Origin of the sequence: Pseudomaricurvus alcaniphilus, assembly GCF_011440395.1 — a bacterium.
Taxonomy (GTDB): domain Bacteria; phylum Pseudomonadota; class Gammaproteobacteria; order Pseudomonadales; family Cellvibrionaceae; genus Pseudomaricurvus; species Pseudomaricurvus alcaniphilus.
Map to the genome: position 1 here is coordinate 115343 of NZ_JAAOIX010000002.1, position 57671 is coordinate 173013.

The following is a 57671-nucleotide window of genomic DNA, read 5'->3' on the forward strand; positions in this document are numbered from 1 at the left end:
CCTGGTGAAAAACCTGTTGCTGCACTGGCACCACGGCGAGGCCTGGTTCTGGGACTGCCTGCTGGATGCCGACCTGGCCAGCAACAGCGCCAGCTGGCAGTGGATCGCCGGCTGCGGCGCCGACGCCGCACCCTACTTCCGCATTTTCAACCCGGTGACCCAGGGCGAAAAATTTGACCGGCACGGCAACTATACCCGTCGCTATGTGCCGGAGCTCAGCGCCCTGCCGGACAAATACCTGTTCCAGCCCTGGACCGCACCCGCCGCCGTGCTGGCCGAGGCGGGGGTGGAGTTGGGTAAAACCTACCCCCGCCCGGTGGTCGACCTGAAGGAGTCCCGGGAAATGGCGCTGGCAGCTTTTCGATCCCTGCGGGAGATGGCGGCAGAGAAAGAGTGAGCGCCAGCCTGCACTTTCAATCAAAACCCGTATTGAAAAATATACGACTGATCCCCAGATAATATTTGCCGGAGTCAGGACTCTGCGAGTATGGCGCCGGCAGAGGTTGTTTTTGTAATGTATTGCTTCCAATGGAGGATATGCTATGAAATCAATTGACCTTACCCCGCTCTATCGCAACAGCATCGGCTACGACCGATTGGCGACAATGCTGGATAGCGCCCTCAATGCCGAGGGACTCTCCACCGGCTACCCGCCCTACAACATCGAGGCACTGGACCAGGACCGCTACGCCATTACCCTGGCGGTTGCCGGCTTCCTGCAGGATGAACTGAACCTCCATGTTGAAAATGGGGTACTGGTGGTACACGGTAACAAGAAGACCGAAGCCGAGCGTAAATACCTGCACCAGGGTATTGCCAACCGCTCCTTCGAACGCAAGTTTAACCTTGCCGAGCACGTCGAAGTCACCGGCGCCGAGCTGCGCAATGGGCTCCTGACCATCAACCTGGTCAAGGAGATACCCGAGGCCATGAAGCCCCGCACCATTCCCATCGACACCGGCGGCAGTGCCATCGAACACGACTCCGATAGCAGTGAGTCGGTCAACACTCACGGCGATCAGGCCGCCTGATCGCCCCCTTGGGCTGCGCTGACGCGCAGCCCGTTTTGTGTCGCTTGAAACTGTGCTTTTTGCCATATTGACCTTCCGTATTCACCTTCCGTATTGACCTTCCGTATTGACCTATAGTTACGTTTAATGCCAACGCGATATTGCTAATATTGGCGCGCAAAAGGTATAGTGATACGCAAGAGGAAGGAACTGCCTGCTCAATCAATCCAATTGCAGCACTCGATCAGACTGCCGACTCCACTCGGCACAGGAGCGACTATCGATGAAGGGTACATCCAGGGCGGCGTTGGTGCTGGCCGTCATCGGGACTGTTACGCCTTCTTATGGCATCATGGTTTCCGGCTTCTCCGGTGTTTTCGCCCTGTTTTCCCTAAATAAACGCAATCAGTACGCTATCGCTGCCCTGGTTATTAATTTTTGCAATCTGTTGTTGTTCTCCCCCCTGTTTTTGATGTCCCTGCTCAGCATCGAAATTGACATGCCGGGCCACTATGACATACCCAACAAACACACTATTTACGCAATAATGTTATTGATTCAACTGGTGGGGCTGGCCGTTTACTTGCGAGCCAGGCGCCTCCGTGCAGAACGGCGCAAACACAAAGTGATTGAAGATTACGAACTGCCGCCCCTGAGCCCGAACAAACAGCCTCGCCGACGAGTACTGAAAGCCCAACCCTGAAGGCAGTTTCTTCACCTGCTGCCCGACTGTTTTTTTCCCGACCACGACTGGTTCAAATACCGCACCCAGAGAAATATCTGCGACCAATAAGAATGCCAAAGTGACGTCCATCAAACTTCCACAAGCTGCCGCCAGTAACAGGTTATTTTATTGAAAGAGCGTGTTAACCTTGCGTCTGGCTGACATCACAGTCGCCTCCACCAATCCAGATTCAGACACAGATAGCCATTCGGAGTACAGCATGCACCCACTGCAAAGATCATCGCTGTTTGTCAGCGCATTAATCGGTCTTTTCCTCTTCGCCGGGACCTTTAGCCTCGCGGCCAACGCCGCCCTGGTCTCCACCACCGAGGCGGTGCAACTGGAACAACAGCAGTACGATCGCCAGCAATTGCTCAGTGCACTGGAAACCGAGGAATTACAGCAACAATTACAGGAGCTGGGGGTAGACCCGGAAAAAGCCAAAGAGCGGGTGGCCAGCCTGACCGCGGCGGAGCTGGCCGAGTTGAATGAAAAGCTGGCCGAGCAACCGGCGGGATCCGGGGTGCTGGGAGCGATACTGATGCTGTTCGTGTTGTTCGTGATTACGGATATGCTCTGTGCCACCGACCTCTTCACCTTCGTGCACTGCATCAACAAGTAGGCCAATTGACTGCCGCAATCACCGCGCCAGCGAGCTGGTGGCTGCGCGGTATGCTGCTGGCCAGCAGCCTGTTGCTGGGTGCCTGCGCCCGGCAATCCGTCCAACCTCCGCTTGCAAGCCATTTCCCCGGGGAACTGCCCGCCGCCATTGAGCTGGTTGGCCTGCCCCACTACCCGCAACAGGACAACCAGTGCGGCCCCGCCTCGCTGGCAACCGTCCTCGCCCACAGCGGTATCCAGGTCACTCCCGAACAGCTCAGGCCAGACATCTATCTCCCCGGTCGCGGCGGCAGCCTCGCCATTGAACTGGTCGCCCGCACCCGTCAGTACCAGCGCCTGGCCTATCGATTAGCTCCCGACCTGGGCGCACTGCTGACCGAGCTGGCGGCCGGCAATCCGGTACTGGTGCTGCAAAACCTGCGCTTTGACTGGTGGCCCCACTGGCACTATGCGGTGGTCATTGGTTACGACCTGGGCCAGCAACAGCTGTTGCTGCGCTCCGGCGACCGGGCCCGCTACGCGATACCAATGTCATTGTTTGAGAAAACCTGGGCCCGGGCACAACACTGGGCGGTGGTGGTGACTCGCCCCGAGCAACTGCCCGCCAGCGCAGAGCCGCTACGTTTTATGGCTGCCGCCGCTGACCTGGAGGCCAGCGGACAAAGTGACGCCGCCAGCGCCGCCTACGGCGCCGCGCTTGAGCGCTGGCCAGAGCAACCGCTGGCACTGCTGGGATTGGGTAATAGCGCCTTTCAGCGCAGCGAATACAGGCTGGCGGCCGGCTATTACGAACGACTGGTCCGCGCCTTGCCCCACTCCGCGGCCGGCTGGAACAACCGCGCATACGCTCTGTTACACCTCGGCTGTCCGGCCGCCGCCGAGGCCGCGGTGCAATGTGCAATCGCGCTGGCGCCGCAGGCCAGCAGCTACCGCCACAGCCTCGACGAGATTCGGAACAGCGGCGGGACAGTGACGGCCACCACCTGCCCGGCCATCCACTGCCCCGACCAACCCTGACCCCGCCCCTTGAGCGGCTAGCGGATCACAATATAAAACAGCGCCCCACCACGATTAACCTGCAGCAGCACCGAAGATTTGCTCAAGCGCAAGGCCGCCTGCAGGGATTCCAGATCTTTCACCCGGCGCTTGTTGGCCCCGATGATAATATCCCCGGGGCGCAAGCCACTGTAGGCCGCGGCGGAATTCGGTGACAGCATCGCGATTACCACTCCGTCGCCGTCGGGGTTGTTTTCGAATCTTGCACCTTCCAGCAAGGGGTGCAAGTCGCTGTCCCCGCTGACCACCGACTGCTGGTCACCGATGTTGACCTTGACTGTCTTCTGCTTGCCATCGCGCAAAATCGTCAATTTAACACTCTCGCCGATGCGTTTCATACCGATCAAACTGCGCAGCTTGCCGGTCGACTCGGACGCCTGGCCGTCCACTTCCAGAACCACATCACCTGCCTTGAGGCCGGCTTTTTCCGCCGGCGATCCCTGCAGCACGTTGCTGACCAGAACGCCCTGCTGGCCGTTATTCAATTCAAACGCCTCGCGCAGGTCCGGGGTAATATCCTGGATGCCAATACCCAGCTGGCCGCGCTTGACCTCACCGTGCTCCAGGATCTGGACCATGCTGGCCTTGGCCATATTGGCGGGAATAGCAAAGCCAATACCGACGTTACCGCCAGCGGGGGCGATAATCGCGGTGTTGATACCGACCAGCTCACCGTTGAGATTGACCAGTGCACCGCCCGAGTTACCAGGGTTAATCGAGGCATCGGTCTGGATAAAATTTTCATAACCTTCAATGCCGAGACCACTGCGGCCGAGGGCACTCACCACCCCGGTGGTCACGGTCTGGCCGAGACCAAAGGGGTTGCCAATGGCCACCACAAAGTCACCCACCTGCAGGCGGGCCGAGTCGGCAATGGCCAGTGCGGTCAACTTGTCGGCGTCAATTTCCAGAATTGCCACATCCAGCTCCGGGTCCGAGCCCACCACCTTGGCCTCGTAACTGCGCCCGTCCACCAGCGATACCCGCACCTCGTCAGCATTTTTGACGACGTGGTAGTTGGTCATTACGATGCCTTTTTTCGCGTCCACGATCACCCCGGAGCCGGCACTTTGCTGGCGCTTTTTCGGCGTTTGCTGCTGGCGCTGGCGCTGATCAGGGAGATTGAAGAAGTGGCGGAAAAACGGATCATTCAGCAGCGGGTTGTTGGTGAACTGCGTGGTCGAGTAGGTCGAGATATTGACTACCGCCGGATTGACCCGCTGCAACATGGGCGCCAGGGTGGGCAGGGATTTGCCCTCCGAGTCCACCATTGGCAGTGCCGCCACGGCCGGTTGCACCTGCAATACAGCCAGCATTAACCCCAACAGGGCTCCCGTTACCAGGCCAAAATATTGGTTTCGATTCTGTTTGATTGACACGCTTCGTTTCTCCTCCGGCAAAGCAGTAGTTGTATGACAGTGCAAAAAGTGAAATTACTCCCACGGGGGCCTGATTTAGGTGCTGAGTAGCAGACCCATGTCGGTAGCCGGCGTGCCGGACAAGAGCCCCGTGACCCGGCCCCGACCAGGTACCGGCAAGCCAGCCATCAACAACTACTATTTCGGGGTAGGAGGGGATTTTTTCAAGCCGAGCCCGGGTGCTCAATTACGGGTTTGGGCACTGGCGAGCTTGCACATCAGGGGAAAGAAGCGGAAGGGAGAGGCTGGAGCGCAGGCCAAAACCAGGTCAGGCACATAAACCGCAGGACAATGCGGCGGCCAATGCCCCGGCCCGGTATCGCGTCCGCTGCGACACCGGCAACCGGTTTATCGCCTTACTTCGATTCGGGAGCAGCGGCCGCAATCGCGGGCGCCGTCCGGCAGGTGTCGATCACTTGCATAAATTCGTCGCCCCAGGCGCGAATATCATTGTGCCGGACCACCTCGAAAGCCTCCCGTATGCGGCTTACGGCTTCACTCTCATCCATGGTCAATGCCTGGAAGCAGGTGTTGACCAGGTCGTGGGGATCGTGGGGGTTGGTCAACAGGGCGCCGCGCAACTCGGCGGCGGCACCGGCAAACTCCGACAGCACCAGCACACCCTTGCCGCCCAGGATTCCCTGGGTGGCGACAAACTCCTTGGCCACCAGGTTGAGGCCGTCACGCAACGGCGTAATCCACATGATATCGGCGAGGCTGTAGAACGCGACCAGGTCCTCGAAGGGGTAGGCGCGGAAAAAGAACTGGATCGGTGTCCAGCCAACTTTGGCAAAGCGACCGTTAATACGTCCCACCGTCTGCTCGATCTGGGTTTGCAGATCGTCATAAATGGTCATTTCCTTGGCCGCCGGCACGCAGATAGTCACCAGGGTGACATCACCCATCAATTCCGGATGCTGCTCCAGCAGCAGCTCAAACGCCTCCAGCTTGGGCAGAATACCCTTGGTGTAATCCAGCCGTTCCACCGACAAAATCACCCTATTGCCGCTGAGTTCAGCCCGCAGGGCCTGCGCCTTCTTTTTAACCGAAGGCCGTTCCAGCGCCGCCCGAATACGATCCACATCCAGCCCCACCGGCAGCGCCCCGAGCCGGATCTCGCGCCCGCCAACGTCAATCAGGCTGGTCATTTCCTCCAAACCCATGGCGCAACCGTATGTCAGGAACCTGGGCGCACAACTGATCCTTTCCTTCACCTTCAGGGGCATGACACCACGCGCCACATCGACAAAGTTCTCTGCCTGGCGCGGAATGTGAAAGCCGATAAAATTGCACTGCAGCAAGCTGCCGATAATATCCCGCCGCCAGGGCAGCACATTGAAAACGTCGGCCGATGGAAAATAAGTGTGATGGAAAAAGGCAATGGTGACATCCGGGCGCAGCTCACGCAGCACCGCCGGCACCATCCACAGGTTGTAATCGTGCACCCACACCACGGCCCCCACCGCCGCTTCCGTAGCCGCATGCTCGGCAAACTTGCGATTTACCTCAAGAAAAACCTGCCAGTGATCCTCGCGAAAGGTGGCCTGCTCCCAGAAGGTGTGCAGTGTTGGCCAGAAGGCCTCCTTGGAAAATCGCTTGTAGAATATATCCACCTCTTCCCGACTCAGGGACACCTTGGAAGCGGTCAAGTTGGGGTACAAGTCTTTATCCACCGGTGTTCGGCGCTGGAAATTACTCACTTCTTCTTCCACCGTCGACCAGGCAATCCAGGAGCCCTTGGTACCGCTGGCGAAAAAGCTCAACAGGGTGGGAATAATGCCGTTGGGCGAGCTCGGCTGGCGCTGCTGGACCTTGCCATTTTGAATATACTCCTCGAATGGCAGGCGGTGGTAGACAATCACCAGATCGGATTTGCCCGGCTCCGGCTGCTTGCGGGCCTCGGCGCCGTAGCTCTTGTTGGCCAGCAGATCGAAGTGCTCGATGGCTTCGAGTATGCCCCCGCAGCCCGCCTCACGAGCGTGATAGACATGCTCCAGTTGGCTGGTGGCACGCAGCAATGCAGCTTCCGACTTGCCAACACACACGCCGTGAAAATCGTAGCTGAACAGCGACAGGTCGTTGAGCATATCGCCCACCACCAGCACTCTTTCACTGTCTTTTTCCAGCAGTTCGGTAAGCGCCTTCAGGGTTGAGCCTTTGTTGACGCCGGCGGGCAGGAAATCCAGGTAGCGCTCGGCCGAGTACAACATGTCGCAGCCCAGCTTTTTGGCAATGCGGCTAAGTTCGTCGGTAACGGCCTCCGCCTCGCAGTAAAATGAACAGCGACGCTCTTGCGGTACATCCTGGCGCTGCAGACCGGGCAGGTCCGCCACCGCCTGCTCTACCGCGTATTCCCCCGGCCAGCGGGCATCGATCTCCGCCTGCAGCGGCTGCACCGGCTGCAAGCTGCTACCGTCCACCACGGTCGCGCCCACGTCACAGATGATGTAGGACGGAGTTGGGATTGTAGGGTCGGAAAGCAGCGGTATCACCGACTCCAGGCCGCGGCCGGTGACAAACACCAGCTCCAGATCCGGGTGCAGGGTGATCAACTGGTAGAGTTGATGGCGTTTTTCCGGGGTGCCGGCTAAAAACGATCCATCCAGGTCTGTGGCTAAAAGCATTCTAATCTCCTTGCTGATTTATAATCGAGAATACGGCAACCGGCTCAATGCCCGGCCCCGCTGTGCTCGCCACCCCAAACTCCGTGCGCGTCCGGTTCGCTTTCTTCCTGAGGTAACATTTCCAACGCCGCCGGGGTGGTTCGCACCATGGCGATAAATTCTGCACCGTGTTCAGCCGGGTCTTCCGCCTCACCAGCCCGCAGCGACCAGAACGCAAACAGCGCTAACAGGGCCTGGGTTACCAGCCAGTAGAGTGGCAAACCGTTGGCTCCCAATACCTGCATAAACTGGCCGGCCAACAGCGGTCCCAGCACCGCACCTATACCGTGCACCAGCAACAGCGCACTGCCGCCAGCGAGCATGGACTGCGGTTGCAAGTGGTCGACCATATGGGCAACGGCAAGGGGATAGACGGCAAACGCCACGCCGCCATAGGCAGCAATGGCGATAAACAGCAGCATAGTGGAAGCGGATAACCAGAGCACCGCCAGTGCCAGCAGCGCCGCCGCCAGGCTCACCAGCGCCAGCACCCGACGCCGATCGCGACTGTCGGAGTAGCGTCCCAGTGGAAACTGGCAGATCGCACCGCCGAGAATCCCGCAGCTGATAAACATGGCCACGTCGTTGACCGCCAGGCCGACCCGGGTAGCATAGGCGGCGCCCAGCCCCCAGAATGCCCCCATGGCCAGGCCGGACAGCAACGAACCGGCCATGGCCACCGGCGCAGTCTGCCACAGCTGGCGCAATTTCAGGCGCTCGACGTTGTGTACCTCGGGCTGCTGCAAACGGGTCCAGGTCACGGGCACCACACTCAGGCACACCAGGATTGCCGCCAGCACAAACAACAGATGGGAAATACTGGTGTCGAAACGCAACAACTGCTGGGCCAGGGCCAGGGCTCCGAGATTGACAGTCATATAGATAGCGAACACGCGGGCGCGTTTATCGGCAGGAGTTTGGCCGTTGAGCCAGCTCTCTATCACAGTGTAGAGAATTACCAGCGCGATACCCGTCAGGATTCGGATCAGCAGCCAGGCCAAAGGGTCGACCAACAATATGTGCAAGAGCACCGAACTGGCAACCAGTGCCGCGCAACAGGCAAACGCGCGAACATGCCCCACCCGCCGTATCAGCGGCAGGGCGAGCAAGGTACCGACGAAGAAGCCGATAAAATAACCGGACATAATCAGGCCAAGTGTAGCGCCGCTATATCCTTCCAATTCACTTTTCAGTGCCAGCAGCGTATTCAACAAACCGCTGCCCAATAACAGTAACGCAATGCCAACCAGCAGTGCGCCGATTGGCATTATTAAGGGAACCATACCTCTTCCGGAATTAATTGTTGTCTATAACTAACTACATTGTCATTTATAAACAGTAAATGATGGCTTTTGCACTCAGCCATGCCCGCTGGGACATGTGGCCGGCAAAAAAACGTTCGCAGTGGCTACAACAGCAGTTTCCAGATCGCGCTCAACGTGAAAACCTGTCAACCCGGGGGCCCACTCTGCTTGCATCCTGCCACGCAAAGTCCACTCTGCTCGACAACTGCCGGGCAAACTGACCGACTAACCATCGACCAACCGCAGTACCGTTGGGGGTTGTTACTGTCGCTCCCGGCAATTGCACCAACCTGCTTTGCAAAACAATACTACAAGCCAATTGCAAGAACGTTTAGCATCCAGCCATACAGCTGGAATAAAGCATGAAATCGTCAAGCTTGGCCAAACAGCGCCAAAACACTTGATCAGATCCCTTTTATCCTAACAAAGCGCCCGTGCTAATTCAAACCGGCTGCCGTGCCGGCCTCGGCGTGTGCGCTGCTTGAGTCAGGTGGTTTTTCCAGGCTAAGCGCAGCGGAGGCCATGCGATGAAGTCTGCCTTCAGGGCTAAAGGCCGGGCCAAAATAATAAATCGACGCTAGTGGCGTGTTCTGTAAAATCCCTGTCTACGACCCCGCACTAGCGTCGCCTGATGGCCACCGCGGTGCGCATTTTATTGGCGCCGTAACTGGCCATTTTGGAAAAGTCCGCCAGGGCGATGGGCACGTGCTGGCAATCCAGTGCGTCCTGCATGTGCTCGCCAATATCCGAGTCGTGCACGTACATGCAGAGCTCATCCATGCCGGTCACCATTACCCAGTGGGGGGCCTTGCGCCCTTCAAAACGGTAGGTGCTAATCAGCACCATGACCGTATAGCCGCCCGCCAGCCAGGAGCGGATATGCTGCAGCTCGAGCTGTTCTATTTTTACCGGAATTTGCCGGCTTTGGGCCTTGTCGCGAAACTGTCGATCCACCAGGGAGACGATCTTTTTCTTGTCTTGCGAGCGGACGCCATCCAGGAATAACGGCGCTTCGTTGTTCACCACTACTTCAGCCTCAAAACCCATATCCTGCGCCGCTAGCGCCAGCCCGATCGGGTGGCAGCCACCGTGACCGGTGGTCATAAAAATTGTCGTGGCCTGGCGCCAGATATCCAGCTCCTGCTCCTGCGAGGGTTTAAAGCCGGGGCTCTGGCTGGCAATGGACATCAGCAGTGCCGCCGGACCACAGGTGAAATCCGTGGTCTGCTGGTACCACAGGCAGGGATGAGAAATTTGCGCCGCGTTGATTCTGCGAATGCACTTTTGCATACGCAACGCCCGGCTGTGATTTTCATAGTAATCCGGAATTTCACCAAACTGCTTATAGCCCAGCTTCTCGTACAGGTCGATGGCGCGGCGATTACCTTCTTCCACTTCCAGCCGCATAAACAGGCGCTTGGACTCTACCGCCAGCTCTTCCAGTTGCAACAGCATCCGCTCGCCCAAACCGAGGCCGCGGGCGGCGGGATCCACGGCAAGGGAATACAGGCGGGCCAGGCGGGTACCCTGCTGCAACAAGACCAGCCCGTAACCCAGCAGCTGCCCGTCCCGTTCGGCAACCAGGAAGTTGCATTTGGCGTTGGTCAGCCAGTGGCGAAAGCTGCGGCGACTGAGTTTGTCGGTGGTAAAGCTTTTATTCTCCAGGCCAACCAGGGCTTCCAGGTCTTCTATATCCGGCGTCCGCAGCTCAATCTCGCCGGGCGCCGGTTTATTTTGTACTTGCGGCGCCAAGTTAACGCCCTCTTCGCTCTAGGCGCTGATAAAACTCGGACATAATCAGCATGTATAATTCATCGCCCAGGTAGGCGTCTTCAACCTTGTGCTCGAGGCTGGGGTTGTCGTTGACTTCGATAACATAGACGTTATTGTTTTTCTGCTTCATGTCGACACCGTACAAGCCGCGTCCAACCACGCCCGCCGCCTTGATGGCCGCATCCATGACTTTCTTGGGCAGCTCGAAGGTAGGCAGTGTTTCAAAGCCACCGGAATTGAAGCGCTTGGACTCATGGTTGTATATCTGCCAGTGATTGCGCGCCATTAAATAGCGGCAGGCGTAGATCGCGCGACCGTTCAACACCCCTATGCGCCAGTCAAAATCGGTGTACAGGTATTCTTGCACCAGGGCCAACGCCGACGATTGGAACAGCTCCTCCAGTCGAGCCCGCAACTCCTGCCTCTCGCTGACCTTAAAGACACCCTTGGAGAAGGATCCCTCCGGGATTTTCAACACCATCGGATATTCGAACTCCTGCTCCAGCTCATCCAGCACGTCGTCACCGCAGGTGGTAATCACCCGGGTTTTCAGGCTGGGCACATCCTGATAACTGAACGCATCGTGCAAGAACACCTTGTTGCAACAGCGCAGGATGGAGTCAGGATCATCCATAACCACCAGGCCGGCGTCCTCAGCCTTGCGCGCCAGGGTGTAGGTATGATGGTTAATCGCCGTTGTCTCACGGATAAACAGTGCATCGTACCGGCTGATTTGCCCCAGCGACTCCGCGGTCACGGTTTCGGCGTAGATACCAAACTTTTCCGCCGCTTTAATAAAACGTTTGATCGCTGCCTTGTCACTGGGCGGAGTGGGCTCATCCGGGTTGACCAGGATCGCCATATCCCAGCGGTAACGTTTCTTCGAGGACGGCGAGCGCCACACCTGCACCGTAAACTGGTTTAGCTGTTCGAAGAAAAAAGTTTGTTGCTGCGAATTCAGATCCTGCAGGGACTGCTGGGTAACACTGTAAAACAGGTTTTCCCCCTGGCGCCGCAGGGTAACAAGTAAAAGCGGCGCGGGAAAACTGGCGTAGATCCTGCTGGCAATTTTCTTAAAGGCCTGGTCTTCCACTTCGCCAAAATAGATAAAAAAGGTATCGCTGGCGCCGTCGGCCAGTACCTGACTCAACGGCATCTTGGCCTGCAGGTAGATATCATCGTCCGCGCTGGCCAGTTGATTAATGGTGCGCACACTGGGCAGCACCTTGTGCCCGCGCGCCTCGGCCAGCAGCGAGCAGTAGTAGCCCTTGCTCAGGTACAGCTCTGTGTCGCACAGGTTGATCACCCGGGTCTTGGGTTCGTTCTTCTTGGGGTAATCCCTCAGGTAGCGATCAAAGGGCAGTACCTCCACCCCTTCGACCTCGAGTCCGTCGTGGTCCTGGTCAGTAACAATTAGTGTTTTTAACATGAGTTCGTTCAACCTGTAACTGATGTGTTAGGTATATCCGCCAAATCCATCAACACCTGCAGAAACGCTGCCACGGATTCGAGCGGTGCGGTTTCGGCCAGGGTGTGATAGCCGCAGGTAGGGATTTGCAATGTCGTGCCGTCCACCAGCCCCTTGGAAGCCGCGATAATGCGCCCCATTTCCGTCGAGCCCAGCGACCCCGGATCCTCGCCGCGACGGATAAGCTCCTTATTGCGGTTTTCGACATAGCGGTCCTTGAACTGGTAACTGAAGCCAAGGCGACTGCAGAGGTCTTCCAGCTTGGCGGTCAGCTCGCCATTAAAACCGGCATTGGCGTCTTTGGTGCGCAATACCAGTTGTTGTTTTTGGGTCGCGGCGAAGTCAGGGAAAGGGCTGGTGTCGACCACGATCAACTGGTTGGTGGAACCGCCAAAACGGCGAAACCACTCGAGCAGATAGCGCCAACTCTTGCCCGCTTCCTCCTGGGCGGTAAAAAAGGCGGTGCCCTCAAAACCCAGTTCAAACAGATAGACCAGCACCGCCGCAGTGAGTACATTGTCCAACTGCCCCACCAGTGCCTCATTGGTGACCTTGAGATTATCCAGAAACGCCACCGGGGTGCCCGCCACCAGATGCTCCAGGCCTTCCAGTTCAAAAATCAGGTTATTGCGAAACTCGCACACCCGGCTGCCCTTGATCTTGCCCGAACCGCGATAGACCCCCGACCAGGGCTCGTAGGCATAGACCTTGTCGTCGATATAGCGGTTTACCACCTTCCTGATCAACTGCTCGTCCACCGAGTTGCCGAGCAGGTCGGAGCGAGCGCCGGCCACAAAAGCGGCGTACTGGAATTCGTTTGGCCCGGTGCAGATCAAGCCATGACGATCGATGTGCGCGGATAACATCAGGCTGTGGGGCCTGGCACCGTGCGCCACCAGTACCCCCTCGTACCAACTGACCTGAGCGCCGCGCTCTTCCAATTCACGCTGCAACACCCGGAAAAAGGAGTGCTCTGCACCCACCACACTGGGGCTGCGGGTCAACAGCGAAACGATATTGAGGAGGTGCATCGGCACCCCGGCCGCAACCGCATGCCCAAAGGTCGATAGAGAAAAATCTTCAGCCGGCAATGCCATAACACTCGAGCTCCGATTGGCTGGCCTGCCGGGCCTGGACCGGGCACTGGCGCGAAAGGATAGTGGCCAGGCGAGACACGCCTGGAGGGGTAGAACAATCTGGCGTTATAGCCGCTGACCGGGGGATATGCAAGGACAATTATACCTGCGCTCACCGCATCTTCACGCCGATCATAATAACAGACCCTCGACAGGCTTTTACAGCGCCGCAGCGGCAAATGGCAGCCCCCGGCGGGAGTTGGCAAAGCGCCTGGGCGGGGCTGTGGGCAGAATTGGAAAAGGATGCTTACAGGGTCAATTTTTAATAGTTGATCGCCCTGGAATCTGCCACAATCCGCGCCGCTCGGGGAGCCCCAATCAAACTGCGAATCAACTGTGCTACAGTGACGCTGTTGCTCGCCGATATCAAGCATGAGGAGCAATTGAGAATGAAAATCGCTGTTTTGTCCCGCAATGCAAACCTGTACTCCACCCGCCGCCTGCGGGAAGCGGGAGAGGCCCGGGGGCACGAGGTCGATATTATCGATACCCTGCACTGTTATATGGACATTACCAAGAGTAACCCCACTGTTCGCTATCACGGCCAGGCGCTGCCCCACTACGACGCGGTTATCCCGCGCATCGGTGCCTCTATCACCTTCTACGGCACCGCGGTTGTACGCCAGTTTGAAATGATGGGCACCTTTAGCGTCAACGAATCCGTGGCGATCAGCCGCTCGCGAGACAAATTGCGCTCGCTGCAGCTATTATCCCGTAAAGGGGTTGGCCTGCCCCGCACCGGCTTTGCCAACAAGGCCGACAATATCAAGGATGTAATCAAGAATGTGGGCGGCGCGCCGGTGGTGATCAAGCTGCTGGAGGGCACCCAGGGCATCGGCGTAGTGCTGGCCGACACCAACAAGGTGGCGGAGAGTGTCATGGAGGCGTTTATTGGCCTGAAAGCCAATATCCTGGTGCAGGAATTTATCAAAGAAGCCGGCGGCGCAGACATTCGCTGCCTGGTGATTGGTAATCGGGTGGTGGCGGCCATGAAGCGCCAGGGCGCGGAGGGTGAGTTCCGCTCCAATTTGCACCGCGGTGGCTCCGCCAGCCTGGTCAAACTGAGCCCCGCGGAGCGGGCCACCGCGGTCAATGCCGCCAAAGTGATGGGCCTGAATGTTTGTGGCGTGGATATTTTACAATCCTCCCACGGCCCGGTGGTGATGGAGGTCAACTCCTCGCCCGGACTCGAGGGTATCGAACAGGCGACCAATAAGGATGTTGCCGCTATGATCTTCAAGTTTATCGAAGAAAACGCCAAGCCCCACAACACCAGAACCCGGGGCAAAGGCTAGCATGCCCCGGAGTCATTCAGGGGCTCCTGCGGAGGCAAAGAGAGAAGAGATGCAGCCCCATTTTCGGCAACCCGTAGCCATTGCAAATACGAGGAAAACGACAATCGTTATCCAGGCTCTCATACGGCGATTGGCTCGAGGGTGAATCCATCACAGAATCCCTGATAATTGGACTGTGATAATTGGACTGTAATAATTCGACAACCAGGGGTAAACAGCTATGTCTTCATTGACGATTGGCGGGGTGGAAGTTCCAGCAGGCGAAACGGCGCAGATTGAAATGCCGGTGGTGCGCCTTTATACCGACACCGACATCAGCATGCCGGTACACGTTATCCGGGGCAAAAAGCCCGGCCCCAACCTGTTTGTCTCGGCCGCGGTGCACGGCGACGAACTCAACGGCATCGAAATTATTCGCCGCCTGATCAAGCAGAAAACCCTGAAGATTTTGCGCGGCAGCCTGATCCTGGTGCCCATGGTCAACGTCTACGGCGTACTCAACCAGAGCCGCTATATGCCCGATCGACGCGACCTGAACCGCTGTTTTCCCGGCTCGCCCAGAGGCTCGCTGGCGGGCATCGTCGCGCACACCTTTCTCACCGAAATTGTCAAACAGTGCGAATATGGCATAGACCTGCACACCGGCGCCATTCATCGCTCCAACCTGCCGCAGATTCGCGCCAACCTGAAAGACAAGGAAACCCTGACCCTGGCGGAGGAGTTCGGGGTGCCAGTGTTGCTCAATGCCAACCTGAGAGACGGCTCATTGCGGCAGGCAGCGGTAGAGTCGGACACCAAGGTGCTGGTGTACGAAGCGGGGCAGGCGCTGCGCTTCGATGAACTGTCGATCCGCGCCGGTGTCCGGGGGATCGGCAATATTCTGCTGCACCTCAATATGATTAAAAGGAAGCCCCACAAGCACCCGATACGTCCCTTCGTAGCCAACACCAGCGCCTGGACCCGAGCCAGCCACAGCGGCATCGTCAATAACCTGAAAAGTCTCGGCGACCAGGTGCAAAAAGGCGACCCCCTGGCTACCATTGGCAACCCTCTGGGGGCCATCTTCGACACAGTCAAGGCGCCGCGCTCCGGGATTATTATTGGCAAGCAAAACATCCCCCTGGTGCAACAGGGCGACGCCATGTTTCACATCGCCTACTTTACCGAGCGGGATGAGGAAATTGTCGAGAATATCGAACTCATGCAGGGTGCACTGCTGCCCACCGAGAGCGGAGTAGAAGAAGACTCATAAGCAGCAGGCGCTAACCGGCCAGCTATAATCCCGCTCATCACCGACCCACAACGAGAGCTTTGCAAATGACCAACAAGAGCCCAAAAAAAGTCATCATCGGCAACCTGGAAGTGTGCAATTTGCCAGATATAGGCATTCAGGACCTGCAGATACGCGTCGACACCGGCGCCAAAACCTCGTCCCTGCATGTGGACAACCTGGTCACGTTCAAGAAAAACGGCCGCCCCTGGGTGAAGTTTGACATCCACCCGGATGTCCATCACGTCGAAAGCGTCATTGAGTGTGAGTCCCGCCTGCACGATATACGCAATGTGAAGTCTTCCAACGGTGAATCCCAGGAGCGTTACGTTATCCGCACCACAATGCAACTGGGGGGTGACTCCTGGCCCATTGAAATCACCCTCACCGACCGCTCCGACATGAGCTTCCTGATGCTGCTGGGGCGGGAGGGCATGGGCAACCGGGTGCTGGTCGACCCCTCCCAGACATTTTTGCTGACCTCCGATGACTAGTACCGGGGGCCCTCACCTGTCTCATCGCGGCCAGTTTAAAGCAACCACAGTGAGCCCAGCCCCAGGAATACCACAAAGCCAACGATATCCGTCACCGTGGTGAGAATTACCGCGCCGGACAGGGCCGGGTCAAAGTTGAGGCGATCCAGCAGCGACGGCACATAGACCCCGGCAATCACCGCGGCGATGATATTGAGCAAAATCGCCACGCAAATGGTGGCCCCCAGCAGCCAGCTGCCAAACCAGAGGTACGCCACCAGGCCAATTACCAGCGCCCACACCACACCATTGACGCAACCCACCTTGAACTCCTTGTGCAGCAGGGCCTTGAGGTTGGCACTGGTGACCTGGCCCATGGCCAGGCCGCGCACCATTACGGTCAGGGTCTGGCTGCCGGAAATACCCCCCATGGAGGCCACCACCGGCATCAATACCGCCAGCGCCACCACCTCCTGCAGGGTGGCTTCAAACATACCGATAAACCAGGAGGCGAGCAGCGCTGTGACCAGGTTCACCCCCAGCCACACGGCGCGGTTTTTACTGCTGCGCCAGACCGGCGCAAACAATTCTTCCTCATCCGCCAGACCACCGGCCTGGGCGACCTGGTAATCGGTGATTTCCTGCCTGTGTTCGTAGGCGGAACCTATATCAAAGCGACCGATCAGTAAGCCGTCTTCATCCACCACCGGCAGCGCCAGGCGCTCCGAATGAATCAGCTGATTGACCGCCTCATCAATATCCTGGCGGGCCTGCAGCGCCTCCGGCTGCAGCTGCTGGATCGCGCTCAGGGGGGTGGCCGGCGGCGCTTCGTACAAGTCCTGCAAACTGACTTCGCCCACCAGGCGGCCGCCCTTGTCGGTGGTGTAAATCGCTTCCATGTAGCGCACCGCATCTTTCTTCAGCACGTTGCGGGCACTGGTGGAGGTCAGGCGCTGGGAGACCTGGGGGCAGTCAAAGCTGACCCAGTGGCCCAGCTCTTCCACGTCATATCTGGAGGCCTGTTCATAGCGGTCGCGCTCCTCCGTATCCAGCTTGCCGTAGGCGTAGTTGAGAAAGCGGTCCGGCAGCTCCTCCGCCAACTCCAGTAAATCTTCGGCACTCAGCGATTCCAGCAGCTGCTTGCAGTCTTCATCGCCGAGCTGTTTGAGTAAAATCTTGCGGCTGCCGTCGAGCATGTAGAGGAAGGTGTCACGCTGCACCTCTTCCTCCAGGTTGGCCCAGACCAGCGACCGGAACTGGGCTGGAATTGCCTCCAGCAACAGCGCCATCTGCTCGGCACTCAGCTCTTCCTGGGCGGCAAGCACCAACGGCCGGTACAGTTCCTCGCCATCCTCCTCAGCAAAGTGGAGCAGCAGCTTTTCAATATATTCGGTAAGCAGTTCCTGGGTCATCGACTGGCGCATCCCATGGCTATGGACGTCAAAGCAGTGCAGCGAATAGTTGCAGCGGGCGCAACTGCGAGAGAGAGGCTGCGGGCGCTGCTACGGCGTGGCCGCAGCAGTGTGCCGGCAGGGAGAGCGAATCCCGGTCTGTTCATGGTGCTATCCTGTAATTCGAGGGCCTGTATATGCGGGCCAGAGTTCCGGGCCCAGGGCTTGCAGGTTTGTCGCCGGTAACCCTTGCTATCGGTAGCCAGCGCTATCGTATTTGGGGCCAGCGGATTGTGACGGCGTTTTAATCTTGTTCTAATGTTACCGATTTTCACCACCGTATTCAGTGTTATTCGTTATGACAATCCGCCCCACCTCCCACCGTTTTATGTCCCAGCGCCTGCAACTGCACTATGTCGACTGGGGCAACCCCGATGCGCCGCCATTATTGCTGGTCCACGGCAGCCTGGACCACTGCCGCAGCTGGGACTGGACCGCCCAGGCCCTGGCAGATCAGTGGCATGTGATCGCCGTCGACCTGCGCGGCCATGGCGATAGCGCCTGGTCGCCGGAGGGCAACTACTCCATGATGTCCCACGCCTATGACCTCGCCCAGCTGGTGCACCAGCTGCAATTGGCCCCGGTGAATATTGTCGCGCACTCGCTGGGGGGCGGAGTCGCATTGCGTTACGCCGGACTCTATCCGCAGAATGTTGCCAGGCTGGTGGTTATCGAGGGCCTCGGCCCGTCGCCGCAACTGCAGGCCGAGATCAGTGCCAAACCCCTGGCCCAGCGCCTGTGTCAATGGATCGACGATAAACGCGCCGCCGCCGGCCGCCAGCCCAAGCGCTACGCCACCCTGGAGGAGGCCTACACGCGCATGAAAAGCGAGAACAGCTACCTCAGCGACACCCAGGCCCGGCATTTAACCACCCACGGCATCAGCCAGAATGAAGACGGCAGCTACAGCTGGAAGTTCGACAATTACATGCGCCTGCCGGAGCCCGTCCGTCTCAGCCAGGCCGACCTCGAAAGCTTGTGGCAAGCCATTACCTGCCCCACCCTGCTGCTCTACGGTGCCAACAGCTGGGCCTCAAACCCCGCCGAGGACGGCCGCGCCCGGCACTTCCGCGACGCACGGGTGGAGCTCTATGAAAATGCCGGCCACTGGCTGCACCACGACCGCACCGACAAGTTTATCCGCGATGTAAAGGATTTCCTCGACCAGTAAACCGCTGCGTCACGTCAACCCCGCGGCGACGCCAGGCAGAAACTTGACTGGCCGCTTGTGACCCGCACGCTACAACGTTACAGTAGCGCAAATCTCACCCGCCAGACCCCGGATTAATTTATTTTATGACCTATTGTGTTGCCGTTATTGTGAACGATGGTATTGCTTTCTGCTCCGACTCCCGCACCAGTGCCGGCGTCGACCAGATTAATACCTACTCGAAAATGTTCCGCTTTGGCATTGAAGGAAACCGCCAGTTCGTCATTATGTCCGCCGGCAACCTGGCCACCACACAGGGGGTGATTGCCAGGATTGAGAAAGACATTGCCAAACTGGAGCCCGTCAACCTGTATACGGTCAACGACATGCACGAAGCGGCGGATTACCTGGGTGAACTCAGCCTCGCCCAGCAGGCCAAAACCGGTGGGGGCAACGCTTATACATCGACCTTTATTATCGGTGGTCAAATCCAGGGGCACCCGCCACAAATAGCGATGGTCTACCCGGAGGGCAACCACATCACCACCTCCAAGGACACCCCCTTCCTGCAAATCGGGGAGAGCAAGTACGGCAAACCCATACTCGATCGCATCATCAAGCCCGACACCAGCCTGCACACCGCAGCGCTCTGCGCCCTGGTGTCCATGGACTCCACCATGCGCAGTAACCTCACCGTCGGTCCCCCCATCGATATCCAGCTCTACAGCAGCAACAGCTTTGTGCTGGGTGAATCCTATCACCTGCTGGAGGACAGTAATTACCTCAAGCAATTGAACCGGGCCTGGAACGACAAGCTTATCGAGGGTTTCTCCACCCTGCCGCCCCTGCAAAACTCTGCCCCAGCGCCGACTACCAACCCCTGAGAGACCGGCCCCCTGGAGCCGCCAGCAGCCCCGCGAGCTGGCGGCAGGCCCGCGCCGAGCAAACAACAGTAAATATAGAGAACAGCCCCCAGTTCACCCGCAAATATCTGCGGTTAATCCATTGACAAATCCAGCAATACCTATAGACTCACCCACAGCTAGAAAGAAACGCTCTTGTTCAGTACTCCATTTCGTTGTTTTTTCGTAACCTCGTCCTGTAGTTTCAAAGTAGCAGTCTCATTTCGTGCTACCCGCGCCCGGTATAGGGCTCATTGTTTTTATTAAATTTCAGGATATGATTATGTCTAACAAAGTTACTGGTACTGTCAAGTGGTTCAACGAATCTAAAGGTTTCGGTTTTATTGAGCAGGAGTCCGGCCCGGACGTTTTTGCTCACTTCAGCGCCATTCAGAGCAGCGGCTTCAAAACCCTGGCCGAAGGCCAGCGCGTTGAGTTCACCGTTACCCAGGGCCAGAAAGGTCCTCAAGCTGAGAACATCGTTGCCATTTAATTTGGCCACGTACCCAGCTTAAAGCTCCCGGGGTTCTTAACAGAGCGTCAGGAGCGGGATTCAGACCCGATCTTTCGGGCAAGAACCCAAGCAAAAAAGGTGTATCTTCGGATACGCCTTTTTTATTGCCCGCCCTACCCCTCTCCAAATCGCCTGCCCGTTGAACCAATCGCCAAACAAGCCCGTAACCACGAAGTCCAAAACACAAGCAATCCCAAATACAAGTAACCACGCGCACAAGGAGCCCGGCCAGTATCTTAGTACATCACCAATTAGCTGCTAATATTCAAGGATAACAACTCGACCGGAAGTCACTGCGCCTGGCAGCCGTCTGACCGCGAGGCAATACCACGCTATTAAGCAAATGGATACGGCCAATGGATACAGCAAATGGATAGGGGTGACGGCAATGCAGAATGGCAAGAGGCCGAATCACAAGCGACTGTAACAGGCAACCAGGTGACAGCCCTTGAACAAGAGAAGCGTCTTCGTTACATCCTCGACATCATCGAGGAGGGGGTTTGGGAGTGGAACGGCAACAGCGGCCAGGTGCGACGCAACCCCAGCTGGTACCGCATGCTAGCCTACGATGCCAGTGCGGGCCTGGCAGAAGACACCCTGACCTGGGAAAACATCATCCACCCGGAGGACTACCCTGCGGTGATGGAGTGCTTCGAAGATTATATTTTTGGTCGCAGCAACCAGTACCGAATCGAATATCGCTGCCGCAAGGGCGACGGCGACTACCTGTGGATTCGCGACCAGGGCCGCATCGTCGAGCGCAACCCGGATGGGTCAGTGGCCCTGATGATTGGCGCTCACCTTGATATTGACGCAGAAAAACGCAACCGGGACAGCTTGCGCCAGCAAAATGAAATGCTGGCCAGTAACCAATTAACCATCGAAAACCTGATTGAACAGCGCACCCGGGAACTTACCAGCGCCAAGAGCTCCCTTGAGAACAGCCTCATTAAAATCGAAAGGCTGCGTATCACTGATCCGCTGACCGGCATCTACAACCGCTACAAACTCGAAGAGGAGCTGGACAGTGAAATTGGCCGGGCCAAACGCTATGGCTCACCCCTGTCAGTCACCCTGTTCGACATAGATTACTTCAAACGCATCAACGACCAGCACGGTCACCATATGGGCGACCTGGTTCTACAGCGCGTCAGTCGCCTTGTGCGCGCGAACTTACGCGGCAGTGACACACTGGGGCGCTGGGGCGGCGATGAGTTCGTCATTATTTTGCCCGGAGTGGCATTGGCGGCCGCCCAGCAAGGACTGGAGAAGGTTCGCGCCCTGATCGCCGCAGACCGCGAGGCGGGGATAGAGCCAGTCACCTGCTCTTTTGGCGTGGCTGAATTCCAAGACAACGAAACGCCCGCCACTTTACTGCGCAGGGCGGACAGCGCCCTCTACGACGCCAAGAAACATGGGCGCAATCGTGTATCGACCACCCACGAGCGGTCGTGACTGGCAGCTGGCCACGCCAGCAAGTCGCCGCTAGTTCTCATCTTTCACCTCTTCCCTGATGGCCCGCATAGTGTCGATATTAGCCAAAAACACTTCGAAAATACGCGGGTCGAATTGTATGCCGACCGATTTCGCCATTATGGCCAATGCCTGCTCCTCCGGTAGAGCCGGCTTGTACACCCGCTCGTGCACCAGGGCATCGTAGACATCCACGATGGCCACAATCCTCGCTGCCTCCGGTATATGCTCCCCGTACAACCCGCGTGGATAACCGCGCCCATTCCAGCATTCGTGATGATTGCTGGCAATCTCGGCGGCCATTTGAATCATCGGCACTTCGCTGGCGCCGAGAATTTCCCCGCCGATAGAGGCGTGGGTTTTCATGATGGTGAATTCACTGGCCGACAGGGGGCCGGGCTTTTTCAGGATCTTGTCCGGGATACCAATCTTGCCGATATCGTGCATGGGGGCGGCGGTTCTAATATCGTCCACCGCGTAAGGCGACCAGCCCAGCTGCGCGGCGATCTCCCCGGAATACAAACCGATACGCTTGATGTGAGCGCCAGTCTCCTCATCCCGGAACCCGGCGGCATAAATCAGCCTCGCCGCCAACTCCAACTGCCGGTCGCGAATGGCGACGGTGCGCTTGCTCACCTCCAATTCAAGTATTTCCTGGTTGAGCAAATTTTGCCGGGCCGCCTGTAACAGCTTGCGGTTTACTTCATAAGATTGACCGAGATTGACGATTACCAATACGCACTGCCCCTCCACCAGCAGGGCCCGAGCCTCGAGGGCGTGGTCACCCTGGCCGAGACCACTTTCCAGGAAGGGGCCGGAACTGAGGCTGCCCTCCTTTCGCGCCCCCCAATGCTCCCGCGCGTCAACCAAAAAATTGTCCAGAAACAAGGACTTACCTTCGAGCCGCAAAGCGCCGGGTGGGGCGCTCCCGGCAAACAGCTCATTAAACCAGGGGGTAGCCTGGCCCAGCAACTGGAACCGGCCGTCGCCCTGGACGCAGAGGGCAACCATATCAAAGCTTTGGATTACACCGCTGAGTATGCTGTTCATAAAATCGCTCGCGCCAACACTTCAAATAGCTGCTCAACATTCTCACCCGTTTTCGCACTGGTATACAGCACACTGCCTTTTTGCTTCAGGTTGTCTTCCTGCTCCCGGGTAAATACCCAGCTATCCACCAGGTCAACTTTATTGACTGCAGTAACGGCCGGCACATCCCCAAGCACATTAACCGCCCTTTGCTGCACCGCCAGCGCGGTGTTGTAGGACTTCGGCCGGGTACCGTCTACCACCACCACATACCCGGCTGCGCCACGCAGGTAACTGGCACTCATGCGCTGGAACTCATCCTCCCCGGAGATATCCCAGATCAGCAGCATCACCTCCTCGCTGCTGACTGTCACCACCTTTTTATCCACCTTAACTCCCACCGTGGTAAAGTACCTGGCGTCAAACATGCTGTTGACGAAGCGCCGGATCAAACTGGTTTTGCCGACTGAAAAGGCCCCCAACAAACAGATTTTTTTTTGCAACATATCGTTTCCGTTAATCGAATCGCACCACAACCCTGGCTTTGCGCTCACTGGAGCCGTCCTCCTCATACTCGAAGCTGTTGTAGACTCTCAACACAACATTGCCGACCCCGTGGGCCAGCAAAACCTTGCGCAGAGCCTCGGCGCGGGTGAGGCCAATACGGGAATTGATTGCCCGCGGCCCGGTGCCGTCGGTGTAGCCCACCAGATCCAGCTGCACCGGCCGCTGGAACTCCTGATAGTGAAGGTCGTTGAGGCGGCGAATGGCTGTCACCAGTGTGGATACCTCGCGTCCATCGGGGTCGATATCCGCAGCTCCGGTGGCGAAAGAGAAATGCAGCGCTTCAACCTCGGCTGTTAACTGCTCCAACTGCTCCAGTCTCGGGTTGTAAACCTCGAGGGCGTCGGTATCCAGCGCATCCACCCCGGCCAGGTCAGGCCAGCGCCGGCTAACCACGGCCAGCCAATCGGAGGTGGCCCGGCCGTCCAGGCGCAAGGTGCCATTGCTGATTTCGATACTGACCCGCTCATCCGGGACGAACATTCGGTAAGCACGCTGCCGCACGATTTCAGGCTCAGTCGAAACAAAACCCTGCAGCTCAAACCGGACCACGCGCTCGCCCCCCTGCGCGCCGACCACGTCCGCCGGCGCTCGCGCCAGTGGGTCCGCCAGCAAACTCACCTGCAGTTCATCCCTGCTGGCGTTAGCATGCAGCAGCACCAGCCCCGGCTCCCGCTCCAGTGCTGCCAGCAACTGCCGGTCTGTCTGGCGCACTTGATAGTTTGTGTATTGCCAGTAGCCGACAGCGGCAAGCAGGGTGATGACGGCAACCACAGCCAGCCAGGGTATTTTACCTGTCCCGCTTTTTCGGTCGGACTTGCGCTTCAGGGTCAGCAGATGCCGCAGGTCTTCGCCCAGCTCGGCAAACTCATCGGTATCGCCGCGAAAGTCGCGCAATTGATTGTGTTTAAAGCGGTGTATTTTCTCCAGAATCACTGTTTGCTGGTGCCGCAACTGCTCCGGCACGCGCCCGCGAACCACCGCCGCCAGCAGTGCGTAGGGACCGCGCTGCAACACCACGGTAAGGTCACCGAGGCGCAAGGTATCAAGGTTATCGCCCTCGTGAGTGGAGAAGGAATCCTCGATAAAATCCTGGATGGCCGACAACATCCCCGACACCATGTCGCCATCCCTGACCTCGACGCCAGCGGCAACCTGGTGCTGTAGCAACAAACTGGTCTCACGGTGTATCAGGAAAACCTGCTCCACCCGGTATTCGAGGGTGTTGTGCAAGACAATCTCGGCGTAGCTGCGACCGGTGCGCCAGGCGTCCAGGCGCCAACGCAGCGTCCGCAGCGACAGACTGGCCTCCAACAGCTGATTGACGCTGTCCAGCATCTGCTGCAGGGTTTCACTAATCGACTTGCGGATGGCCGGCCCCATCACCGGGTACAAGGATACCGCCAGCTTGCGCGGATCCTGCTCGATCGACTCGCTAATGGCTCGCTCAATAGTGGGCATAAGCACCGCCGCGACACTGTCGTCGATGGCCGCGCGCGCCTGCAGTGACTCCGCAATTACTGCCGCAACACGGCGTACAAATTGTTGATCATCCTCCAAGGCGGAGCGAAAGCGGAGCAAGTCCCGGTACTCATCACCGAGCAGGATCTGCCTGACTTGCTCCAGCTCCGTATCCAGCGCGGCGACTGTCATTGCCCGACGGCCAGGGCTAGGATTGATCGCTGCTGGGCGCCTGCGCGCTCTGCTCGCCCAGAAGCGACGTCGCCATGGTTTGCAGCAACTGGGCGAGCGTGGTGCGATCGGCTTTCGAGTGTTGTAATTGTTGCTGCACCAACTCCAACTGGCGGGCTAAATCTTCATTCCAACCCGCCGCCTGTTGCGCCAGCGCCTCCCGCTCCGCATTCAAAGTCTCATAGAGGTCGTGCTGTGCCGCTTTGGTGGTGCTGTCCAGCTTGGCAATCACCTCATCCAGGTGTTGAAATCGATCGGCCACCTCAGCAGCACTTGCTTCCGCCCGCTTGTTAAACGATGCCTGCATCTGCTGCAGCGCGAGCTCCAGGCTGTGGATTTGTTGGTCAAAGTCTTTGCGTAACTTATCTGCGGTATTTTTTATCAGCAACTCGAGCTCGGCATCGCGCTTTTCAGTCTCCCTGACCTGGGCACCAAACAGAATGTCGCGAACGGTTTCGAGGCTGTTATCAACGGCCATCTGGCTGGCGAGCTCAGCCTCCTGACTCTTGGAGTTATTCTTCATTGTTTTACCTTCCCTGATACCGGGCAGGGGTCCTGCCAGGTTGTTTAAGTAACGAGCGCCTCTAAAACCCTCTAAGTCCTGCCGGCAGATTTCCGCTGGCAGACTTCCCCTCTATCGTCTGCCGAGCACCCCGGTGGCGCAGAAAACCACTTTACAATAACTACCAGCCATGTTCACTCATTAAAGTAGAAAATGAAGCTTTTGTAAATTTACTCCGTGCCGCCACACCTTTTTAACCGCTTTGTGTCGCTCCCGGGGACATACCGCATTGGCGCAACATTTTCTGCCACAGTTGCGTATGCTCAGACACGGCCGACTGGAAGCGACGCCAGACTGAGGCCTGATTCTGGCTGCTCCAGGTCAGCTGCCAGTAGCGCGCAAAGGGATCAGGCCAGGGCCGGTAGGGCTCCAACAGCGTTTCCAGTGCCGCCCCAAGGGAGACGCTCTGCTGGTGCACCGCACTGATGTAAGGCTGCACTTCACCGATATAGAAACGCAGGAACACCTGTTCGGCCACCCGCGCCCGGGGCGATGGTGCGGCCCGGTAACAGAGCGGTCGCCGGTCGAGTTCGGCTTCTACACGCGCCGTCAAGCGGTCCAGATGAACGGCCACCAGCTGTTGGCTGAGCAGCAGGCGGCCGGCGATATTGGCGCTACCCACCACCTGGTAATAGGCTTCCAGTTCACTGGACTGCAGTGGCTCAGTGATGGCCAGCATGCGCGCCAACTGTTGCAGGCTGACCAACAGCTCGGTCGGCTTGAGGGCGGCAGTGGCCGGCAACAGCGGGCCATCGGCGAGGGAAAACAGCTGCCGGAATTCAGCGCTGGCGGCGGTGGCGTTCCAGCCGATATTGACGGAATCCTGGCGCTTGGCCCGCAACGCCAGCTCCAGAGCCTCGTGCAGGTCACTGCGACCGGTGTCTTGCGCCAGGGTCGCCAGGCACAACTCGGCCAACCGGATAAACTGGTGGTGATAAAGCAGCTGCTGGGAACCGGCCATGACCTTGCCGAGCACACTGTTGCGCTCACCCAGCAGACGCTGCAGGTCACAGTCAGACAGGCGCAAAAAGTCCAGCAAGCCGATATTCAGTGGCTGTAGCGGTTGCAGCAGATCACGCCGCTGGGGATAGCGCGGTAACTCGATAACTTCGACCCCGGGCGGCGGGGCCCCGCGCTCGCCAGCGGCCAGCTCCAGCGCGTTACCGAGACGGTAATCGTAGCGCGCCAGCATCTCCCCGGCATCGGGCTGACGCTCGCAGGCAAGCAGAAAACAGCTCGCCAACAGCAATACCGCTATCACTTTGAACGATCTTATCGATTGCAAACCGGGCTCCATCCAGGCCGGAACAGATAAAATACCAGAATTAATTGTTCCCAATTACCACCAAAACCAGGTGGCTGGCAATATGGCAGGCCTGGCTGCGGGGGCTTGCTTACTCAAAAGGGTAATAAGGCCATTCTTTCCCAAAGCTGATACGTTTCCAGCGCCAATAGAGTACCCACCCTCCTGCAGACAGCGCTGCCCCTGGCTGCAAGACATTGCTACGCGCTGCGGGTCGGCATCAGTCGCTGTGCAAGGCCTCAATAGGGTTCAGCCGGGCGGCGTGCAGCGCCGGCGCTATGCCGGACAGCAGGCCAACCAACATGGCCAGCAGCAGCGCGAACATCACATAGATGACGCTTAACTGCAGCGGCAGGTTGGGCAGCAGCCAGTGAGCGGCCAGTATCAAGCCACCCGCCAGCCCAACCCCCAGCGCGCCGCCGGCCAGGGCCAGCAGAATGGCCTCTCCCAGGAACAGCATCAGTATCTGCCCACGGGAGGCACCCACGGCGCACAACAGGCCAATTTCGGCAGTGCGTTCGTGCAGGGCCGTGGTCATTATGGTGAGGATTCCCACCGCGCCCACCAGCAGTGAGATACCGCCCAGGGCGCCGATGGTGAGAGTGACAAAGCCGAGAATATTATCGAGACTGGAGAGCATATCCTCCTGAGTGAACAGGGTGACATCCTCCACCCGGTGCAGCGCCTGCAGGCGCTGGCGAATGCGGCGCGCCATGTCCGCGGAGCTGGCCAGCTCCGAAAACACCACATCGACTTCCATCAGGCTGGCGCGGTTAAACAACTGCAGGCCCCTGGCAACCGGGATATAGACCACATCATCCAGGTCAAAGCCCAGCATCTGGCCCTTGCTCTCCATCACCCCCACCACCCGAAAGCGCACCCCGCCCACTCGCACCCACTCACCCAGTGGCGAGCGGGCGCCGAACAGCTCCCGCTTGAGCCTGGCCCCCAGCACTGCATGGGCACGGGCCGCAACCGGATCGTCCTGGGGCAAGAACTGTCCCTGGGCGACGCGCATCTTCCAGGCTCTGGCACCCTCATGCCCGACCGCCAACACATTGCTGTGGCGGCGAAAGCGGCCGGCCTCTACCTCCGCGGTACCGGTCACCAAGGGCACCACATACTCCACGTAGGGCAAGTCCCGCAGCGCCTCGCTGTCTTCGATGGTCAGCGGCCGGATGGAATTCAACATACCCGCCATGCCCTGGGTGGTTACCTTGCCCGGGGTAACGGCAATAATACGTGTGCCAAATTGGGAAAAGCTGTCGAGCAGGTATACCCTGAGACCTTCACCAATAGAGGTCAGCAGAGTGACGGCCATGATACCAATGGCAATGCCGAGGGTGGTGAGCAGCGTACGCTGGCGATTGCTGTTCAGCGCTTTTACCACCCAGCGAATGCCATCCAGCCAGCCCATAGCCACTACCTTCTCTGCAACGCATTTAACGGCAGCAGTTTACTCGCCCGGGTGGCCGGCACCCAGGAGAACAAAAAACCACAACCAACGGCAACCCCACCAGCGCCGAACAGTGCCCAGAGGGGCACCGCGAAATCCACCTGCGGCAGCAACTGGCGCCCCAGCAGCAACAACAACAAACCGGCCAACGAACCGAGCACCGCGCCGCAAACTGACAGCAACACAGCTTCCAGCACAAACAGTTTTCGAATCAGCCGATCATCGGCACCCAGCGCTTTCAACAAACCAATTTCCTCGGTGCGCTGGCCGACACTGATCACCGTGATATTCATAATCAGGATGCCGGCCACCAGCAGGCTGATGCCGCCTATGGCCCCCACTCCCAGGGTCATCGCCGTGAGAATATCATCGAAGGTACTCAGCAGCGCATCGGGGCTGACCACCGTGACGTCATTTTCGCCCTGGTGCAGGGCCGTGATCACGTCGATAACCTGCTGCTTGACCTGCTCCGGGTCGTAGCCCTCGCGCACCTGCATAATCACCCGAAACAGTCCCGCGGTATTGAACAGGCGCTGGGCAGCTGCCACCGACAGTATCAGGCTGTCGCCCAGGTCCATGCCAAAGGCATCCCCTCGCCCCTGCAACACGCCCACCACCCGACAGCGATAATCGGCCACTCGCAACAGCGCGCCCAGCGCCGCTTCACCCTGCAACAACTCCCGCTCCAGGGTTTGCCCGATCAGGCATTCGACGCTGGCGCGTTCAATATCCTCCAGCTGTAAATTGCGCCCCCGAGCCAGTTTGAGTTTACGCACTGTTACAAATGCCGCGGATGTACCGAGCACGATGACCTCGCGGGAACGCTGCTGGAAGGACACTGCAGCACTGCCAAGCACCAGCGGCGCCGACTGCTGCAACCCGCTAACACGGCGCCCCAGCACGGCCACATCGGCCAAAGTGATATCCCGGGCGGCGGCGCCAGTCACCGGCGGCAAGCCGCCTGTGGTTTCATTGCGCCCGGGAAACATCACCAGTACATCCTTGCCGAGAAAGGCAAACTCCTGCAGCACATAGCGCCGGGCGCCCTCGCCCAATGCGGTGAGCACCACCACCGCGGCCACGCCAAAACCGATGGCCAGCAGGATCATGGCGCTGCGAAAGCGGTAGCGAGTAATGGACTGCCAGCAAAACAGCAAGCTGTCGCGCTCACCCATGGGCCGACTCGGGCACCGCGGGTTGACGGCAACGGTCCTCGACAATACGGCCATCCACCATCTTCAACTGGCGCGCGGCGCGCTGTCCCAGCGCCAGGTCGTGGGTGACCACCAGCAGGGTAATGCCGTCCCGATTGAGCTCCTCGATCAACGTCACCACTTCCGCACCAGACTGGCTGTCGAGATTGCCGGTGGGCTCATCGGCCAACAGCAGCAAGGGGTGGCGGATAATTGCCCGCGCCAGTGCCACCCTCTGGCGCTGGCCACCGGAAAGCTGCCGCGGCAGGTGGTGGCCTCGATCGGCGATCCCCAGCCGTTCCATGACTTGCTTCGAGCGGCGCCGCCGCTCGGCTCCCGGGACGCCCGACAACATCAACGGCAATTCGATATTTTCACGGGCACTGAGCCGCGCCACAAGATGGTAAGCCTGGAAGACAAAACCAATCATTTCGCTGCGCTTGCGCGCCCGCTCGGTTTCATCCAGGGCCGTGGTTTCCAGGCCGTTTAAGAGGTAGCGTCCGCTGTCGGGTCGGTCCAGCAAACCAAGCATATTTAATAGAGTGGATTTGCCAGAGCCGGATGGTCCCATTACCGACAGGTATTCACCGGCATCAATGCGCAAATTGATCTGGTCGAGGGCGTGCACAGACTGCTCCCCCAGCATAAAGGTCTTGTTCAGCTCAACCAGCTCAATCATTGCCGACCACCACGGCCACCCCCTCGGCCAGCCCGTCCCGATCCGGGTTGCGCACCACCCGATCGCCCTCGGCCAGGCCGGAGCGCACTTCGCTCAGGGTCCAGTTGCCGATGCCACGCGTAATAACCCGCCGCTGCAGCTGGTTGTCGGCATTGACCAGCCAGACACTGGCATCCGCCAGAATTGCCTCGGCCGGCAGCCGCAGCACGTTTTCGCGCCGCTCCAGCACCACGGTGATATCCGCGCTGTAACCTACCAGCAGGGTCATTGCCGCAGGCACCTGGTCAAACCGCACATCCACATCCACCGTGCGGGCCTGCTTTTCCAGGTCCAGCACGTAGGGCGCAATACGGCTGATCTTGCCGACAAGTAGCTGCTCCCGGAAAGCGTCGAGGCCGATCCGGGCCGGCAACCCCACCTGCAGTTTGGCAGCGTCCACCTCATCGATGGGGGCCGTGACATACAAACAGCTGTAGTCGATCAGATCCACCGCCGCCGGTGTCGGAATGCCCGGCGGCGAGGGGGTGATGTATTCGCCGATTTCTCCATTGATTTCGGCCACTACCCCGGCAAACGGGGCGCGCAACCGGGTCCGCTCAAACACCGCTTGCTGCAGGTCAAGGCGGGCGCTGGCGACTCCAGCCTGATTGCTGGCAGCGGCGCAGAGTCGCCCCTGGGTTTGGGCGGCGGTGGCAGCGCTGTCCAACTGCTCCTCCGAGGCCAACTTGCTCGCCGCCAGGCGCTGTAACCGCTGCGCTTCCCGCGCCTTTAAATCCGCCTGTAGGCAAGTACTCTCGCGCTCAAATTCAACCGCCAGCAGTTGCTGCCGCGCCTGGTTAACCTCGGCGGCTCGATCGTGATTCCACAACTCCAGCAGCAACTGGCCGGCAACCACCTGGTCGCCTTCGCTGACCAGTAACTTGTCAACCACGCCGCCGATGGGCATCGACAACCTGGAGCGGCGGCAGGCCTTAACCGTACCGGCGCGAGTGTTGGCCACCGTTGCCTCAACGTCGCCGCGCTCGACCGTCACCACCTGCACGGCGAGGGGCTGCGGATGCCAATGGCGCCAGGCCAGTGCCGCTACTCCCAGCAGTATTAGGGTCGCCACAATAAGGGTTTTTTTACCCGGCACCTGGTGCCTCCAGCTGCAGTTATCAAGCCAAAGCATACCCCTCAGCGTTGTGAAAAACACCAATCTGGATCAAGCCCGCTGAAAATAGACACACCAGTTGCAGTCCGGCCTCGCTTGCCTTAACGTCTGTAGCTGCCCATAGGGAAAGCCAGCGGAACTGCCCATGCCAGACACGACACAACCGCCTGCAGCCAAAGACCCGAACAGCCAACACTGGCTCACAATTGCCCTGCTGTTGTTCGGCTTTTACTACCTGATGCAAGTATTCGTCAGCAAGCCCGCGCAGGTCATCAGTTACTCGGAATTTTTACAACAGGTCAACAACGCCGCTATCGCCGAGGTGGTATTAAAAGGCAACGAAATCCACGGCCGCTATCGCAAGTCCGATGCCAACGCCAACTTTGACTTCCGGGTGATCGCCCCTAATTTCGAAAACGCACGCCTGTTGGACATCCTCGAAGCCAATGATGTCAACATCAAGGTGCAGGCGGATGAATTGCCGTTTTGGGCCAGAATGATCGCCGGCTTCCTTCCCTGGCTGCTGATCCTGGCGTTCTTTTTCTGGACCAGTCGCGCCCTGCAGAGCCGGATGGGCGCGAGCGGTGGCGGCTTGATGGGCTTCAGCAGTTCACGAGCCCGGCGCTTTGAGCCCACCACCTCCGGGCCCCGCTATGAGGATATCGCCGGCCTGGAGTCGGCCAAGCAGGATTTCCAGGAGATTATCGACTACCTGAAAAACCCGCAAAAATACCGCGACATGGGCGCCCATATGCCCAAGGGTATTTTAATGATGGGGGCACCCGGCACCGGCAAAACCCTGCTCGCCAAAGCCACTGCCAACGAGGCCGAGGTGCCCTTCTTCTCCGTCAGCGGCTCGGAGTTTATCGAAATGTTCGTCGGCGTTGGCGCATCGCGGGTGAGGGACATGTTCAACCAGGCCCGCAAGGTGGCACCTGCGCTGATCTTTATCGACGAGATCGATTCCGTTGGCCGGGTGCGCGGCACCGGCCTCGGGGGCGGCAACGACGAACGAGAGCAAACCCTGAATCAAATCCTGGCGGAAATGGACGGTTTCGACCCGGAGGAGGCGGTGGTGGTGCTGGCCGCCACCAACCGCCCGGACGTGCTCGACCCGGCCCTGATGCGACCCGGCCGTTTCGACCGCAAGATCACCCTGGAACTGCCGCAACGCAAGGCCCGGGCAGAAATCCTGCAGGTGCACAGCCGCCACACACCGCTGGCGGAAGATGTCCAGCTCGACCAGATTGCCGCCGTCACTCCCGGCTTTTCCGGGGCCGACCTGGCCAACCTGGTCAACGAAGCCGCCCTCAACGCCACCCGCGACAACCGCACCAGCATTCGGCAAGAGGATTTTCTCAGCGCCCGCGACAAGGTCATCATGGGTACGCCGCGCACCGATTTACTTAACCCATCGGAACGCAAGCGCATCGCCTGCCACGAGGCCGGCCACGCCATCACTGCCTATTTCTCCAGCCACAGCGATCCGGTCCAGAAAATCAGTATCGTGCCCCGCGGCCAGGCGCTGGGCATGACCGAGCAACTGCCGGAGGAGGATCGGCACAACCTCAACGAGGACTACTTGCTCGATCGCCTGTCCGTATTGCTCGGTGGCCGCTGTGCCGAAAAACTGGTATTCGGCAATGTCAGCACCGGCGCCGCCGACGACCTCAAGCAGGCTACCCGGTTGGGATACAAAATGGTGGGGCAGTGGGGCATGGGCAAGAACATCGGCCCAATTGGCTACTCCATCGCCGAGGAACACCCCTTTCTCGGTCGTGAACTGGCCGAGCCGAAGGAGTTCAGCGAACAGACCGCCCATTTACTGGATGAAGAGGTGCGGTTGCTGCTGCGCGAAGCAGAACAGAAAACCATCCGGCTGCTAAGCGAACACAGCCAGCACTTGCAGAGCCTGTTGCAAGCCCTGCTGGAGAAGGAAACCCTGCAACACGATGAGATCGTCGCGCTGCTGGGCCACTGACAGGCCCTGCAACCGAGCCCGCTGGCGGGCGGCTGTTCGAAACTACCGGGCCCGGGTGGGCGCTGGCCTCAAGCCCGGGCTCAATTGAGCAACGACCAGACCTCGCTTCAAGATGTAGTGCCGGCGTTAACCCGCAGATGACTGCTGTGGAATCACCTGCCACTCCGGCTCGTCAAACTCCCCGATGATGTTGATTTCGCACTTGGCGTGATGCTCGGCCAGGATCCGCCTGACGGTGGCGTCGCGCTCGTCATCCTTTTGGTCCCGAGCTGACTTTGACTCCCAACTGGCAATGGCCAGCAGGCGGTTGGGGTTGTTCAGGTCCCGGTGCAGCCGGGTTCCCAGGGCACCCGGCGCCCGCTGCATAATCTCACTGGCAACCAGCCAGTTGGCGGCGTACTCCTCCACCGTAAATCCCGGTTTAACGATAACTTCAAAGATAAACTTCATCCCCGCACTCCTGTTTAGCTCTACTGTTATTCAGCGCTCCTGTTGCACGGTACTTTCTGGCGCTAGTCTTTAGCTTACTAGCGTAACTTGCCCCCAACCAGCCCCACGCCCCCCCGCGGCGCTGGCGCAGGCGAGCAGTGGCCAGCGGCAGGGCACCGCCGGCGTCGCGCTGCAAAGTGGAGATTTTGTCGTCCAGCGTTAACTAGCTATCAAACTTGTCGCGATAAAGAGTTATACTGCGCCTATTATAAGCGGGGCGCCATGCCCTGAGACTCCTGGCGCAGCCTGTGGGCAAACACCTTTAATAAGTCAATGAGCCCTGAGTTCGCCAGCACCTCGCAACTTCCATCAAATCGCTATATGTGTAAGTGACTAACGATTATGAAACAGTCGACTTGTCGTCAACGCCGCCACATGCCTGTAAATAAGAGGTTGCTTTGGGCCGCCAGCCTGCTGCCTATCTCACTGTTGTCGGGCTGCGCCCTGTTGCAGCAGCAGGAGCCAATAAACACTGTGGCTGAACAGATGTCTACACTGCTGCAACTGCAGGACCAGGAACAGGAGCGGGAGCTGGAGCGCGCCGCGCAATTGACCAGTATTGACTCGCGACTGGACACATTCAACAGCCAGCTGGATGAAATCAATCGACAACTGGTGTTACTGCGCGAGACCCCGGTCAAGGTTATTGCCGCCCCTCCACCACCAGCACCGCCCAGCCAAAAAATGCGGCCAATTCGCAAACCGGACAATATGCAAAAGCACCTGCAGGATATGCAGGGCAAGACCCTGATCGGCAAATCGGAATGGCTGTGGGTCCAAACCCTGATGGCCAATGTCACCGCCCGTGTCGACACCGGTACCGAAACGTCATTTATTCACGCCACTGGACTCAATTTGTACGAAAAGGACGGCGAGGCCTGGGCCCGGTTTACGGTCACCCATAACGACTCCAGGCCCGCCGCCAATTCTGCCGCCATGACCATCGATACACCGGTGGTGCGCATGTCCCGTATTCGCGGTTCAGAGTCTGGCGAATCGGCCCTGCGACCGGTGATCAAGCTGCCGGTTCGACTTGGCAACATCCAGCAGGTTACCGAATTCATACTGTCGGAACAGTCCAACAGCAAACACTCGGTATCGCTGGGGCGAAATTTCCTCAAAGACCTGGCAGTTGTGGATGTCAGCGTGCAATTTTTGCAACCGAAATTTGAGCCGGTGGCAGCACCCGACTCACAAAAAGCCATTGATAATAGCGCCGAGGCTGTCGCCCAATGAATTCACGAATTCCTTTTTATGCGCTGGTTTTTACCCTTATGGCCACCGGCGTTACCATGATCATCTACCGCCACCTGCAGGCCAATGTGCCCCTTCTTCCCAGCGAAAAGCAAATCCTCTGGGATATTGAAGCCACAGTGATTTTTGACGCCCGCAACGCCCCGGCACAGGTCACCTTGAGCCGGCCACTGGGTCAGGGCAACTACACCATCGTCGATGAGATCACCGCCTCACCAGGTTTCGGCCTGACCCTGGCCGAAGATGAAAACTGGCCGCGGGCAGTTTGGACCAAACGCCAACCCAGCGGCGAGCAACGTCTGTACTACCGGGTTATCGCCCGCCATAACAGCAGCGCAACTGCTCCGACCGCCAACATTCCGGCGCCTTTGAACAACCGTATTTGGAGCGAGCCTAACCTCACCGCGGCCAATGATTTGATTTTAAAGGCCTGGCAGCTCTCGGCAGACCCCTACTCCTTCACCACAGAGCTGCTGAAGATGATCAATGCCGATGCCGCCAACCAGAACGTGCGCCTGCTGCTCAACTCCAGCGAGAGCAAAGGGGAGCTGGCGGTGCAGCTGCTCAACCAGGCTCAGGTATCGGCGCGACTGGTATCCGTATTGCGCCTGGAAGATGGCCGCAGGCGCCAGTCCCCGGAGCGCTTTATCAAGGTGTGGACGGGCGACAAATCGCAATTATTTAATCCGGCCACCGGCGAGCGCGGTTTGCCAGACCGGGCAATACTCTGGGAGGGCCGCGGCCACCCCATCCTGCAGGTTGATGGCGGTCGCAACTCGAAAGTGGAATTCTCCATTATCAAGCGTGTCGAGCCCGCGGCCACCAGTTATGCCTACCACAACGCCAACCTGCTGAACTTCTCTATCGGCTCACTGCCGCTGGCAGAACAGGCACTGTTTAAAACGATCTTACTGCTGCCCATAGGCGCGCTGGTGGTGGTGTTTTTGCGCATCTTTATCGGCATCAAGACCTCAGGTACATTTATGCCGGTGCTAATCGCCCTGGCATTTATGGAGACCACGTTGATCGTCGGCCTGGTCAGCTTCGTGGCGGTAGTCGCGATCGGACTATTTTTCCGCTCCTACCTGTCCCACCTGAATTTGCTGCTGGTGGCACGCATCTCCGCGGTGATCATTATGGTGATTGCCATCATCACGCTGTTCAGCATCCTCAGTTTCCAACTGGGCCTGACCGAAGGGCTGAAAGTGACCTTTTTCCCGATGATTATTCTGGCCTGGACCATCGAGCGAATGTCCATTCTATGGGAGGAAGAAGGTGCCAAGGATGTCCTGGTGCAGGGTGGAGGCAGCTTGCTGGTAGCTGTATTGGCCTACCTCCTTATGTCCAATGACGTGATTCGCCATATCGCCTTTAACTTCCTCGGGCTGCAGCTGGTGATCATGTCTTTCGTTCTGTTGATGGGCAACTACAGTGGCTATCGCCTGCTGGAACTGCGCCGTTTCAAACCTCTGCTCGAAAAGTAGACCCGCATGTTTAATCCAATAGAGCGCTATTTGCAAATTCGCCGCCTGGGCGTACTGGGAATGAACCGCCGCAACATCCGCTATATCGGCCGCTACAACAAGCGCAGCGTTTACCCCAACGTCGATAACAAGCTGAAAACCAAGTTGCTGGCGACCAGCTACAAGGTGCAAACGCCTGAACTTATTGGCGTCCTGGAAACTCAGCACGACATACAAGACCTGCACAGCATTGTCCAGGGCAGCGAGGGTTTTGTCATCAAACCGTCCAAGGGCAGTGGCGGCAAGGGAATCATCCTGCTGCGTCCCACCACAGATGGTCAATTCGAAAAATTGAGCGGCGATGCAGTCACATCCAATTACATCGAAACCCACGCCAGTAATATACTCAGCGGGCTCTACAGTCTTGGTGGCAAGCCGGATGTGGCAATCATCGAAGCCCTGATTATCCCGGATCCTGTTTTCGACCGATACTCCTACCAGGGGGTGCCGGATATACGTGTCATTGTGCTGCAGGGCTTTCCGGTCATGGCCATGGTCCGATTACCCACCCGGCAATCGGACGGCAAGGCCAACTTGCACCAGGGTGCTATCGGCGTCGGCCTGGACCTGGGCAGTGGCCGCGCCACCGGCGCGGTACAATTCGATATGCCGTTAACCTACCACCCGGATACCGGTTCTCTGCTCAGTGAAATCAAGGTGGAAAACTGGACCACTCTGCTCACCCTGGCCTCGCGCTGCCACCCGATGTCGGCGCTCGGCTATCTCGGTGTCGATATTGTGCTGGACAAGAAAAAAGGCCCCGTACTGCTGGAATTGAATGCCCGTCCCGGCCTGACCATTCAAATCGCCAACAGCTGCGGACTGCTACCCCGACTCAGGGCGGTGGAAAAAATAAAACACGCGGAGAGAATGAGCGCAGAAGAAAAAGTTGCGTTCAGCCAGAAGAATTTTGCCCGGCCTGAAGCCAGCAGTGCAACGCCCGCGGACACCAACACCAGCGTCTGAGAAATAGTCTTCTACAACCTAAAAAAGCCGCGACGTTTGCCGTCAGCGGCTTTTTTATTGCGGTTCTGGATTCGGGTTTTGTTGCGCGCTTGAAAGCACAAATCGGCAAGCCCTGTTAAGCGGTATGCCTTTTAACTACTGCATCACCGCTCTAATCCTAACCCAAAAACCCAGCCACTCCCAACTTGTATAATCTTGCAGCGTGAGCAGAATTCGCCGATCGGAAGCAATTATTTACAGGCTTTTTTCGCTGCTTTCATACGCTTCTTGTGACAGTAGCTGCCTTCTTCATCGATGCACCACTGGCCATCCTTGTTCAACAACGGGATGGCCTCGTTGTTTGTGCAAGTCACAATTGACGCCTCCACAACACTGCCATCCCCCAGAGTAATTTCGCCGCCATCGGAAAATTTCTTCGGCTTGGCTGCGAAAGCTGGGGCGCTTATTAAGGCGGCGGTCATTACACTGATCAGTAATCTATTCATCATATCTCTCCTGAAAACACACAATAGTAGCGCTGCAACTTGCCAGCACAATTCTGAATTTATGGACGCAGGATAGATTTCAGCGCGGCGAAAGTCATCGCCCTTTATATTTCTTTACCAGTAAGCTGTACGGGTAGCAGCAAAGCTGGCGCGAGAAGTATTGCTCAGGAACCCGGTAACACTTCACGCGCCGAAGTAAAGCCGAAGGTTTTTTTATGCGAGCGCTTTACCGCGTACCTGGCTTCATCTGCACGACTGAGCAACTCGGCAGCTCCAGCACCGTCCTCGGGATAGAGGGCAACGCCCATGCTGACAGCGACGCAACAGCGAGCGCCGTCAATATTTTCTGGCCGCGACAGAGTGGCGATAATTTTTTTTAACAGTGGTTGCAGCGCGCGACTGGATTTAACCTGCTCCACCAGCACCGCGAACTGATCACCTCCCAACCGACAGAGAGTATCCGACTGGCGCGTGCAACCCTCCAGTCTTCGCGCCACCGCTTGCAATAAGCTGTCACCAGCGGCACGACCAAACTCGCTATTGATAGCACTAAAGCCGTCCAGGTCGATCACTAGAATTGCCATACTGCTGCCCTGTCGCGCAGCTCGACTTATCGCTTGTGTTGCGAAATCGAGAAAAAGGTTGCGCGTAGGCAACCCGGTCAAGGGGTCTCTGTTGGCCAACTCCAGTACATTCATTTGCTTTTTTACACCCAGCCATGCATATCAAATCAACAGGTAGCGGCACCGAATAAATACTCTCAATGCCTGTAGCGAGACATTGCAATGACTTAAAACGGGCCGGCGACAGAAAAAACTGACACCGGCCCAACAATAGCGGCCTGAATGATTCCCGGCAACCGGGTTTTTAAAACAGCGCTAATATCCCATTCGTTAAACCAGGGAATCGTTGCGGCAATCGGCGATCGCCTGATCGATTTCCGCCGCCGTCTTGCGCCTCAATGGCGTCGATAACCCGCAGCAACTGCCGGGTTTCTGCTGCATTATTCATACTCTGATCTCCCACAATATCGCCGGCAAGCGGACTTATGCTTCAACTGCACTGTTTTCCCGGCGCGCCTCAAGCAAGGTATTAATCTGTCCCCGGGCATTGGCGACAATCTCGTCCGCCGAGTGTTTGGAACCATCGGCATGAATCACATGCACGTTCCTGACCCCGATAAACTTGAGGATCTGGCGCAAATAGCCGCTGACAAAATCAGCGCTGCTGCCCACCCTGGTGCCGCCAGTGGAAACCACAATAAAACCGTGTTCGATATTGGTCAGCCCCTGCGGCCCGCTGTCGGTATAGCGAAAGGTTATCCGCGCCCGACAGATGTGGTCTACCCACGCCTTTAGTGTTGCCGCCACCCCGAAATTGTACATGGGCGCACCTATCACCAGCACATCGGCGGCCATTAGCTCAGCTACCAGAGTGTCTGACAGTGCCAGCTGCTTTTGAGCTGCCTTGTCGACCGGATCAGCCGAGCCGTGCACCGCAACCAGTTCGGCCGCTGCAATCGGCGCCAGGGGCTGCTCGCCCAGGTCCCGCTCCAGCAACTCAATCGCCTCTTCCCGGGCAAATTGATCAACCAAATACTGGGTTAACTGTTTGGATACCGAGGCACTGCCACGGGCACTGCTGTCAATCCGTAAAACGGATGTTGTATTACTCATAAGACTGCTCCTATTACCGTATGTTTTCTGGTTGTAGCACCGTTGTATCAGTGCTGAATGTGCGGCTGAACTACTTTACTGACGCCAGTATACGGCTGGGGAAAATTCAAATAAGGGGACAAATTCGATCTGTATGATCAATATTTTTGAACATTATGCGGCACCGCCACCAGGACTAGGGCAGGAAGCGGGCTAAGGGGGAAAGGGGAAAGAGCGGCAGTCGCCGATAAGGCGGGCCTGTGGCAGAAAGTGAGACCTGGGCAGGACGAGAGGGTTGGGCAGGTGAGGACAGTGCCGGCGCTACAGCGCTGCGTAAGGCCGTGCTCCGTAGCCAAGGCCTCAACCGGACGGCGACAAGGTCTAGTCGGCGGACACGTGCAAAATATACCCTTCGAAGTTTTCCGGCTCGTTGCAATACCACTGCACGCAGGTGGCGCCGAAAGACTCGGCGCACAGCTCTGCCAGGGCAAAAAACGGGCTGCGGCCCGGATCGGCATAGACGACATGCTTCACCCCTGCGGCAAGGGCACGCTTGATCAATTTGAAATGGATCTGGGTCAGCTCATCCCAAAAGCACACGTCGGCACCAATCAGCACCTCGAAATTGCGCAACTGCTTTTTGCTCAGCGACTCGAAGCTGCCAACCAGCTCTTCCACCTCAACCCCATTGAGAGCGGCCTGCACCTCGAGATAGGGAAACACTTCTTTGTCCATATCCAGGCCGGTTACTTTACAGCCCCCGTGCTTGGCACAAAATATGGCCGCCGGCCCCCAGCCGCAGCCAACCTCCAATACAGGCATATTTTGCTGCAGCAACTGGCGGTGCAGAAAGTAGTCCATCAACAGATAGCTGCTGGACCAGGTCTTGTGGCCGTGAATCGAGGGCGTGAAGGCCTTCTTTAACCTTCGCACCAGGCGGTGCTTGTTATCCAGGGTCATTACCCCATAGGCCTGGGAAATATTTTTCTCAGGCAGCTCAACTACTTCTGGCACGGTTTACTCCTGCGGCCGGTTTCTACAAGGGGTTAAATGGAAGGCAATGAGAGCATCAGGCACAGACAATATCGAGCTTTAAATCCTGGTCGCGCTGAAATTTTTGCTCCGCCTGCAAGGACTCAGCTGTCAGTGGGTGCTGATCCAGCCACGCCTCGGCCAACTTTACGGTCAGGCCCTTATCGGTAAAGGCGATGGCCAGCTCCGTGGGGATTGCATCATCCGTGCGCCGCCGGGCAAACAGACAGGCCAGGCGTATTATCTGCACCAGCCGCCAGTCGGGGTTGAATCCATAGGTTTTGCTCATCGGGCGCAGCTTGCGCCGGTGATTCAAAACGATAAAGCTGAGCAGCTTTTGATCCTGGCGAGAAAAACCGGGCATATCACTGTTCTGCAGCAAATAGGCGCTGTGCTTGTTGTGGCTGGCATGGGAAACGGATAATCCCACCTCGTGCAGGTCCGTCGCCCAGCACATCAGGCGCCGCGCCTTGAGGTAGTCGTCGCCAAAGTCGGGCCGCACCTGACTCAGCAGCCGGCAGGCCAGTTGGGTGACGCGGCTGGCCTGGTCGCTGTCGACCCGGTATTGCTGCATCATGCGCGCTACCGTCTCGTTGCGAATGTCGTGATTTTCCAGCAGGCCGGCCAGGTCGAGGATCATGCCTTCGCGGATGGCGTAACTGGAAACCTGCATTTCATCAATTTTCAGTTCGTTGAACACGCCGTGCAACACCGCCAGGCCGCCGGGCAATACCGGCCGCCGGTCCTCGCTTAAACCCGGCAATTGCACCTTGTCGATATGATCAAAATCACATAACTTTTCCGCCAGTTTTTCCAGTCCATCGCGGGTAATGGTGTTGTTTGGGCTCAGCCCCATGGCTTCAAGGATGCCGAGAATGGCGCGAATGGTGCCGGATGTGCCTACCGCCTCCTGCCAGCGCCCGGCACTGAAGTCCACCGCCACTGACTCGGTTTCATTCTGCGCGGCCATGCGCGCCTTCTTGTAGAGCTTGGAACTGATCTGCCCGTCCGGAAAAAACTCCTTGCTGTAACTGACGCAGCCCATATACAAGCTTTCCAGTCGCAGCGGCTTGACATCACCGACAATCAATTCCGTGGAGCCGCCGCCGATATCCACCACCAGGCGCAAATCTTCGGTGGGTGCCAAATCGTGCACCACGCCGCGATAGATCAGGCGCGCCTCTTCAATACCGCTGATAATATTGATTGGTGTACCGAGTATGGCCTCGGCCTGGGTCAGGAAGTCATCGGAGTTGACGGCGGCACGCAGGGTGTTGGTACCGACAATATGCACCTGCGCATTAGGGGTGGAGCGAATCCGCTCAGCAAAGCGGGACAGGCTCTCCAACGCCCGCTCTACCGCCTTCGGGGCTATGGTGCCGTCGTCCTGCAAGCCCGACGCCAGTCGCACCATCTCCTTGTGCCGGTCGACCACTTCCACTCGCCCCCCCACGCAGCGCGCAATCAGCAGGTGAAAACTGTTTGATCCAAGATCAAGTGCGGCAAATACAGGTGGGGCTTGCTCAGTGGTCAAGGCTATGCTCACTCATCAAATGGTTCAAACAGGGAGGGACCAAGTAATAAATCTGTCATCTTTGGCGTTAATCATAGTTAGTGTATCAATAGTGAACTGGCTTGGGTATATTGTCGTGACAATCACCTGAAATTGCCGATCTCATCGTTCCTCACAATCCAAACTGATGGTATCCGTAACAATATGAGTAGAAAGAACACGCCGTCTTTTCCCAAGGAAATCAGCTGGCTCTCGTTCAATGAGCGTGTAATGCAAGAGGCGGGCAATCCCCGGGTACCGGAAATCCAGCGCCTGCGCTACCTCGGAATATTTTCCAATAACCTCGATGAATTCTACCGGGTGCGGGTGGCAGACGTCAGCCGCCTGGCCGCATTCTCGGCGGCCCCTGACGAAAAAGAGAAGTACCGGGAATTGCTGCTTGAAATCCAGACCCGCTCCCGTGAACTGCAGGCAAAATTCGACCAGACCTACCTCGATGTGTTGCGGGCGCTGCACAAGAGAAAGATCTACATCATTACCGATCGCCAGTTCGACGAGCGCCAGCGTAAGGTTGCCAGCGAGATTTTTTCCCAGCAGATCCTGCCTGAGCTCGACCCCGTGCTGCTGGATTCCGCGAAAAACTTCCCGGATGTTGCGGATGGCAAAATTTACCTCGCCATCAAAATGTACGACAAGGACAACAATGTCCGCTACGGACTGGTCGAGGTTCCCTCCGGGCGCCTCGATCGCTTCGTGGAGATCCCGCCGAAGCAGGGCAAGTCGACCAAGCACGCCAAGGTATTTACCGTACTCGAAGATGTCATACTCAACAGCCTGCCCGATGTATTTCGCGGTGTCATCGAGGTGGAACGAGCGGAGGGCTACGTCTTTAAAGTGACTCGTGATGCCGAGTTGGAGCTGGGCGAGGGAATCAACCAGAGCCTGATTGACAAGGTGGCCCAGTCGGTGAAGAAACGCCAGTCCGGCGAGCCCGAGCGCTTTCTCTACGACAGCGAAATGCCCCAGGATATGCTCGACTTGCTCAGCAAGCGCCTCAACCTGAGCAAGTACGATAGCCTGATGCCCGGCGGCCGCTACCACAACGCCAAGGATTTTATGTCCTTCCCCAGTATCGGCCCGGCCTATCTCGACGTTAAACCCCTGCCACCCTTGCCCCTGCCCGAGCTGAGCAGCTTTCGCGGCAACCTGTTCGACATTATCCGCGAACAGGATTTACTGCTCTACTACCCCTACCATTCGTTCAACACGGTGATCGACCTGCTCAAGACCGCAGCGATCGACCCGGCGGTACAGTCCATAAAAATTTGCCTGTATCGGGCCGCCAAGAACTCCCGCATTGTCGATGCCCTGCTTTCGGCCAAACGCAACAACAAGAAAGTCACCGCGGTGGTGGAGCTGCAAGCGCGCTTCGACGAAGCCGCCAATATCGGCTGGGCCAACCAGTTAACCGACGGCGGGGTGGATGTGATCTTCGGCGTGCCGGGTTTGAAAGTTCACTGCAAACTGATTCACATCACCCGCATTGAAAAGGGCCGCCCCAAACATTACTGCCATATCGGCACCGGTAATTTCAATGAGAAAACCGCCGGGGTGTATACCGACTTCAGCCTGCTGACCTACAACCAGGATGTCGGCGAAGACGTTTACAAAACCTTCGATTTCATTTCCTACACCTACAGGCGTCACTCCTACAACTACCTGATGGTTTCACCGCTGTCCAATCGGCCGGGCCTCACCCGCCTGATCCGGGCGGAAATTCACAACGCCAACCACGGGCTGCCGGCCGAGGTTTTCATCAAATGTAACAACCTGGTGGACAAGAAACTGATCGACCTGCTCTACGACGCCTCCAGGGCCGGGGTCAAGGTCCGCATCATCTGCCGCGGCATGATGTCACTGGTACCGGGCATCAAGGGGGTATCGGATAACATAGAGGCGATCAGCATCGTCGATCGCTTCCTCGAGCACCCGCGGGTATATTCCTTTTACAACAATGGTGAGCCGAAGATTTACCTCTCCTCCGCCGACCTGATGACCCGCAACCTGGATTTTCGGGTAGAGGTGACCGCGCCGGTGCTCGACCCCAAGCTGAAACAGCGGGTCAAGGACGTGCTCGATATCCAGTGGTGCGACAACGTCAAAGCTCGCACCCTCGATGCCGAGCAAACCAATCAATACCGCAAATTCAAAGTCAACGCCAAAGTGCGTTCGCAGGAGACCATCTACAACTATTTCCAGGATGGCAAGCTGCCAGCCTCGATCAAACAGGCCCGCAAACGCTGGGAAAAGCAGCTCGTGGCTGATGCCCAGAAACGCCGGCAAGCCCTTGATACAGCTGCTGCCAACCAGGAGCCCGCCTCCTAGCAGGACACTGCACCAGCGTCCTGCCGCACACCCCTCCAGCGGCACAACAGGAATTCCCGGTGTCGACACCAGCTTTTACGCGACCGGACAGGGGGGGGGGGGGGCGATCACTGTCATATTAACGTCACAGACTCGATCTAAACTATTCTCATTTGCATCAGCATCGAATCAAAAGGCGTAAACCTTGACCAGACCAAACCCACACACCCCCAATCCAGCACCGGGCACAAAATGGCACAGCAGCGGGTTGAGCTGCCACGGCGCACTGTTGATCAGTAGGTTGCTGCTCAGTACGCTGCTGCTAAGCGCTTGCGGCGGGACCACATCGCAACTCCCTGACGCAAAGAACACTACCGCAGAGAACGCCATCACGGAACACGCCGCCAGTGCCACAACACTGCCCTATTACCTGCAGAACCTGCAATTACTGCAGTCCAGCGACAACGTGATTCCCCCGGCCGTCGCCGTGCATCCGGTAACTGCGACCTACAACCGCGAGGCGATCATCCCGCCCATGTGTTACACCCGCACGGAGGGCCAACACAACCCCTGTTACGTCTGCCACCAGGACGCCATTGCCAGGCGCGAAAACGTCATGAACGACGCCGACCTGCAGCAGGCCTACAGCTTTAGCGATCTGGGCATGACCAATCACTGGCAAAACCTGTTTACAGACCGCCAGCACAAGGTTGCCCGCATCAGCGACAAAGCCATTCGCGAGTGGGTCAATGCCGACAATTACAGCGAGCTGGCGGGACGCTTGCGCGCCGCCAACTTCAAAGGCTGGGTGCCCGACCTGCGCGACTTGCAGCTGGCGGCCGCGGCCTTCGACGAAGAGGGCTTTGCCCTCGATGGTAGCCACTGGGTGACTTTCAACTACAAACCCTTCCCCAGCACCTTCTGGCCTACCAACGGCTCCACCGACGATGTCATGTTGAAACTGCCGGCCGCCTATCGCAGTGACCGCGAGGGCCGCTATTCGCGCGATATTTACAAAGCCAACCTGGCAATACTGGAGGCCAATATCAAGGGCCTCGACACTATTGGCAGCCTGCCAATTGACGAAGCCAGGGTTGGCAAGGACCTCGACGGCAATGGGCGCTTGAATCGGACAGAATTGATCACCGATGTCAGCAGCTACGTCGGCGCCGCCAGCGAGCACTTTCTCGACACCCACCTCTACCCCCAGGGCACCGAGTTCCTGCATACGGTCCGCTACCTGGGTTTTGACGCGGACAACCAGATTACCCAGTCCACCCGCATGAAAGAAGTCCGCTACATGAAGAAATGGCAGACCTATGGCAAGGGCGTGCTGGCGCGCTACTATGAGGAGGAGGCCTTCGAGAAAGAAGCCGGCCAGCTGCCGGGCTATAGCAATCTCGGCCCCTACGGTTTGGATAACGGCGCCGGCTGGTCGATCCAGGGTTTTATCGAGGATGCCCAGGGCCGTCTGCGCGCCAACACCCACGAAGAGAACCTGTTTTGTATGGGCTGCCACTCTTCCATCGGCTCAACCATAGACAAGACCTTCAGCTTCGCCCGCAAGGTCGACGGCGGCCAGGGCTGGGGTTACCTGAACCTGCACGGCATGCCTGACGCCCCAAGTCACGGCGAGCAGCGCGGCGAAATTGCCACCTACTTCGAGCGCGCCGGCGGCGGCGATGAATTTCGCAGCAACCCGGAAATGCGCGCGCGCTGGTTCCACCCGGACGGCAGCGTCAACCACCAGGCCATCGCCGGCAAGGATGTACACCAACTGATCACCCCGTCAACGGCTCGCGCCCTGCAGCTCAACAAGGCCTACAAGGCCATCGTCGAGCAGCAGACCTTCCTCTTTGGTCGCGACGCCACGGTGGTGCCGCCCGCCAATGTCTATAACCGCATTGACAACGCCAGCGCGCCAACGCTGCCAGCGGAGCATATTTATAGCTGGGATATCCGTCTGCAATGGCCCCAGAGCCAGCAGGCCACGCCCACCCATGCGCTGCAACAGGCAACGCCCTGACACAATACGACACAAAAGCTTCATACAAGCGTCAGAAATGCGTCATGCACTGGCGCCATAATCCTTGGCGAAGTCAGCTGCAGGTTTACCCTTGCGGCTGTACCGACAGAGTCAGTCCCCGTAACAAACAAACTGAAACCAGAGCCCAGGAGCTTAGCAATGAAATTATTCCCGTCCGCCATCGGTGGTCTGGCCGTAGCCATCTCAGCGGTGGTCAACGCCGGTACCGAGCCCTTCTTCAACCCGTTGACCCAGTCTTCCGCCGTGGCCACCCCGAACCACGTCAACGAACTGAACAGTCCCTGGCAGACACCGGCCGGCATCAGCCAGGTCAACCTGACCAACATGGCGGAGATTGAAGCGGACATCAACCAGTCGGTGGTGCGCGCACCAGGCCTGGGCACTGGCGCCTCCATGTGGGACATGGTGGCGTTCGATCCCAGCGGTGAGTTTGTCTTTATTCCCCACGAAACCGAGCATGGTGCCGGCGTCACCCGCTACAGCATCGCCCAGGACTTCGCCGAAGTCCTGTTCTCCGGTGACAACACCGGCGTGCGCGGTGAAGATGGCAACTGGGGCAGCGACTGGGGTGCTTTTGACCCGGCCACCTTTACTCCCTACGGCACCCTGCTGCTGGGTGAAGAGTGGTCCGGTGAAGGCCGGGTAATGGAAGTCCTCAACCCCTACGCCGCGCCGGAAAATATTCGCGTCAAGGAGAAGACCTCCTTCGCCAACGTCTCCCAGGAAGGTATTCGCTTCGGCAAAGTACACGCCGACACCGTCTACTACGTGGATGAAGACCGCTCCGGTTCCATATACAAATTCGTGGCCAGCGATGACAACTTTGACCAGGGCCAGACCTTCGTGCTTATGGTCAGCGCCTTCGACGGCGATGCCAGCCAAAACTACAACCACGAAAGCAATGTCGATCAACCTCGCACCGGTGTCGCCCGCTGGGTACCCCTGACCAACGAAAACGGGCGCCCCCGCACGGCCCAGGATCCATTCGAAAACTCCGGCTCATCCCGCCCGGGCCGCGCCGCAGCTGACGAGCTGGGCGCCACCCCCTTCGGCCGTCCGGAAGACGTGGAAGTTGGCGTACTCGCCAACGGCAACGAAGTGCTCTACTTCACCGCCACTTCGGAAAACACCGTCTATTCGGTCGAAATGCTGAACAGTAAACGTGCCGTAGTACGGGAGTTCGCCAGCGAGGCCAACACGCCGAAGAACCTGGGCTTCCCGGCCACTACCGGAGTGATCAATTCACCCGACAACCTGGCCCAGGATGCCTTCGGCAACATCTACATTATTGAAGATGCACCCAACGGCGGCGACGTGGGCGGCGACATCTGGTTTGTGCGCGATGCCGACAATGACGGCGTTGCCGAATCGGTTGATCACTTTATGAGCATTCAGGTCGATGGCGCCGAGGCCACCGGTATGATCTTCAACCCCGCTCACCCGACCCGTTTCGTGGTTTCCGTGCAGCACCCCGACAGCACCGACATCGAAGCCGTAGCCGGTGGCCAGGGCGACGCCCTGTGGATGTTCGACCTCGCCGAGGTGATTCCGCCCACCTGTGAAGGAGGTGATCGTTACAACAAATACAGCTACGACAACAACGTCGGCTATATCTTTACCTGTTCCAGCACTCGCGATTTCAACTTCACCCGCCAGCTGGACAACAGCGCAGAGTAAACCCAACCCGGCAGAATGCAACGTTCTGCCTGACAAGGCGCGCCACCAGAGCCTTGGCGCGCCTTGTCAACCAAGCGCCCCCCTCCGTAAACCGTCGGTCACACTGCCCCCTGGTCGGTCATACCTGCCCCCTGGCAGCCCAATGACTACATCGGATAGCAGCCGGCGTTACGGCCTAAAACGTCCGTTTGAATTACATTGAAACAAGACCTGTCACCGAGAAACCGTTACAATACCCGGCCGTTGCCAGTGTGCAAATGCCTTACCCAACCCCCACAAGCGCCACCATCCATGACCCGAAAATCCAGCACAATTCAGCACAGCTCCCTGCTGCGCAGTCTGCATGTCTCCTTTGCGGGCGCGCGCGCCGGTGGCGCCATGATGGCCGACAAGGCCCTCAACCGGATAATACCTGGCCGCAGCAGCAATCCACTGCTGGCCAGGGAAGCACAAAAACTGGTGGCCAAGCTCGGGCAAATGAAAGGTACCTACGTCAAGGCCGGACAGATGCTGGCGCTGGTGGGGGAATACGTATTGCCGCCAGAACTGACCGAAGCGCTGCACACGCTGGAATCAGCCACTACACCCCTGCCCTGGAGTGAGGTGGAAGCTGTGTTGCGCACGCGGCTCGGTGAGCAATATGGCGAGCTGGACATAGAAAAGGAGCCGATTGGAGTGGCTTCGCTGGCCCAGGTCCACCGCGCCACCATTCGCCAGAGCGGTGAGCAGATCTGCCTGAAGTTGCTCTACCCCGGGGTGCGCGAGTCCATTGAAAGTGACTTCAACGCCGTTACCCGAATGCTCAAACTGACCCGCTGGGTCAAACTATCCCGCGGTTTTGATGACTGGATGCAGCAGCTGCGCCAACAGTTGCTGCACGAAGTGGATTACCCCCGGGAAATCCGCATGACCGAACGGGCCGCACAATTGTTGGGCGGCGATGCCCGCTACCGGGTACCGCGCATTTACCATCAGTACTGCAGCGACAGCCTCATCGCCATGGAGTACCTGGAAGGGCTGGCAGTCACCGACCCGCAGATTGCCGCCCTCAGCCAGGAGCGGCGCAATAGCCTGGCACAAAATATGCTGGATTTATTTTTCCAGGAAGTCTACCAGTGGCAACTGCTGCAGTCGGACCCTAATTTTGGCAATTACCGTATTGCCATCGGCGCCCACTCCGACCAGCTCATACTGCTGGACTTTGGCTCCGTACTCGATGTTGGCCAGGGGTTTTTCCAGGCCCTCGGCGATACCATCACCGCCGCGCAGTGCGCTGACGTGCCGCTGTTGACCGACGGGCTGATCCGTCTCGGCTGCCTGACCGAATCGAGCTCTGAGGAAGCGACAAGCACGTTCGTCAATTTTTGTATTGAGATTATGGAACCGATGCGAGCCCCCGAAGAACTGCCGGAGCACCTGCTGAACAGCGAGGGGCACTATTGCTGGAGCGAATCCAAACTGATGAAGCGCGCGGCCCTGATCGCCGCCAACTCCATGGGCAACCGCGATTTTGACTTGCCGTCCGAGCAGTTTGCCCTGGTGACCCGCAAACTGCTCGGTATCTTTACCTTTATTTCCCTGCTACAAGCGGAGTTCAACGGTGCTCCAATACTGGAAAAACACCTGCGCTGACCCCGACCCGGGGACATGCCAGACATTGATATTGTCCGCTTACTGAGACCGAATCCATGCCCATAGACAGCCTGATTCACACCCCCTGGTTGCGCGCCAAGCGCATCGCTCAAACCAATCTGATTGTGCAAAAACACGCGTTTAACTGGCTGCGCGGACGGCGCCAGCCCTCGCCACAGCTGCTGCGCAATATCTTCGAAGACCTGGGCACCACCTACGTCAAGATCGGCCAGCTGATTGCCAGTATGCCATCGGTGTTTCCAGCCGAATATGTGGAAGCCTTCCAGGGCTGCCTGGATCAAACCAGACCTCTACCCTACGCCGTCATCAAGAAAGAACTATCCAGGGAACTGGAAGATCCGGCCCGGCATTTTAGCTGGATCGACCAGCAGCCCCTCGCCTCGGCCTCCATTGCCCAGGTGCACGCCGCGCGGTTGCATAACGGCGATGATGTGGTCATCAAGGTTCAGCGCCCCGACGCCCACAATATTCTCAAGGCCGACCTGTCACTGCTGCACACCATCACCAAGGTGCTGGAATTGGTTGCGCCCAAGCTCAAACATTTGTCCGTCGCCGATATGGTGGAGGAGATCAAGTTCAGCATGATGGAGGAGTGCGATTTCCTCAAGGAAGCCGACAACATCGCCACCTACCGCACCTTTTTAGAGCAGCTGGGCACCGACCGGGTTTGCGTGCCCAAAGTCTATCCCGAGGCATCCAGCCGACGGGTTCTAACCATGCAGCGCTTCTACGGCGTACCACTGACCGATCTCGAGGCGGTCAAGCGCTTGCACTCCGATCCCGAACTGGCCTTGGTCGAGGCGCTCAATGTCTGGCTCGCCAGCGTCAAGCAGTGCCGCATTTACCACGCCGACCTGCACTCGGGCAATATCATGATGCTCAACAGCGGCCAGATTGGTTTTATTGATTTCGGCATTGTCGGCTCCATCTCCAACGAAGTCTGGCAGGCACTGGTCACCCTATCCGAGTCACTGCCCAGTGAAGACTTCACCACCACTGCGCAAGCGCTGTTGTCCCTTGGCGCCACTGACACCGCCATCGATACCGACGCCCTGGCCCGGGAACTGGAGGACCTGTATCGCAAAACTATCGCCAGCACCCCGTACAATAGCACCTCCATAGAGAGCTCGCTGGACGACACACTGCTGCAGCTAAGTGGCATCGGCAAACGCTACGGCATTCGCTTTCCCCGCACCTTTACCCTGCTGATCAAACAGTTTCTCTACTTTGATCGCTATACCCAGGCGCTGGCGCCGGAGCTGGATCTGTTTCGCGATGACCGGTTGCTGCTGAACTAGAGCCCCCGGCGCCTGCCGCAGCCCTAGAACTTTAGCGAAACTGACATCATCAGCATGTTCCAGTACTTATGCCTGGGGATGCCGTTGTTTTCTATCATTGACAGCCAGGCGGCGCCCTCCACCATATGCCATTCGGCATTGAGGGATAAATTCTGATTGATATCCCAGCGCCCGCCCACGGTCCAGTCCTTGGCGTAGCGGGTGTAGGCAGGGCGTTTGAAGGTGGCTTCATACTGCTTACCGCGGCGATCGTCGTTGTTGCGCACTGTATGATCGTAGCGCAGGAAAAAATTCAAATCGTTAACGCGGTAGTCACCCTGAACAAAAAAGTTATCGCCATCTACACTGATCTCGGGGAAACCGAAACCGCTCAAGGTCGAACTGCGCCGTAAAAACTCTGCGGTGATCCCCCAGCGCTCCTGTTGGTGCTGCACCGACAGCAAAGTGGGTTTAAAATCAAACACCCCCGCCTGCAATCCGTCCCCATCCGCGGGATTATAATCTACGTTGATTTTGCCGTGGGTCAAGGCAAACCGCCAGCGCCCAAAATCATAGTCGTAATTCAATTTTGCCAGCCAGGAGTCATCCCTACCCTCCAGGCTGCCGGGCCTGACATCGCCGAGCACAGTCACTTCCAGGTCCGGATCCCTGGTGCGAGGCCGGGCTCGCTCCGCCTCAAACATTAACTCCCCATTTGCTATGGTCTTTACCATATAAACCTGGACACCGTCCGCGGAAATACTGAAATTGCGATTATTATCCGAGTAAACCGACTGCGGCAGAAGAATGCTGGGGCGCGTTCCAGCGACATCTCGAGTCGCATTGAAAAAACCCAACGGGTTAATCACCCGGCCTACCCGGACTCCGGCAGAAGCGCTCTCATTATCCCAAAAAACATACTCGGCAAACGCGTAGTCGATACGATCCTTGCCGTTATCGGAAGCACCCGCGTCGCGCACCAGAACCTGTCCGGCAAAACGCAATTTGGGGCTGACCTCCCAAAAGGCATTGACACCCAACTCATAAAACTCAAAACTGCCGTCATCGCTGCTGCCGAAAAACTTGTTTTTATTGGAGAGCAGAAAGCTTTGTGAGGCAAATCCATGCACTTGCACATCACCTATAGTCACGGCGTATGCGGTGTTGAACGTTGCACCGGATAGCAACCACAACCACACCAGCTTACGTACTGTTGTAAACATTTTCATATCTTTTCTAACTCCAGTACCTTTACGCCCGGCCCAGCCAGGCCCCGGGTAAGATAACCGATGGCATTGTCGGTTTCAGACACTCGCTCGTACATCTCCGCTTCCGAGGCCACCACCGTAGGTGATGCCCCCACCCCGGAAAACACCCGGGAATCCCAAATCTTTCTCAAGTTATAGGGAAAGGTTTTGAGGATTGATTTGGCAAATTTTTCATGCACTTCATGATTATCCTTCAGAACAAAGACCCGGACTGCGGCACCACTTGGCCAGGTCCGTGCCCGCATACCAAACAGGGAGCGCAAATACGTTCTGTTGACTGCAACGTTTTCGAGATTTTTGTTGGCGATAACAACGACACTGGAGTCCGCGGACCAACAGGGCAGGGCCAGACTGAACAGCAGAACGAGCATCAACCATAGCGGTGTCGAGCGCACCATCCCGCGCCCTCCGCCGGCCGGAAGCAACTTATTCATTGCGAAGAACTCGACAGCGAGGGCGGCTGCACCAGGGTGGGGCTGGGCTTGCCGATAAAATACCCCTGTGCATAATTAACTCCCAATTGCGTCAACAACTGCAGTATTTTCTCATCTTCCACAAACTCCGCCACCGACTGTTTACCCAAACCCTGCACCACATCATTTATGGATTTTACAAACAATCGGTCCTCGAAGTCCGTCACCATATTCTTCACAAAGGAACCATCCAGCTTGACATAGTCCACCGCCAGTTGCCGCAAGTAATACCAGGAGGAAAAGCCAACCCCAAAATCATCCAGCGAAAAGCGGAAGCCGCGGCGCCTGAACTCATCAATAATCTCCGCGGCGTGGGTTATATCTTCTACCGCTGAGGTTTCCGTGAGTTCAAAGATCAAGTCCGACTGGCTGAGCCCGGCATCTTCTACCAATCGGTCCACATACTTTACATAGTCAGCACTGACAATCGCCCTGGCCGACAGATTCACCGCCATGCTGATCTTGTGGCCCTGCGCCTTGAACTCCTTCAGCGCCTTGACCGCCAGTTCCACCACCCGCAAGTCGATCTCGTAAATCAGACCGGTCTTTTCCGCTACCGGAATAAAATAGCCCGGCGCGATAATGCCGCCATCCTTATCGAGCATTCGCACCAGCGCTTCGTAGTGGGAAATAACGTTGTTCCTGATATCCAGAATGGGCTGGTAATGTAAAATCAGGCCATCGCTATCGAGCGCATCCTGGATTTTCGTCTTCCAGTTAATGATATTTTTCAACTCGGACTTTTCCACTTCCGAGCCCGAATACAATTGCCAGCTGTTGCGCGCATTACTCAGGGATTTCGCCGCGTACATGGCGAAGTCGGCATTTGCCATCAACTCTTCGATGCTGGTTCCGTGCTGGGGGAACAGCGCTACCCCGGCACTGATGCTGGCCCGATAGCTGCTATCCTGGACTTGTATTTCAACCGCCAGAATCTGGTCACACAACTTGCTGGCAAAAGCGAGCACACCCTCCTGGTCGGAATTTTCAAGCAGCACCGCGAACTCATCCCCGCCCAGGCGGGCGATAATGTCGGTTTCCCTGATCTCCCGCTTCAAGCGCCAGGCAATCTGCTGCAAAATAATATCGCCGGCCATATGGCCACCGGTATCATTGAAGGATTTAAACTGATCGATATCGAAGAAAATCACCGCCCCCGGCTCACCGGTGCGCTTGCTGACATTCAGGGCCTTCTGAAACTCGCTCTGGAAGCGGCGCCGATTGTAAATTTCCGTCAGCGGGTCGTGATCTGCCAACCAGGCGAGGTTCTCCTCCGCCTTTTTTCGATCGCTCAGGTCCAGCCCCACCGAGAGTATGGTCACCTGCTCACGATCTTCGTTGGGCAGGCAACTGTGATACCACTCCATTTGCAGCAGCTTGCCAGAGGCACAGTGAAACTCCAGCTCCTGGCGGAACTCCGTGACCTGGTAACTCAGTAATTTTTCCACCCCGTGGGTGAAGCTGTCGCGATCATTTTTCAGGAGATGGGAGGTAAAGAGTGCGCCCCCGGAGCTCGCCACCTGCAAGCCGAGGAGCTTCTTGCCCTCGGCATTGACCAGCAACAATTCTCCCGCGGTATTCTGGGTCAGAATCACCACATGCACATGGTTGAGCAGGCGAGTGACGAAATTGCGCTCTTCCAGCAGCTCCTGGCGACGCTTTTTAAGGTGTTCCGAACGGGATAACACTTCGGCATCGAGCTTGTCGAGGGTGTCGGACAAGAGGATGGCGGCATCGTATAAATTGTGTATTTCGTTGCGCAGCAGGTAGTTGTTACTGTTGTTACCGGCCAGCAGCCTGCGCGCTTCGGCCCGATTCTGGCCAGCCAGTTTCGGCAAATTGGTGGCCACGGTCTGCAATCGCAGCATGGGTCGCCACAGTAACAGCAGCAACACGGCTTCAGCCCCCAGGGTAGTCAGCAGGGACACCAGCATATAGCCGGTCACAGCCCGCTGCAGAGCCTGCAGATCAGAACTGATATCGTCCAGCACCACCAGGCTGACGGTATCCGGCCGATCCATGGCGGTAAGTTGCAGAAAGCGAACTTCGTAATTTTTGGAGCCCAAAGCAACCAGGTGCCTGTCAGCCGCCACCGCCCTGGCAAAGGATTTCTGGCTCGCCAACTGCATCAGTACGGGCAGGGAAGTTGCGCTGTTGGTAAGCGCCACGACTCTTTTATCCCAGCCCTGTAGCAACTGGTGTTCTGTTTCAGACTCAGCCTTGTTCGCCACCAGAATACCGATATTGGCTGAAGTCGCCGCCCGGAACTGCAGCACCACGTCTGCCAGCGAGCTGGTGAAGTACATAAGCCCGACACTGTCGTCGGTGTTAAAAATCGGCAGCAACGCCACGGTAACGCAGGCCGAAGGACACCAAATCTTGGCCAGCGGCTGCTCTTCCGCCAGCACCTGCCGGGCCCAATCATCGGGCATCGCCGCCACATCCAGCTCGCTGCCCCAGTGATTTAACAGCCGGCCATCGGCATCGGTAATGACAATGGAATCGACCCCCCATTCGAAATTCAACTGCCCCCAGTTCGAGCCTATGACAGAGCTGATCGTGGCAACATCTGCCGCCGCGTGCTGCTCCACCGCCAACCCCTGCATATGGCCTGCCAGACGAATCAATTGTGACTGGATTGTCAACAGCGAGGCCTCGATGGCGTAGCGACGATCGACAAAGCGGCGCTCCCGGTCATTGGCATAGGCTTGCTCCAGGCCCTGTTTGCCATAGAATGCGAACAGGCCTCCGCCGATGATCAATATCACACTGACAAACACCACGGCTTGCCACTTGAGGCTTAAAAACCCTTTCATCCAGTATTACTCAATTCCCGCAATTTCCAGTGGCATGGGTGGCGCAGCTTTAGTTAAGTGTTTATTTCTTAAAGTATTATCGACAATTGGCACAATCGAAAGGCCGGCGGCGAAATACCGTCACCATAAGCATCAACCATCAATATAGTAGATTTTCGCGCCATCACCAGCCGCGCCCGCTGAGCAGCCACAACGGCGCACGGGCCGGTTGACAAATCGGCATCACCTGAGACACTAGGCTCCCCCAAAATGCCACCCCGCAAAGGACACACCCCACTATGCAAACAACCAAGACTCTGGGCGAATTCATTATCGAACGCCAATCTCAATACCCGGGCTCGTCCGGCGCCCTGACACTGCTGTTCTCATCGATTCGCCTCGCCGCCAAAGTGGTACACCGGGAAATCAACAAGGCCGGACTGGTGGATATCACCGGCGCAGCGGGGGAGGAAAATATCCAGGGAGAGCAACAACAGAAACTGGATGTGTTCGCCAACGACCGCTTCAAGACCGCCCTTGCCGCCCGCGGAGTGGCCTGCGGCATCGCCTCTGAAGAGGAGGACAATTACGTCACCTTTGATGAGGGCCACAACAAGGACGCGCAGTACGTGGTGCTGATGGACCCCCTGGATGGCTCCTCCAATATCGATGTCAATGTCTCGGTCGGCACCATCTTTTCCATTTACAAACGGGTTTCACCCACCGGCGAAGCGGTGACCGAGGCCGACTTCCTGCAGCCGGGCAAAGACCAGGTTGCCGCCGGCTATGTGATTTACGGCTCCTCCACTATGCTGGTATACACCACCGGCAACGGCGTCAACGGTTTCACTTACGACCCCAGCCTCGGAGTGTTTTACCTCTCGCACCCCAATATGCAAATGCCGCAAGACGGTCGCATCTACTCTGTCAATGAAGGCAATTACATCCATTTCCCCGCGGGGGTGAAAAAATACATCAAATACTGCCAGGAGGAAGACCTGGCCAGCCATCGCCCCTATACCTCGCGCTATATTGGCTCGCTGGTTTCCGATTTTCATCGCAACCTGATCAAGGGCGGCATCTACCTCTACCCGACCTCCAGCAGCTACCCCAACGGTAAATTGCGACTGTTGTATGAGTGCAACCCCATCGCCCTGATTGCCGAGCAGGCCGGCGGCAGTGCCAGCGCCGGCCCCAACCAGCGCATCCTCGACATCAAGCCCACTGAACTGCATCAGCGCGTACCCTTCTTTGTGGGCTCGAAAAACATGGTCGCTAAAGTGGAAGAGTTTCTGGGCTAAAGCGGCCGCTGCTGCCATTTGTATTGCTGCACCAACGCTGTGCCAGCCGGTTCAATAACCCGGCTGGCACAGCCATTTCACGGCGCTCAAACGCCGGCGCACAACTCTCGACAGAAATCCCGCACTGAACGGATGCAACATTCGAAATAATCTGGTACGTTTCCTGCTGGATACAATGAATGTATCAACACAACACAGGAAGGTTCTTATCCATGTCTTGCCCTCGCCAGTATTTCTGGCAACATTGGCAACTTCGGCTGACCAGCCACTTAATCCCATCGGCAACCGGCTCCCTGGTGATCGTCCCGCCGCCGGCAAACACGCAAATCAACCTTAGAGTTTATTTATGACCACTGCTTGGAACGACTATCAATCGGGCGAGTTCTATGACGAGTTGATCGGCCCCAATGGTAACGCTCGCAAACCGGCGCAAAAGCTGGTTTCCTACCTCAAGTCCCTGACCGATGAGGAAGTCAGCTCTCGCAAACTGGCGGCCGAGCTGGCGATAAAGGACATGGGTATCAGCTTTACCGTGTATACCGACGAGGGCAATATCGACCGGGCCTGGCCCTTTGACATTATCCCC

The 57671-nt window shown here is 57.7% G+C and carries 49 protein-coding genes (2 of these 49 running past the window's edge); 23 read left to right on the plus strand and 26 right to left on the minus strand.

Features of this window, described 5'->3' with window-relative positions:
• The 5 genes from G8764_RS06610 to G8764_RS06630 all read left to right on the plus strand — a co-directional run.
• Window positions 1–397, plus strand: partial view of a cryptochrome/photolyase family protein gene (locus G8764_RS06610; protein ID WP_166163380.1) — the 3' end only. It extends 1037 nt beyond the left edge of the window; 397 of the gene's 1434 nt are visible here — the last part of the coding sequence; the start codon falls outside the window, past its left edge; it ends in the stop codon at window positions 395–397.
• Window positions 398–542: 145 nt separating this feature from the next.
• Complete coding sequence (locus G8764_RS06615) at window positions 543–1031, plus strand: Hsp20 family protein (protein WP_166163382.1); 489 nt, start codon at window positions 543–545, stop codon at window positions 1029–1031.
• Between the two features lie 262 nt (window positions 1032–1293).
• Window positions 1294–1713, plus strand: a complete 420-nt coding sequence (locus G8764_RS06620; protein WP_166163384.1) for a hypothetical protein — start codon at window positions 1294–1296, stop codon at window positions 1711–1713.
• A gap of 241 nt (window positions 1714–1954) precedes the next feature.
• Window positions 1955–2356, plus strand: coding sequence for a DUF6627 family protein (locus G8764_RS06625; protein ID WP_166163386.1), 402 nt, complete (start codon window positions 1955–1957; stop codon window positions 2354–2356).
• Between the two features lie 5 nt (window positions 2357–2361).
• Window positions 2362–3372: a PA2778 family cysteine peptidase gene (locus tag G8764_RS06630; RefSeq protein ID WP_166163388.1), complete on the plus strand. Its 1011-nt coding sequence runs from the start codon at window positions 2362–2364 to the stop codon at window positions 3370–3372.
• 17 nt (window positions 3373–3389) lie between these two features.
• Here G8764_RS06630 and G8764_RS06635 read toward each other — a convergent pair whose 3' ends face one another.
• The 6 genes from G8764_RS06635 to G8764_RS06660 all read right to left on the minus strand — a co-directional run bounded on the left by G8764_RS06635 (window position 3390) and on the right by G8764_RS06660 (window position 13134).
• Window positions 3390–4727, minus strand: coding sequence for a DegQ family serine endoprotease (locus G8764_RS06635; RefSeq protein ID WP_166164113.1), 1338 nt, complete (start codon window positions 4725–4727; stop codon window positions 3390–3392).
• A gap of 458 nt (window positions 4728–5185) precedes the next feature.
• Window positions 5186–7453 (minus strand): glucosylglycerol-phosphate synthase, encoded by a 2268-nt coding sequence (ggpS, locus tag G8764_RS06640; RefSeq protein ID WP_166163390.1) that lies wholly within the window; start codon window positions 7451–7453, stop codon window positions 5186–5188.
• 44 nt (window positions 7454–7497) lie between these two features.
• Window positions 7498–8775 carry an MFS transporter gene (locus tag G8764_RS06645; RefSeq protein WP_166163392.1) on the minus strand — a complete coding sequence of 426 codons (1278 nt, stop codon included), beginning with the start codon at window positions 8773–8775 and terminating at the stop codon, window positions 7498–7500.
• 639 nt (window positions 8776–9414) lie between these two features.
• Complete coding sequence (locus G8764_RS06650; RefSeq protein WP_207951738.1) at window positions 9415–10548, minus strand: GNAT family N-acetyltransferase/peptidase C39 family protein; 1134 nt, start codon at window positions 10546–10548, stop codon at window positions 9415–9417.
• A 1-nt stretch (window position 10549) separates the two neighbouring features.
• Window positions 10550–11998, minus strand: a complete 1449-nt coding sequence (locus G8764_RS06655; protein WP_166163394.1) for a RimK family protein — start codon at window positions 11996–11998, stop codon at window positions 10550–10552.
• 8 nt (window positions 11999–12006) lie between these two features.
• On the minus strand, window positions 12007–13134 hold the full coding sequence (locus G8764_RS06660) for a zinc-binding metallopeptidase family protein (protein WP_207951739.1): 1128 nt from the start codon (window positions 13132–13134) through the stop codon (window positions 12007–12009).
• A 428-nt stretch (window positions 13135–13562) separates the two neighbouring features.
• Here G8764_RS06660 and rimK point away from each other — a divergent pair, with 428 nt between their 5' ends.
• The 3 genes from rimK (at window position 13563) to G8764_RS06675 (ending at window position 16232) form a co-directional block, all read left to right on the plus strand.
• Window positions 13563–14468 carry a 30S ribosomal protein S6--L-glutamate ligase gene (gene rimK / locus G8764_RS06665; protein ID WP_166163396.1) on the plus strand — a complete coding sequence of 302 codons (906 nt, stop codon included), beginning with the start codon at window positions 13563–13565 and terminating at the stop codon, window positions 14466–14468.
• Window positions 14469–14688: 220 nt separating this feature from the next.
• Window positions 14689–15720: a succinylglutamate desuccinylase/aspartoacylase family protein gene (locus G8764_RS06670; protein ID WP_166163398.1), complete on the plus strand. Its 1032-nt coding sequence runs from the start codon at window positions 14689–14691 to the stop codon at window positions 15718–15720.
• A gap of 65 nt (window positions 15721–15785) precedes the next feature.
• Window positions 15786–16232, plus strand: a complete 447-nt coding sequence (locus tag G8764_RS06675; protein ID WP_166163400.1) for an ATP-dependent zinc protease family protein — start codon at window positions 15786–15788, stop codon at window positions 16230–16232.
• 35 nt (window positions 16233–16267) lie between these two features.
• Here the strand turns inward: G8764_RS06675 and G8764_RS06680 are convergent, their stop codons facing one another.
• Window positions 16268–17623, minus strand: coding sequence for a magnesium transporter (locus tag G8764_RS06680; protein WP_166163402.1), 1356 nt, complete (start codon window positions 17621–17623; stop codon window positions 16268–16270).
• A gap of 337 nt (window positions 17624–17960) precedes the next feature.
• On the opposite strand from G8764_RS06680, the gene G8764_RS06685 reads away from it, so the two are divergent.
• From G8764_RS06685 to G8764_RS06700, 4 genes are all read left to right on the plus strand, one after another.
• On the plus strand, window positions 17961–18833 hold the full coding sequence (locus tag G8764_RS06685; RefSeq protein WP_166163404.1) for an alpha/beta fold hydrolase: 873 nt from the start codon (window positions 17961–17963) through the stop codon (window positions 18831–18833).
• A gap of 125 nt (window positions 18834–18958) precedes the next feature.
• The gene (locus G8764_RS06690) at window positions 18959–19696 is read left to right on the plus strand and encodes a proteasome-type protease (RefSeq protein WP_166163406.1); all 738 of its coding nucleotides are present in this window, start codon (window positions 18959–18961) and stop codon (window positions 19694–19696) included.
• Window positions 19697–19997: 301 nt separating this feature from the next.
• Window positions 19998–20207 carry a cold-shock protein gene (locus G8764_RS06695; protein WP_166163408.1) on the plus strand — a complete coding sequence of 70 codons (210 nt, stop codon included), beginning with the start codon at window positions 19998–20000 and terminating at the stop codon, window positions 20205–20207.
• A 390-nt stretch (window positions 20208–20597) separates the two neighbouring features.
• A complete protein-coding gene (locus tag G8764_RS06700; RefSeq protein ID WP_166163410.1) occupies window positions 20598–21683 on the plus strand; it encodes a sensor domain-containing diguanylate cyclase in 1086 nt (361 codons plus the stop codon).
• Window positions 21684–21713: 30 nt separating this feature from the next.
• Here G8764_RS06700 and G8764_RS06705 read toward each other — a convergent pair whose 3' ends face one another.
• The 9 genes from G8764_RS06705 to G8764_RS06745 form a co-directional block, all read right to left on the minus strand.
• Entirely contained in the window at window positions 21714–22751 is a 1038-nt protein-coding gene (locus G8764_RS06705) for an HD-GYP domain-containing protein (RefSeq protein WP_166163412.1), read from the minus strand.
• On the minus strand, window positions 22748–23236 hold the full coding sequence (locus G8764_RS06710; RefSeq protein WP_166163414.1) for a Rab family GTPase: 489 nt from the start codon (window positions 23234–23236) through the stop codon (window positions 22748–22750). The genes G8764_RS06705 and G8764_RS06710 overlap by 4 nt, the downstream gene beginning before the upstream one ends.
• A gap of 10 nt (window positions 23237–23246) precedes the next feature.
• Window positions 23247–24947, minus strand: a complete 1701-nt coding sequence (locus G8764_RS06715; RefSeq protein WP_166163416.1) for an OmpA family protein — start codon at window positions 24945–24947, stop codon at window positions 23247–23249.
• 16 nt (window positions 24948–24963) lie between these two features.
• A complete protein-coding gene (locus tag G8764_RS06720; RefSeq protein WP_166163418.1) occupies window positions 24964–25509 on the minus strand; it encodes a hypothetical protein in 546 nt (181 codons plus the stop codon).
• A 232-nt stretch (window positions 25510–25741) separates the two neighbouring features.
• Window positions 25742–26833, minus strand: coding sequence for a DUF3080 family protein (locus tag G8764_RS06725; protein ID WP_166163420.1), 1092 nt, complete (start codon window positions 26831–26833; stop codon window positions 25742–25744).
• A 238-nt stretch (window positions 26834–27071) separates the two neighbouring features.
• Window positions 27072–28268, minus strand: a complete 1197-nt coding sequence (locus G8764_RS06730) for an ABC transporter permease (protein WP_166163422.1) — start codon at window positions 28266–28268, stop codon at window positions 27072–27074.
• A gap of 5 nt (window positions 28269–28273) precedes the next feature.
• Window positions 28274–29482: an ABC transporter permease gene (locus G8764_RS06735; RefSeq protein WP_166163424.1), complete on the minus strand. Its 1209-nt coding sequence runs from the start codon at window positions 29480–29482 to the stop codon at window positions 28274–28276.
• The gene (locus tag G8764_RS06740; protein WP_166163426.1) at window positions 29475–30179 is read right to left on the minus strand and encodes an ABC transporter ATP-binding protein; all 705 of its coding nucleotides are present in this window, start codon (window positions 30177–30179) and stop codon (window positions 29475–29477) included. Before G8764_RS06740 ends, G8764_RS06735 begins: the two co-directional genes overlap by 8 nt.
• On the minus strand, window positions 30172–31314 hold the full coding sequence (locus tag G8764_RS06745; protein ID WP_207951740.1) for an efflux RND transporter periplasmic adaptor subunit: 1143 nt from the start codon (window positions 31312–31314) through the stop codon (window positions 30172–30174). Before G8764_RS06745 ends, G8764_RS06740 begins: the two co-directional genes overlap by 8 nt.
• A 163-nt stretch (window positions 31315–31477) precedes the next feature.
• On the opposite strand from G8764_RS06745, the gene ftsH reads away from it, so the two are divergent.
• On the plus strand, window positions 31478–33313 hold the full coding sequence (gene ftsH / locus G8764_RS06750) for an ATP-dependent zinc metalloprotease FtsH (RefSeq protein ID WP_166163430.1): 1836 nt from the start codon (window positions 31478–31480) through the stop codon (window positions 33311–33313).
• A 126-nt stretch (window positions 33314–33439) separates the two neighbouring features.
• Here the strand turns inward: ftsH and G8764_RS06755 are convergent, their stop codons facing one another.
• Window positions 33440–33763: an antibiotic biosynthesis monooxygenase family protein gene (locus G8764_RS06755; protein ID WP_166163432.1), complete on the minus strand. Its 324-nt coding sequence runs from the start codon at window positions 33761–33763 to the stop codon at window positions 33440–33442.
• 414 nt (window positions 33764–34177) lie between these two features.
• On the opposite strand from G8764_RS06755, the gene G8764_RS06760 reads away from it, so the two are divergent.
• From G8764_RS06760 to G8764_RS06770, 3 genes are read left to right on the plus strand one after another with little or no spacing between them, the layout of a single operon-like run.
• Window positions 34178–35038, plus strand: a complete 861-nt coding sequence (locus G8764_RS06760) for an ATP-dependent zinc protease family protein (protein WP_166163434.1) — start codon at window positions 34178–34180, stop codon at window positions 35036–35038.
• On the plus strand, window positions 35035–36540 hold the full coding sequence (locus G8764_RS06765; RefSeq protein ID WP_166163436.1) for an inactive transglutaminase family protein: 1506 nt from the start codon (window positions 35035–35037) through the stop codon (window positions 36538–36540). Before G8764_RS06760 ends, G8764_RS06765 begins: the two co-directional genes overlap by 4 nt.
• Before the next feature lie 6 nt (window positions 36541–36546).
• Window positions 36547–37545, plus strand: coding sequence for an alpha-L-glutamate ligase-like protein (locus G8764_RS06770; RefSeq protein WP_166163438.1), 999 nt, complete (start codon window positions 36547–36549; stop codon window positions 37543–37545).
• Window positions 37546–37775: 230 nt separating this feature from the next.
• On the opposite strand, the gene G8764_RS06775 is transcribed toward G8764_RS06770, so the two are convergent.
• From G8764_RS06775 to ppx, 6 genes are all read right to left on the minus strand, one after another.
• Window positions 37776–38033 carry a hypothetical protein gene (locus tag G8764_RS06775; RefSeq protein WP_166163440.1) on the minus strand — a complete coding sequence of 86 codons (258 nt, stop codon included), beginning with the start codon at window positions 38031–38033 and terminating at the stop codon, window positions 37776–37778.
• A gap of 161 nt (window positions 38034–38194) precedes the next feature.
• A complete protein-coding gene (locus G8764_RS06780) occupies window positions 38195–38728 on the minus strand; it encodes a GGDEF domain-containing protein (RefSeq protein ID WP_166163442.1) in 534 nt (177 codons plus the stop codon).
• Window positions 38729–38897: 169 nt separating this feature from the next.
• On the minus strand, window positions 38898–39041 hold the full coding sequence (locus G8764_RS06785; protein WP_166163446.1) for a hypothetical protein: 144 nt from the start codon (window positions 39039–39041) through the stop codon (window positions 38898–38900).
• Window positions 39042–39076: 35 nt separating this feature from the next.
• A complete protein-coding gene (locus G8764_RS06790) occupies window positions 39077–39706 on the minus strand; it encodes an FMN-dependent NADH-azoreductase (protein WP_166163449.1) in 630 nt (209 codons plus the stop codon).
• Window positions 39707–40066: 360 nt separating this feature from the next.
• Window positions 40067–40699, minus strand: coding sequence for a methyltransferase domain-containing protein (locus tag G8764_RS06795; protein ID WP_166163452.1), 633 nt, complete (start codon window positions 40697–40699; stop codon window positions 40067–40069).
• A gap of 55 nt (window positions 40700–40754) precedes the next feature.
• On the minus strand, window positions 40755–42251 hold the full coding sequence (gene ppx, locus G8764_RS06800; RefSeq protein WP_166163455.1) for an exopolyphosphatase: 1497 nt from the start codon (window positions 42249–42251) through the stop codon (window positions 40755–40757).
• A gap of 183 nt (window positions 42252–42434) precedes the next feature.
• Here ppx and ppk1 point away from each other — a divergent pair, with 183 nt between their 5' ends.
• The 5 genes from ppk1 (at window position 42435) to G8764_RS06825 (ending at window position 51269) form a co-directional block, all read left to right on the plus strand.
• On the plus strand, window positions 42435–44615 hold the full coding sequence (gene ppk1, locus G8764_RS06805) for a polyphosphate kinase 1 (RefSeq protein WP_166163457.1): 2181 nt from the start codon (window positions 42435–42437) through the stop codon (window positions 44613–44615).
• Between the two features lie 184 nt (window positions 44616–44799).
• The gene (locus tag G8764_RS06810; RefSeq protein ID WP_166163459.1) at window positions 44800–46620 is read left to right on the plus strand and encodes a hypothetical protein; all 1821 of its coding nucleotides are present in this window, start codon (window positions 44800–44802) and stop codon (window positions 46618–46620) included.
• A 159-nt stretch (window positions 46621–46779) separates the two neighbouring features.
• Window positions 46780–48318 (plus strand): alkaline phosphatase PhoX, encoded by a 1539-nt coding sequence (locus G8764_RS06815; protein ID WP_166163461.1) that lies wholly within the window; start codon window positions 46780–46782, stop codon window positions 48316–48318.
• Window positions 48319–48609: 291 nt separating this feature from the next.
• Window positions 48610–49950, plus strand: a complete 1341-nt coding sequence (locus tag G8764_RS06820; protein ID WP_166163463.1) for an AarF/UbiB family protein — start codon at window positions 48610–48612, stop codon at window positions 49948–49950.
• Between the two features lie 56 nt (window positions 49951–50006).
• A complete protein-coding gene (locus G8764_RS06825) occupies window positions 50007–51269 on the plus strand; it encodes an ABC1 kinase family protein (protein ID WP_166163465.1) in 1263 nt (420 codons plus the stop codon).
• Window positions 51270–51292: 23 nt separating this feature from the next.
• Here the strand turns inward: G8764_RS06825 and G8764_RS06830 are convergent, their stop codons facing one another.
• Genes G8764_RS06830 through G8764_RS06840 form a run of 3 tightly spaced genes read right to left on the minus strand, consistent with a single transcriptional unit; the run spans window position 51293 to window position 55805 of the window.
• A complete protein-coding gene (locus G8764_RS06830; protein ID WP_207951741.1) occupies window positions 51293–52471 on the minus strand; it encodes a hypothetical protein in 1179 nt (392 codons plus the stop codon).
• Window positions 52472–52473: 2 nt separating this feature from the next.
• On the minus strand, window positions 52474–52950 hold the full coding sequence (locus G8764_RS06835; protein ID WP_166163469.1) for a hypothetical protein: 477 nt from the start codon (window positions 52948–52950) through the stop codon (window positions 52474–52476).
• Window positions 52947–55805 carry a bifunctional diguanylate cyclase/phosphodiesterase gene (locus tag G8764_RS06840; protein ID WP_166163471.1) on the minus strand — a complete coding sequence of 953 codons (2859 nt, stop codon included), beginning with the start codon at window positions 55803–55805 and terminating at the stop codon, window positions 52947–52949. The genes G8764_RS06835 and G8764_RS06840 overlap by 4 nt, the downstream gene beginning before the upstream one ends.
• A gap of 278 nt (window positions 55806–56083) precedes the next feature.
• Between G8764_RS06840 and fbp the strand changes: the two genes are divergently transcribed.
• Window positions 56084–57085 (plus strand): class 1 fructose-bisphosphatase, encoded by a 1002-nt coding sequence (gene fbp, locus G8764_RS06845; RefSeq protein WP_166163473.1) that lies wholly within the window; start codon window positions 56084–56086, stop codon window positions 57083–57085.
• 346 nt (window positions 57086–57431) lie between these two features.
• A protein-coding gene (locus tag G8764_RS06850) for a circularly permuted type 2 ATP-grasp protein (protein ID WP_166163475.1) crosses the window boundary here: on the plus strand, window positions 57432–57671 show its start. 1227 nt of this gene lie beyond the right edge of the window; the window shows 240 of its 1467 coding nt (coding positions 1–240); its start codon is at window positions 57432–57434; its stop codon lies off the right edge, out of view.

Excerpts from the sequence above, each read along its gene's own strand:
- G8764_RS06740 (WP_166163426.1), bottom strand. The coding sequence starts at position 30,179 with ATGATTGAGCTGGTTGAGCTGAACAAGACCTTTATGCTGGGGGAGCAG.
- G8764_RS06825 (WP_166163465.1), top strand. The coding sequence starts at position 50,007 with ATGCCCATAGACAGCCTGATTCACACCCCCTGGTTGCGCGCCAAGCGC.
- G8764_RS06710 (WP_166163414.1), bottom strand. The coding sequence starts at position 23,236 with ATGTTGCAAAAAAAAATCTGTTTGTTGGGGGCCTTTTCAGTCGGCAAA.
- G8764_RS06645 (WP_166163392.1), bottom strand. The coding sequence starts at position 8,775 with ATGGTTCCCTTAATAATGCCAATCGGCGCACTGCTGGTTGGCATTGCG.
- G8764_RS06765 (WP_166163436.1), top strand. The coding sequence starts at position 35,035 with ATGAATTCACGAATTCCTTTTTATGCGCTGGTTTTTACCCTTATGGCC.
- G8764_RS06755 (WP_166163432.1), bottom strand. The coding sequence starts at position 33,763 with ATGAAGTTTATCTTTGAAGTTATCGTTAAACCGGGATTTACGGTGGAG.
- G8764_RS06675 (WP_166163400.1), top strand. The coding sequence starts at position 15,786 with ATGACCAACAAGAGCCCAAAAAAAGTCATCATCGGCAACCTGGAAGTG.
- G8764_RS06770 (WP_166163438.1), top strand. The coding sequence starts at position 36,547 with ATGTTTAATCCAATAGAGCGCTATTTGCAAATTCGCCGCCTGGGCGTA.
- ggpS (WP_166163390.1), bottom strand. The coding sequence starts at position 7,453 with ATGCTTTTAGCCACAGACCTGGATGGATCGTTTTTAGCCGGCACCCCG.
- G8764_RS06835 (WP_166163469.1), bottom strand. The coding sequence starts at position 52,950 with ATGAATAAGTTGCTTCCGGCCGGCGGAGGGCGCGGGATGGTGCGCTCG.
- G8764_RS06840 (WP_166163471.1), bottom strand. The coding sequence starts at position 55,805 with ATGAAAGGGTTTTTAAGCCTCAAGTGGCAAGCCGTGGTGTTTGTCAGT.
- G8764_RS06760 (WP_166163434.1), top strand. The coding sequence starts at position 34,178 with ATGCCTGTAAATAAGAGGTTGCTTTGGGCCGCCAGCCTGCTGCCTATC.
- G8764_RS06670 (WP_166163398.1), top strand. The coding sequence starts at position 14,689 with ATGTCTTCATTGACGATTGGCGGGGTGGAAGTTCCAGCAGGCGAAACG.
- ppk1 (WP_166163457.1), top strand. The coding sequence starts at position 42,435 with ATGAGTAGAAAGAACACGCCGTCTTTTCCCAAGGAAATCAGCTGGCTC.
- G8764_RS06715 (WP_166163416.1), bottom strand. The coding sequence starts at position 24,947 with ATGACAGTCGCCGCGCTGGATACGGAGCTGGAGCAAGTCAGGCAGATC.
- rimK (WP_166163396.1), top strand. The coding sequence starts at position 13,563 with ATGAAAATCGCTGTTTTGTCCCGCAATGCAAACCTGTACTCCACCCGC.
- fbp (WP_166163473.1), top strand. The coding sequence starts at position 56,084 with ATGCAAACAACCAAGACTCTGGGCGAATTCATTATCGAACGCCAATCT.
- G8764_RS06620 (WP_166163384.1), top strand. The coding sequence starts at position 1,294 with ATGAAGGGTACATCCAGGGCGGCGTTGGTGCTGGCCGTCATCGGGACT.
- G8764_RS06790 (WP_166163449.1), bottom strand. The coding sequence starts at position 39,706 with ATGAGTAATACAACATCCGTTTTACGGATTGACAGCAGTGCCCGTGGC.
- G8764_RS06775 (WP_166163440.1), bottom strand. The coding sequence starts at position 38,033 with ATGATGAATAGATTACTGATCAGTGTAATGACCGCCGCCTTAATAAGC.
- G8764_RS06695 (WP_166163408.1), top strand. The coding sequence starts at position 19,998 with ATGTCTAACAAAGTTACTGGTACTGTCAAGTGGTTCAACGAATCTAAA.
- G8764_RS06785 (WP_166163446.1), bottom strand. The coding sequence starts at position 39,041 with ATGAATAATGCAGCAGAAACCCGGCAGTTGCTGCGGGTTATCGACGCC.
- G8764_RS06660 (WP_207951739.1), bottom strand. The coding sequence starts at position 13,134 with ATGGCATTGCCGGCTGAAGATTTTTCTCTATCGACCTTTGGGCATGCG.
- G8764_RS06635 (WP_166164113.1), bottom strand. The coding sequence starts at position 4,727 with ATGCTGGCTGTATTGCAGGTGCAACCGGCCGTGGCGGCACTGCCAATG.
- G8764_RS06820 (WP_166163463.1), top strand. The coding sequence starts at position 48,610 with ATGACCCGAAAATCCAGCACAATTCAGCACAGCTCCCTGCTGCGCAGT.
- G8764_RS06700 (WP_166163410.1), top strand. The coding sequence starts at position 20,598 with ATGGATAGGGGTGACGGCAATGCAGAATGGCAAGAGGCCGAATCACAA.
- G8764_RS06655 (WP_166163394.1), bottom strand. The coding sequence starts at position 11,998 with ATGTTAAAAACACTAATTGTTACTGACCAGGACCACGACGGACTCGAG.
- G8764_RS06720 (WP_166163418.1), bottom strand. The coding sequence starts at position 25,509 with ATGAAGAATAACTCCAAGAGTCAGGAGGCTGAGCTCGCCAGCCAGATG.
- G8764_RS06735 (WP_166163424.1), bottom strand. The coding sequence starts at position 29,482 with ATGGGTGAGCGCGACAGCTTGCTGTTTTGCTGGCAGTCCATTACTCGC.
- G8764_RS06780 (WP_166163442.1), bottom strand. The coding sequence starts at position 38,728 with ATGAATGTACTGGAGTTGGCCAACAGAGACCCCTTGACCGGGTTGCCT.
- G8764_RS06685 (WP_166163404.1), top strand. The coding sequence starts at position 17,961 with ATGACAATCCGCCCCACCTCCCACCGTTTTATGTCCCAGCGCCTGCAA.
- G8764_RS06680 (WP_166163402.1), bottom strand. The coding sequence starts at position 17,623 with ATGACCCAGGAACTGCTTACCGAATATATTGAAAAGCTGCTGCTCCAC.
- G8764_RS06625 (WP_166163386.1), top strand. The coding sequence starts at position 1,955 with ATGCACCCACTGCAAAGATCATCGCTGTTTGTCAGCGCATTAATCGGT.
- G8764_RS06690 (WP_166163406.1), top strand. The coding sequence starts at position 18,959 with ATGACCTATTGTGTTGCCGTTATTGTGAACGATGGTATTGCTTTCTGC.
- G8764_RS06815 (WP_166163461.1), top strand. The coding sequence starts at position 46,780 with ATGAAATTATTCCCGTCCGCCATCGGTGGTCTGGCCGTAGCCATCTCA.
- G8764_RS06705 (WP_166163412.1), bottom strand. The coding sequence starts at position 22,751 with ATGAACAGCATACTCAGCGGTGTAATCCAAAGCTTTGATATGGTTGCC.
- ftsH (WP_166163430.1), top strand. The coding sequence starts at position 31,478 with ATGCCAGACACGACACAACCGCCTGCAGCCAAAGACCCGAACAGCCAA.
- G8764_RS06730 (WP_166163422.1), bottom strand. The coding sequence starts at position 28,268 with ATGGGCTGGCTGGATGGCATTCGCTGGGTGGTAAAAGCGCTGAACAGC.
- G8764_RS06615 (WP_166163382.1), top strand. The coding sequence starts at position 543 with ATGAAATCAATTGACCTTACCCCGCTCTATCGCAACAGCATCGGCTAC.
- G8764_RS06830 (WP_207951741.1), bottom strand. The coding sequence starts at position 52,471 with ATGTTTACAACAGTACGTAAGCTGGTGTGGTTGTGGTTGCTATCCGGT.